The organism is Streptomyces sp. NRRL WC-3742 (assembly GCF_000720635.1).
In the GTDB taxonomy this organism is placed as follows: Bacteria; Actinomycetota; Actinomycetes; order Streptomycetales; family Streptomycetaceae; genus Kitasatospora.
The window spans coordinates 1-56,625 of sequence record NZ_JOCF01000033.1 but is presented as its reverse complement, the minus strand read 5'-3'; the positions used below and the strand labels follow the sequence as shown (position 1 = coordinate 56,625).

51 protein-coding genes (1 of these 51 only partly in view) are annotated in these 56,625 nt (G+C 74.8%); 25 read left to right on the top strand and 26 right to left on the bottom strand.

Annotated elements, in window-relative coordinates:
- The 3 genes from IH61_RS0119505 to IH61_RS0119495 all read right to left on the bottom strand — a co-directional run.
- Nucleotides 1-3,147: the 5' portion of a hypothetical protein gene (locus IH61_RS0119505; protein ID WP_031071489.1), read on the bottom strand. Its footprint begins 1,437 nt before the window's first position; 3,147 of the gene's 4,584 nt are visible here — the first part of the coding sequence; the start codon lies at nt 3,145-3,147; its stop codon lies off the left edge, out of view.
- A 101-nt stretch (nt 3,148-3,248) separates the two neighbouring features.
- Complete coding sequence (locus tag IH61_RS0119500) at nt 3,249-4,124, bottom strand: hypothetical protein (protein ID WP_031071487.1); 876 nt, start codon at nt 4,122-4,124, stop codon at nt 3,249-3,251.
- A gap of 62 nt (nt 4,125-4,186) precedes the next feature.
- Entirely contained in the window at nt 4,187-5,671 is a 1,485-nt protein-coding gene (locus IH61_RS0119495; protein WP_037973091.1) for a hypothetical protein, read from the bottom strand.
- Between the two features lie 242 nt (nt 5,672-5,913).
- On the opposite strand from IH61_RS0119495, the gene IH61_RS0119490 reads away from it, so the two are divergent.
- The 4 genes from IH61_RS0119490 to IH61_RS0119475 all read left to right on the top strand — a co-directional run bounded on the left by IH61_RS0119490 (nt 5,914) and on the right by IH61_RS0119475 (nt 9,085).
- A complete protein-coding gene (locus tag IH61_RS0119490) occupies nt 5,914-6,453 on the top strand; it encodes a hypothetical protein (protein WP_051837457.1) in 540 nt (179 codons plus the stop codon).
- A 141-nt stretch (nt 6,454-6,594) separates the two neighbouring features.
- A complete protein-coding gene (locus IH61_RS0119485; protein ID WP_031071479.1) occupies nt 6,595-7,371 on the top strand; it encodes a LamB/YcsF family protein in 777 nt (258 codons plus the stop codon).
- A gap of 65 nt (nt 7,372-7,436) precedes the next feature.
- On the top strand, nt 7,437-8,060 hold the full coding sequence (gene pxpB, locus IH61_RS0119480) for a 5-oxoprolinase subunit PxpB (protein ID WP_031071478.1): 624 nt from the start codon (nt 7,437-7,439) through the stop codon (nt 8,058-8,060).
- Between the two features lie 146 nt (nt 8,061-8,206).
- The gene (locus IH61_RS0119475; protein ID WP_031071476.1) at nt 8,207-9,085 is read left to right on the top strand and encodes a biotin-dependent carboxyltransferase family protein; all 879 of its coding nucleotides are present in this window, start codon (nt 8,207-8,209) and stop codon (nt 9,083-9,085) included.
- Here the strand turns inward: IH61_RS0119475 and IH61_RS0119470 are convergent.
- Complete coding sequence (locus tag IH61_RS0119470) at nt 9,063-10,016, bottom strand: aminoglycoside phosphotransferase family protein (protein WP_031071474.1); 954 nt, start codon at nt 10,014-10,016, stop codon at nt 9,063-9,065. The genes IH61_RS0119475 and IH61_RS0119470 overlap by 23 nt on opposite strands.
- A gap of 27 nt (nt 10,017-10,043) precedes the next feature.
- Nucleotides 10,044-10,823, bottom strand: coding sequence for an alpha/beta fold hydrolase (locus IH61_RS0119465; protein ID WP_031071472.1), 780 nt, complete (start codon nt 10,821-10,823; stop codon nt 10,044-10,046).
- Nucleotides 10,824-11,005: 182 nt separating this feature from the next.
- On the opposite strand from IH61_RS0119465, the gene IH61_RS0119460 reads away from it, so the two are divergent.
- The 3 genes from IH61_RS0119460 to IH61_RS0119450 all read left to right on the top strand — a co-directional run bounded on the left by IH61_RS0119460 (nt 11,006) and on the right by IH61_RS0119450 (nt 13,390).
- Entirely contained in the window at nt 11,006-11,542 is a 537-nt protein-coding gene (locus IH61_RS0119460) for a PadR family transcriptional regulator (RefSeq protein ID WP_031071469.1), read from the top strand.
- A 59-nt stretch (nt 11,543-11,601) separates the two neighbouring features.
- Entirely contained in the window at nt 11,602-12,315 is a 714-nt protein-coding gene (locus IH61_RS0119455; protein WP_031071467.1) for a class I SAM-dependent methyltransferase, read from the top strand.
- Nucleotides 12,316-12,544: 229 nt separating this feature from the next.
- Nucleotides 12,545-13,390 (top strand): undecaprenyl-diphosphate phosphatase, encoded by an 846-nt coding sequence (locus IH61_RS0119450; protein WP_031071465.1) that lies wholly within the window; start codon nt 12,545-12,547, stop codon nt 13,388-13,390.
- Nucleotides 13,391-13,553: 163 nt separating this feature from the next.
- Here the strand turns inward: IH61_RS0119450 and IH61_RS0119445 are convergent, their stop codons facing one another.
- Complete coding sequence (locus tag IH61_RS0119445) at nt 13,554-15,056, bottom strand: HEAT repeat domain-containing protein (protein ID WP_031071463.1); 1,503 nt, start codon at nt 15,054-15,056, stop codon at nt 13,554-13,556.
- Between the two features lie 288 nt (nt 15,057-15,344).
- On the opposite strand from IH61_RS0119445, the gene IH61_RS0119440 reads away from it, so the two are divergent.
- Entirely contained in the window at nt 15,345-15,812 is a 468-nt protein-coding gene (locus IH61_RS0119440; RefSeq protein WP_031071461.1) for a hypothetical protein, read from the top strand.
- Here the strand turns inward: IH61_RS0119440 and IH61_RS0119435 are convergent.
- Nucleotides 15,809-17,293 carry a hypothetical protein gene (locus IH61_RS0119435; RefSeq protein WP_031071459.1) on the bottom strand — a complete coding sequence of 495 codons (1,485 nt, stop codon included), beginning with the start codon at nt 17,291-17,293 and terminating at the stop codon, nt 15,809-15,811. The two genes, IH61_RS0119440 and IH61_RS0119435, sit on opposite strands and share 4 nt — an antisense overlap.
- Before the next feature lie 483 nt (nt 17,294-17,776).
- On the opposite strand from IH61_RS0119435, the gene IH61_RS0119430 reads away from it, so the two are divergent.
- Complete coding sequence (locus tag IH61_RS0119430; RefSeq protein ID WP_107057181.1) at nt 17,777-19,021, top strand: aminoglycoside phosphotransferase family protein; 1,245 nt, start codon at nt 17,777-17,779, stop codon at nt 19,019-19,021.
- Between the two features lie 46 nt (nt 19,022-19,067).
- Here IH61_RS0119430 and IH61_RS0119425 read toward each other — a convergent pair whose 3' ends face one another.
- The 4 genes from IH61_RS0119425 to IH61_RS0119410 all read right to left on the bottom strand — a co-directional run bounded on the left by IH61_RS0119425 (nt 19,068) and on the right by IH61_RS0119410 (nt 22,405).
- Nucleotides 19,068-20,543: an acyl-CoA dehydrogenase family protein gene (locus IH61_RS0119425; protein WP_078911243.1), complete on the bottom strand. Its 1,476-nt coding sequence runs from the start codon at nt 20,541-20,543 to the stop codon at nt 19,068-19,070.
- 226 nt (nt 20,544-20,769) lie between these two features.
- A complete protein-coding gene (locus IH61_RS50300; RefSeq protein WP_350526312.1) occupies nt 20,770-20,853 on the bottom strand; it encodes a putative leader peptide in 84 nt (27 codons plus the stop codon).
- Nucleotides 20,854-20,943: 90 nt separating this feature from the next.
- Complete coding sequence (locus tag IH61_RS0119415) at nt 20,944-21,438, bottom strand: hypothetical protein (RefSeq protein ID WP_031071453.1); 495 nt, start codon at nt 21,436-21,438, stop codon at nt 20,944-20,946.
- Nucleotides 21,439-22,192: 754 nt separating this feature from the next.
- The gene (locus tag IH61_RS0119410; RefSeq protein WP_031071451.1) at nt 22,193-22,405 is read right to left on the bottom strand and encodes a DUF397 domain-containing protein; all 213 of its coding nucleotides are present in this window, start codon (nt 22,403-22,405) and stop codon (nt 22,193-22,195) included.
- A gap of 323 nt (nt 22,406-22,728) precedes the next feature.
- Between IH61_RS0119410 and IH61_RS0119405 the strand changes: the two genes are divergently transcribed.
- Nucleotides 22,729-23,253 carry a PTS-dependent dihydroxyacetone kinase phosphotransferase subunit DhaM gene (locus tag IH61_RS0119405; RefSeq protein WP_078911241.1) on the top strand — a complete coding sequence of 175 codons (525 nt, stop codon included), beginning with the start codon at nt 22,729-22,731 and terminating at the stop codon, nt 23,251-23,253.
- A 46-nt stretch (nt 23,254-23,299) separates the two neighbouring features.
- Here IH61_RS0119405 and IH61_RS0119400 read toward each other — a convergent pair whose 3' ends face one another.
- A complete protein-coding gene (locus tag IH61_RS0119400) occupies nt 23,300-23,788 on the bottom strand; it encodes an NUDIX hydrolase (protein WP_031071449.1) in 489 nt (162 codons plus the stop codon).
- Between the two features lie 212 nt (nt 23,789-24,000).
- Complete coding sequence (locus tag IH61_RS0119395; RefSeq protein ID WP_031071448.1) at nt 24,001-24,273, bottom strand: hypothetical protein; 273 nt, start codon at nt 24,271-24,273, stop codon at nt 24,001-24,003.
- A gap of 340 nt (nt 24,274-24,613) precedes the next feature.
- On the opposite strand from IH61_RS0119395, the gene IH61_RS0119390 reads away from it, so the two are divergent.
- A complete protein-coding gene (locus IH61_RS0119390; RefSeq protein ID WP_234327245.1) occupies nt 24,614-25,705 on the top strand; it encodes a polysaccharide deacetylase family protein in 1,092 nt (363 codons plus the stop codon).
- A 140-nt stretch (nt 25,706-25,845) separates the two neighbouring features.
- On the opposite strand, the gene IH61_RS0119385 is transcribed toward IH61_RS0119390, so the two are convergent.
- Nucleotides 25,846-26,619 carry a glutamate racemase gene (locus tag IH61_RS0119385; protein WP_031071446.1) on the bottom strand — a complete coding sequence of 258 codons (774 nt, stop codon included), beginning with the start codon at nt 26,617-26,619 and terminating at the stop codon, nt 25,846-25,848.
- A gap of 39 nt (nt 26,620-26,658) precedes the next feature.
- Between IH61_RS0119385 and IH61_RS0119380 the strand changes: the two genes are divergently transcribed.
- Entirely contained in the window at nt 26,659-27,843 is a 1,185-nt protein-coding gene (locus tag IH61_RS0119380; RefSeq protein WP_037973075.1) for a glycosyltransferase, read from the top strand.
- A 7-nt stretch (nt 27,844-27,850) separates the two neighbouring features.
- On the opposite strand, the gene IH61_RS0119375 is transcribed toward IH61_RS0119380, so the two are convergent.
- Both IH61_RS0119375 and IH61_RS43025 read right to left on the bottom strand, forming a co-directional pair.
- Nucleotides 27,851-28,522 (bottom strand): thiol:disulfide interchange protein DsbA/DsbL, encoded by a 672-nt coding sequence (locus tag IH61_RS0119375; protein ID WP_031071444.1) that lies wholly within the window; start codon nt 28,520-28,522, stop codon nt 27,851-27,853.
- A gap of 110 nt (nt 28,523-28,632) precedes the next feature.
- Complete coding sequence (locus tag IH61_RS43025) at nt 28,633-29,808, bottom strand: glycosyltransferase family 4 protein (protein ID WP_051837456.1); 1,176 nt, start codon at nt 29,806-29,808, stop codon at nt 28,633-28,635.
- A gap of 465 nt (nt 29,809-30,273) precedes the next feature.
- Between IH61_RS43025 and mscL the strand changes: the two genes are divergently transcribed.
- The 5 genes from mscL to IH61_RS0119345 all read left to right on the top strand — a co-directional run bounded on the left by mscL (nt 30,274) and on the right by IH61_RS0119345 (nt 36,110).
- Nucleotides 30,274-30,723 carry a large conductance mechanosensitive channel protein MscL gene (gene mscL / locus IH61_RS0119365; RefSeq protein WP_031071441.1) on the top strand — a complete coding sequence of 150 codons (450 nt, stop codon included), beginning with the start codon at nt 30,274-30,276 and terminating at the stop codon, nt 30,721-30,723.
- A 386-nt stretch (nt 30,724-31,109) separates the two neighbouring features.
- On the top strand, nt 31,110-31,898 hold the full coding sequence (locus tag IH61_RS50295; protein WP_051837455.1) for a DUF6643 family protein: 789 nt from the start codon (nt 31,110-31,112) through the stop codon (nt 31,896-31,898).
- A 288-nt stretch (nt 31,899-32,186) separates the two neighbouring features.
- Nucleotides 32,187-33,062, top strand: coding sequence for an MOSC domain-containing protein (locus tag IH61_RS0119355; protein ID WP_031071438.1), 876 nt, complete (start codon nt 32,187-32,189; stop codon nt 33,060-33,062).
- Nucleotides 33,063-33,345: 283 nt separating this feature from the next.
- Entirely contained in the window at nt 33,346-35,751 is a 2,406-nt protein-coding gene (locus IH61_RS0119350; RefSeq protein ID WP_031071436.1) for a right-handed parallel beta-helix repeat-containing protein, read from the top strand.
- A gap of 53 nt (nt 35,752-35,804) precedes the next feature.
- Nucleotides 35,805-36,110: a DUF6191 domain-containing protein gene (locus tag IH61_RS0119345; protein ID WP_031071430.1), complete on the top strand. Its 306-nt coding sequence runs from the start codon at nt 35,805-35,807 to the stop codon at nt 36,108-36,110.
- Nucleotides 36,111-36,266: 156 nt separating this feature from the next.
- On the opposite strand, the gene IH61_RS0119340 is transcribed toward IH61_RS0119345, so the two are convergent.
- Together IH61_RS0119340 and IH61_RS0119335 are read right to left on the bottom strand one after the other, a co-directional pair.
- Nucleotides 36,267-37,418 (bottom strand): PLP-dependent cysteine synthase family protein, encoded by a 1,152-nt coding sequence (locus tag IH61_RS0119340; protein ID WP_051837454.1) that lies wholly within the window; start codon nt 37,416-37,418, stop codon nt 36,267-36,269.
- A gap of 120 nt (nt 37,419-37,538) precedes the next feature.
- On the bottom strand, nt 37,539-38,714 hold the full coding sequence (locus IH61_RS0119335) for an ROK family protein (protein ID WP_051837462.1): 1,176 nt from the start codon (nt 38,712-38,714) through the stop codon (nt 37,539-37,541).
- A gap of 116 nt (nt 38,715-38,830) precedes the next feature.
- On the opposite strand from IH61_RS0119335, the gene IH61_RS0119330 reads away from it, so the two are divergent.
- Both IH61_RS0119330 and IH61_RS43015 read left to right on the top strand, forming a co-directional pair.
- Nucleotides 38,831-40,123 carry an MFS transporter gene (locus IH61_RS0119330; protein WP_051837453.1) on the top strand — a complete coding sequence of 431 codons (1,293 nt, stop codon included), beginning with the start codon at nt 38,831-38,833 and terminating at the stop codon, nt 40,121-40,123.
- 196 nt (nt 40,124-40,319) lie between these two features.
- Complete coding sequence (locus tag IH61_RS43015) at nt 40,320-40,910, top strand: HutD family protein (RefSeq protein ID WP_051837452.1); 591 nt, start codon at nt 40,320-40,322, stop codon at nt 40,908-40,910.
- A gap of 28 nt (nt 40,911-40,938) precedes the next feature.
- Here the strand turns inward: IH61_RS43015 and IH61_RS0119320 are convergent, their stop codons facing one another.
- Entirely contained in the window at nt 40,939-41,694 is a 756-nt protein-coding gene (locus tag IH61_RS0119320) for an acyltransferase (protein ID WP_037973073.1), read from the bottom strand.
- 134 nt (nt 41,695-41,828) lie between these two features.
- Here IH61_RS0119320 and IH61_RS0119315 point away from each other — a divergent pair, with 134 nt between their 5' ends.
- The gene (locus IH61_RS0119315) at nt 41,829-42,599 is read left to right on the top strand and encodes a maleylpyruvate isomerase family mycothiol-dependent enzyme (RefSeq protein WP_031071415.1); all 771 of its coding nucleotides are present in this window, start codon (nt 41,829-41,831) and stop codon (nt 42,597-42,599) included.
- A gap of 134 nt (nt 42,600-42,733) precedes the next feature.
- On the opposite strand, the gene IH61_RS0119310 is transcribed toward IH61_RS0119315, so the two are convergent.
- On the bottom strand, nt 42,734-43,507 hold the full coding sequence (locus IH61_RS0119310; protein ID WP_031071413.1) for an enoyl-CoA hydratase family protein: 774 nt from the start codon (nt 43,505-43,507) through the stop codon (nt 42,734-42,736).
- Between the two features lie 176 nt (nt 43,508-43,683).
- Here IH61_RS0119310 and IH61_RS0119305 point away from each other — a divergent pair, with 176 nt between their 5' ends.
- The 3 genes from IH61_RS0119305 to IH61_RS0119295 all read left to right on the top strand — a co-directional run bounded on the left by IH61_RS0119305 (nt 43,684) and on the right by IH61_RS0119295 (nt 47,507).
- Nucleotides 43,684-44,502 (top strand): ATP-grasp domain-containing protein, encoded by an 819-nt coding sequence (locus tag IH61_RS0119305; RefSeq protein WP_031071402.1) that lies wholly within the window; start codon nt 43,684-43,686, stop codon nt 44,500-44,502.
- 59 nt (nt 44,503-44,561) lie between these two features.
- A complete protein-coding gene (locus tag IH61_RS0119300; protein WP_031071397.1) occupies nt 44,562-44,966 on the top strand; it encodes a RidA family protein in 405 nt (134 codons plus the stop codon).
- A 264-nt stretch (nt 44,967-45,230) separates the two neighbouring features.
- The gene (locus IH61_RS0119295) at nt 45,231-47,507 is read left to right on the top strand and encodes a glycosyl hydrolase family 18 protein (RefSeq protein WP_031071396.1); all 2,277 of its coding nucleotides are present in this window, start codon (nt 45,231-45,233) and stop codon (nt 47,505-47,507) included.
- 75 nt (nt 47,508-47,582) lie between these two features.
- On the opposite strand, the gene IH61_RS0119290 is transcribed toward IH61_RS0119295, so the two are convergent.
- Entirely contained in the window at nt 47,583-48,830 is a 1,248-nt protein-coding gene (locus IH61_RS0119290) for a geranylgeranyl reductase family protein (RefSeq protein ID WP_420713964.1), read from the bottom strand.
- Nucleotides 48,831-48,966: 136 nt separating this feature from the next.
- Between IH61_RS0119290 and IH61_RS0119285 the strand changes: the two genes are divergently transcribed.
- Nucleotides 48,967-50,331, top strand: coding sequence for a dipeptidase (locus IH61_RS0119285; protein ID WP_031071392.1), 1,365 nt, complete (start codon nt 48,967-48,969; stop codon nt 50,329-50,331).
- Nucleotides 50,332-50,358: 27 nt separating this feature from the next.
- Here IH61_RS0119285 and IH61_RS0119280 read toward each other — a convergent pair whose 3' ends face one another.
- Nucleotides 50,359-51,144, bottom strand: a complete 786-nt coding sequence (locus IH61_RS0119280) for a DUF4184 family protein (RefSeq protein ID WP_031071391.1) — start codon at nt 51,142-51,144, stop codon at nt 50,359-50,361.
- A gap of 57 nt (nt 51,145-51,201) precedes the next feature.
- Nucleotides 51,202-52,272 (bottom strand): NUDIX hydrolase, encoded by a 1,071-nt coding sequence (locus tag IH61_RS0119275; protein ID WP_037973071.1) that lies wholly within the window; start codon nt 52,270-52,272, stop codon nt 51,202-51,204.
- A 397-nt stretch (nt 52,273-52,669) separates the two neighbouring features.
- Between IH61_RS0119275 and IH61_RS0119270 the strand changes: the two genes are divergently transcribed.
- The gene (locus IH61_RS0119270) at nt 52,670-53,587 is read left to right on the top strand and encodes a PfkB family carbohydrate kinase (protein WP_031071389.1); all 918 of its coding nucleotides are present in this window, start codon (nt 52,670-52,672) and stop codon (nt 53,585-53,587) included.
- Nucleotides 53,588-53,625: 38 nt separating this feature from the next.
- Here IH61_RS0119270 and IH61_RS43010 read toward each other — a convergent pair whose 3' ends face one another.
- From IH61_RS43010 to IH61_RS0119255, 3 genes are all read right to left on the bottom strand, one after another.
- Nucleotides 53,626-54,519, bottom strand: coding sequence for a C40 family peptidase (locus IH61_RS43010; protein ID WP_078911234.1), 894 nt, complete (start codon nt 54,517-54,519; stop codon nt 53,626-53,628).
- A gap of 239 nt (nt 54,520-54,758) precedes the next feature.
- Nucleotides 54,759-56,195 (bottom strand): acyl-CoA synthetase, encoded by a 1,437-nt coding sequence (locus IH61_RS0119260; protein ID WP_031071387.1) that lies wholly within the window; start codon nt 56,193-56,195, stop codon nt 54,759-54,761.
- Between the two features lie 144 nt (nt 56,196-56,339).
- The coding region (locus tag IH61_RS0119255; RefSeq protein ID WP_031071385.1) for an electron transfer flavoprotein subunit alpha/FixB family protein at nt 56,340-56,625 on the bottom strand (286 nt) is incomplete at its 5' end.

Below are 56,625 nucleotides of genomic sequence, written 5' to 3'. Positions count from 1 at the left end.
GGCCTGGCGGGCGGGGCCGTCGGCGCCGTCGGGGCTGCCGAGGAGTTCCTCGGCGCGGGTGCGGACCTTGTTGGTGAGCCGGTCGAGTTCGGTGGCGGCTGCGGCCTCGTCGCCCTCGGCGCGGGCCTGTTCGGCGCGCAGGTCGGCGCCGACGCCGACCTTCTCGTACAGCTGGGAGGCGGCGCGGTACGCCTCGCGCAGGGCGGGCAGGGCGGCGGGGGCGCTGTCGGCCTCGGTGTCGGTCTGCTCGGCGGCGGGGATCTCGGCGCGTTCGGCGCGCAGGGCGCGGGCGGTGCGGCGGGCGTCGTCGGCGGCGCGCTGGGCGGCGCGGCGGTCCTCGTCGCAGGTGCGGGCGCGGTCGGCGCACAGGCTCTGGCGGCGGTCGCACTCGGTGGCGTCCTCGGCCAGTTCGCGCCGGCGGCGGGCCCAGTTGGCGCGTTCGCGCAGGCGGAAGGCGAGGCCGGAGAGGGCGTCGGCGCGTCGGCGGGCGCGCTGGGCGCTCTCGCGGTGCTCCTCGTGGGCGGAGGCGGCGGCGGCGTGGTCGGTCTCGGCCTCGTCGTGGTCGGCGCGCAGGGTGGCCAGGGCGGCGGCGGCCTGTTCGGCGTGCTCGCGGGCGGTGTCGGCGGCGGCGGCGAGTTCGGCGAGGGTGCCGGGCGGGCAGGACGCGTGCCAGGAGGCGAGGCGGGCGGCGAGGGCGCGGTCGGCGCCGAGGCGGGCGGCGAGTTCGCGGATGTGCTCCTCGCGGGCGGCGGCGCGGGTGCGCAGTTCGCGGCGTTCGCCGTCGGCGGCGGACTCGTCGTGCATGGCCGGGTTCGGCGGTACGAGGAAGAAGGCGGGCTCGTCGGTGATCGGGGCGATCAGGGAGGCGGCGGCGCCGACGGCGACGGTGGAGCGCGGCAGCAGGGCGGCGGACTGCAGGGCCTCGCGGGCGCGCTCCAGCGAGGCGGGGTCGGTGACCACGACGCCGTCGACGAGTTCGGGGCGGGCGGCGAGGATCGCCTCGTGGTCGGCCGGGTCGACGGACTGGGCGAGGTAGCGCCAGCCGGGCAGGGCGGGGATGCCGTGCTCGGCGAGGTACTCGACGGTGGCGAGCACGTCCGGGCCGGGCGGCAGCAGGCCCCCGTCGCCGAGGGCGGCGAGGATGCGGGAGTCGTCGGCCGCGGCGGTGCGCAGCTCGAACAGGGTGCGTTCGGCGGTGGCGATGGCCTCGTCGAGGAGTTCGCGCAGGTACTCGGCGTTGCGGTCGAGGACGGCGGGGGTGAGGAAGCCGGCGTCCTCCTCGGCCTGCTCCCCGTCTTCTGCCCAGTCAGTAGGGGCGGCGGTCAGGGAGAGCAGGTCGGCGAGGCGCTCCTCGGTGGCGAGCAGGGCGGCGGTGCGCTGCTCGGCGGCGAGGGCCCGGGCGGCGGCCTTGCGGGCGTCGCCTGCACGTTCGGCGGCGAGCTCGGCGCGCCCGGTCGCGGCGGACGCCTCGCGCAGCCGGGCGGCGGCGCTCTCGGCGGCCGTACGGGCCTGGGCGAGGGCGGCGGCGGCGCTCTTCTCGACGTCGGCGGCGTGCAGGGCGGCGCGGGCCGGGTCGATGTCGCCGTCCGCGTCGATGAAGCCGGCCTCGACGGCGGCGGCGGTCTCCTGCTCGACCTCGGCGAGGCGCTGGCGCAGGTGCTCGGCCTCGCTGCGGGCCTTCTGGGCGGCGGTGGCGGCCTCGGTGGCGTCGGACTGCGCCTTGGCGCCGTCCTCCTGGAGTTCGCCGGCGCGCTGCTCCTCGGTGTCGGCGCGGGTCTCGGCGGCCGCGGCGGCGGCTTCGAGGGCGCGGGCGAGGGCGGTGGCGGCGAGGGCCCGGGCGGCGAGGGCGGGGGCGGCGTCGAGTTCGGCCTCGCGGATGGCGGCGGCGACGCGGGTGACGCGGTCGGCGGCGGCGCGGTGGCGCAGCACCGCCTCGGCGGCCTGCCAGGCGGAGTGCAGGGTGCGGGCCTCGGTGAGTTCCCGGCGCAGGGCGGCGGCCTCGGCGGTGGCGGCGGCCAGGCCCAGGGAGGCGTGGCGGTAGGTGAGTTCGTCGACGATGAGGTGGTGCCGGGTGCGGTCGGTCTCGGCGGCGGTGACGGCGCTCGCGGCGGCGGCGACCTCGACGGAGAGGTCGTGGGCGCGGTCGCGTTCGGCGGCGGCGCGGGTGGCGAGGGCCTGGGCGAGGCGGCGGGTGCGGCGTTCGGCGGTGCGGTGGGCCTCGCGTACGCCCTCGCGGGCGGCGGTGGCCTCGGCGATGCGCTCGAGGAGGTCCAACGAGCCTGCGGTGAAGTCGCGTTCGGCGGTGAGTTCGGAGCGCAGGCCAAGCTTGGCGGCGAAGCCGTGGACGAGGTCGGCGAGGCCGTCGGTGTCGCGGGTGTCGGTGACGGCGCGCAGCAGTAGGTCGGTGAAGTCGCTGTCGTGCTTGACGGCGAAGAGGCCGGCGGCCTCGCCCTCGTCGGCGTTCATCTCCCGCTGGTAGCGGAAGAGTTCGGGGTCGAGGCCGAGTTCGCCGAGGTGTTCGGTCCAGCGGTCGTGGCCGTCCTCGAAGACGAGGTCGAGATGCGGGTGGGCCTTGCCGGCCTCGGACATGGCGTCGCGGAAGCCCTTCATGGTGCGGCGGCGGCCGCGGGCCTTCTGGTCACCGGCGAGGCTGACGCGTTCGGCGACGGGCAGCGAGTCGAGGGTCAGGCCCGGGCCGGGGCGGAAGGAGTACCAGCTCTCGGCGAACTTGCGCGGGTCGGAGGAGACCTGGCGGCCGCGCCACTCGCTGGCCTTGCCGACGACGATGAGTTCGCCGGTGACGGTGTGCTGCCACTCCAGGGCGACGTGGCCGCAGTCGTCGGCGAGCAGGAACTTGCGCAGCACGCCGGAGCTGGCGCCGCCGAGGGTGTTGCGGTGGCCGGGGAGCATGACCGAGAAGATCAGCTTGAGCAGGACGGACTTGCCGCCGCCGTTCTCCAGGAAGAGCACGCCGGCCGGGGCGGGGCGGCGCACGGGGCCCTCGGCCTCCTCGCCGAACAGGCCGATCTGCTGGGGGGCCGGGTCGGCGACGGGCTCGCCGACGCCGCGCAGGTCGAGCACCGTGTCGGCGTAGCGGGCGCCGGCCGGTCCGATCGAGTAGAGGCGGACCCGGTTCAGCTCGTACATGTGCGGCGGTTCTCCGTGGCTTGCGTGGTTGGAGCTTGCGTGACTGGAGCTTGTGTGGCTGGTGCTCGCGTGCCTGGCGAGTGTGGTCAGAGCGAGTGCGGTCAGAGCGAGTGGAAGGGCAGGCCCGCGTCGGCGACCAGGTCGTCGGTGGTGTCGGGCGGCAGCAGGCTGGCGGTGCCGTCGGAGACGGGCACGACGCCGAGGTCGAGCAGTTCGGCCATGGCGGCGCTGCCGGCCAGGTCGCGGACCTGGAGCTGGTAGCGGGCGGTGGTGCGGTAGGTGCCGCCGGAGTCGTCGGAGACCTTCTGCAGGAAGCCGGAGTCGACGAGGAAGAGCACGGCCTTGGCGACGATGCCGGTGGTGGAGCCGGACAGGCGCCGGGCGTCCTTGGTGGCGCCGGTGGCGGTGCGGCGGGACCAGACGCGCCAGGCGGCCTCCAGGCCGGGGGCGTCGGTGGTGGGGTCGGTGTTGGCGCCCTCGGCGTCGGCCTGCTCCTCGAGGCGGCGGCACGCCTGGCGGACGAAGGCGTCGACGCCGTTGACGGTGATCCGGCCGAGGTAGGTGTCGTCGGCGAGGTCCTCGGGGCGGGGGAAGGCCATCGCGGCGACGGCGAGGTGGGCCAGGCCGTGCAGGAAGCGGTCGGTGGACTCGGAGGCGGCGCGGCGCGAGTAGTCGCCCATGCGGACGGCGAACAGGGAGTCCTCGGCGGCGGCGACGGCCATGCCGGCGCGCGGGGAGACCTCGAGGACGACCAGGCCCATGCCGGTGGCGATGGCGTCGGCGAGGCGGGCGAAGGGCGGGTCCTCGCGGTGGCGGCGCACGAGCTCGGCGTACTCGGCGTCGCGGGCGGGCAGCAGCTTGGCCTGGAGGCCGAAGGAGACCAGGCGGGCGGCGTCGGCGACGTCGGCGGGGGTGATCGGCGCGGGGGCCGCGGGTTCGCTCTCGCCCGCCCAGGACGTGTCGTGGTGGGTCGTCACGGGCGGTGCTCCTCGGTGCGGTGGGCGTTCTCGTACGTACGGGTGGTGCGCGGGGGCGGCGCTCAGCCGGCGTCCTTGCGCTCGGCGGCCATGCCGGCCGCGTCGAGCAGGGCGCTGCCGACGATCAGGTCGGCGCCGCCGAACTCCCGGTCGCGCAGCGGGGTTCCGTCGTCGACGGCGAAGAGCAGCCGCTCCTCGCCCTGGCGGTAGGCGGTGCCCACCGGCGGGCTGGCGGCGTGCACGGCGAGCAGGGCGACGAGGTAGGGCAGGTCCGGGTCCTGCTTCCGGGCCTCGGCGAGCAGGCCGGACAGGCGCCGGGGGGCGTCCGGGGCCAGGTCGAGCAGCAGCAGGGCGGCTTCGAGCTGGGCCTCGGAGAAGCGGCTGTCGTCCGGGGTGGCGACGAGGTCCGGGTCGGGCAGTTCGGCGCCGAGGTGCTCGCGTTCGACGGGCGGGGTGAGCAGCAGGTCGACGAGGTCGGTGACGCGGACGGAGACGGGGGTGCGCAGGCCCGTGCCGAGGGCGAAGAAGGCGTCGGTGGGGCGGACGGCCTGTTCGACGGGCAGCCGCAGGACGGGGGCGAGCAGCTGCCCGTACAGGTCGATGCCGCTGCGGGCGCCGGGGGTGGCGAACGCCTGGCGGTCCTGTTCGGCGCGGAAGAGCGGGCCGGCCTCCAGCAGGCGGGTCTGGAGCTGGGTGTGGCGGCGGATGCAGTCCTTGACGATGTCGACGAGCTCGGCGGCCCGGCGCTTGTGCTCGGCGTCCTCGGCCTCGTCGCGGGCCTTGCGGATGTTGGTGAGGATCGCGTTCTCGTGCCGGTAGCGGTCGGCGATGTGGTCGAGCGCCTCGTCGATGAGGTCGGGGACGGCCTGCATCCAGTCGACGGCGCGCACGTTGCGGCGGGTGGCCTCCAGGGCGCGGCGCAGCGTCTCGGCGTACTGGACGGTGCGGTAGCGGGCCTGTTCGGCGGCGAGCTGGGCGTCGGCCAGGCGGCCGCGGCGGATCAGCACCTCGAGCTTGACCTCGGCGGCGATCTGGGCCGAGGTGACGTCGGTGTCGAGGGCGCCGACCAGGACGTTGACGGCCTCGTCGGTGGTGCGCAGGTAGACGCCGCCGTCGGGGCCGGGGACCTCTTCGATCAGCTTGAAGTCGTAGTCGCGGCGCACGTAGGCGCCGTCGGCTCCGAAGGTGCCGTAGACGGCGCGGAAGCCGCGGTCGACGCTGCCGACGTTGATCAGCGACTCGAGGACCCAGCGGGCGACGCGCTCGTGCTCGGCGGTGTGCCGGGCGGGGGCCTGGGCGGCGACGCGGGGCAGCATCCGGGCGAGGACTATGTCGCGGTCGGCGCCGGTGTCGAAGTCCATGTGGAGGGTGACGAGGTCGATCGCGGCGAGGCCGACCTCGGCCATCGCGTAGCCGCCGTACTCGCCGGCCAGGTTGACCTTGCGGTTGTCCAGGTCGTGCAGCGGGGCGGTGCAGGCCAGCGCCTTGAGCCGGCGGGCGAGGCCCTCGTCGGCGGCGGGCCCGGGCGCGGGGCGCGCGGCGGGCAGGCCGACGGCGCCGGCGGCGGGCCGGAGTCCGGGCTCGGTGGGCGGGTCTGCGATGGCGGTCACGGTGGACAAGATTAGGGGTTCGCACCGACATCAACCGAAACGGGCCTCCCACCCCAAGCTTGTTGAACACGTTCAAATATAGGGTCTAGAGTCGTGCCGTGCAGGCGGGACAAGGCCCGGCCTGCGATTTCGGCACGCCCGGGCTTCACCCGGGCCTGCCCGGCACGGAGGTGTGTGCGATGGACGGCGATCCCGCGGTTGTCCTGCCCACGGTTGTCCTGCGGCGTGTCCGGCGCTGGCTCTCGTTCTTCCTGGTCTGCCTGGTCCTCAGCGGCCTGACCGCCTTCCCCCTGGAGACCGAGACCCGGCTGATGGTCGACATCCTCCACGGGCCGGCCGCCCCGTTCGCCGATCTGCTGCCCGGCTCCACGGCCTGGTTCGAGCACGTCCACCGGGGCATCGTCGAGACCGACGAGCGCTACCCCTTCCTCCGGTACGGCACCGACTGGCTCGCCTTCGCGCACCTGGTGATCGCCGCCGCCTTCTGGGGGCCGCTCAAGGACCCGGTCCGCAACATCTGGGTGATCCGCTGGGCCGTCCTCGCGTGCGGGGCCGTCATCCCGCTGGCACTGTTCTGCGGGCCGGTGCGGGGGATTCCCGTGGCGTGGCGATTCATCGACATGTCGTTCGGGGTCTTCGGCGTCATCCCGCTGCTGATCGTGCTGCGGGCCCTGCGTCCGCTGGAACGTTCCTTCTTGGGACGACCGGCCGAGAGCTGAACCGACCGCGCCCCGGCGCAGCTCCCGGGCGCGCGCCGGGGCGCCGCGCGCCCGTACGTGCGCCGGGGGTCGGGTCAAGGAACACGGGCGTCATCCGCAGGCCCTACCATCTGGCTCAACAGCAGCTGGGAGGCGGACTGCGTGGCCGATGGGGCGATCGATCTCAATGCGGACCTCGGCGAGGGCTTCGGGCGCTGGACCCTGACCGACGACGAGGCGCTGCTGTCCGTCGTGACCAGCGCCAACGTCGCCTGCGGCTTCCACGCCGGCGACCCGTCGACGATGCGCCGGGTCTGCGCTCTCGCCGCCGAGCGGGGCGTGCGGATCGGCGCCCAGGTCTCCTACCGCGACCTCGCCGGCTTCGGCCGCCGCCCCATGGACGTCCCGCCGGAGGAGCTGGCCGACGAGATCGCCTACCAGATCGGCGCCCTCCAGGTCTTCGCGCTCGCGGCCGGCTCCCGGGTCTCGTACGTCAAACCGCACGGCGCGCTCTACAACCGGGTCGTCGACGACTCCGAGCAGGCCGAGGCCGTCGTCGCGGGCGTGCTGCGCGCGGGGGCGATCTGCGGCGGGCCGCTGCCCGTCCTCGGACTGCCCTCCTCCCGGCTGCTCGCCGTGGCCGAGGGCGTCGGGCTGCCCGTCGTCACCGAAGCCTTCGCCGACCGCGCCTACACCCGCACCGGCTCGCTCGTGCCGCGCCGCGAACCCGACGCGGTGGTGCACGACCCCGAGACGGTGATCACCCGGGCGGTGGGCATCGCCCGGGACGGGTCCGTGGAGTCCTCCGGCGGGGAGCGCATCGGCGTCGCCGCCCGCTCCCTGTGCGTCCACGGGGACACCCCGGGGGCCGCGCAGCTGGCCTGGCGCATCCGGGGGGCGCTGGCCTCGGCGGGCATCCGGGTGGAGGCGTTCTCGTGACGGCGGCGGGGCGCGGCGGCGGCCCCGGCGTGGATCGGGTCGAGGGCCGGGCCGTGGGCCGGGGCATGGGTCGGGTCGTACGACGTGTCGGTGAGCGGGCGCTGCTGGTCGAGCTCGCCGACACGGACGAGGTCTCCGCCCTGTACGGCTGGGCGCTCGAGGCGCGGACGGCGGGCGCGCTGGGCGAGGTCGAGGAGCTGGTACCCGCCGCCCGCACCCTCCTCCTCGACGGCGTCGCGGACCTCGCCGCCGTCGCCGCCCTGCTGCGCACCGCCCGCCCGCGCGGGACCACGGCGGCGGGCGGGCCGCTGCTGGAGGTGCCCACCGTGTACGACGGCGCCGACCTGGCCGAGGTCGCCGCGCTGTGGGGCGTCTCCGAGGAGGCCGCCGTCCGCATCCACACCGCGCCCGAGTACGTGGTCGCCTTCTGCGGCTTCACCCCCGGCTTCGGCTACCTGACGGGCCTGCCCCCGCAGTACCACCCGCCGCGCCGGGCCACCCCGCGCAGCGCCGTCCCGCCCGGCTCGGTCGCCCTGGCCGGCGCGTTCACCGGCGTCTATCCGCGCTCCTCCCCCGGCGGCTGGCAACTGCTCGGCCGCACGGCGCTGTCCCTGTGGGACACGGCGCGGCGGCCCCCGGCGCTGCTGGAGCCGGGGGTGCGGGTGCGGTTCGTCGCGGCACGGGCCTGAGGCGCGTCCTTCGGATCCCGCCGGGGCCGCAGCACTACGCAAGTAGTGGCACTACTCGCGTAGTGCCACTACATATGTAGTGACCAACCGGCCCCTCCGCCCGGCAGATCCTCCCGGCAGAGGAGAACGAGCGCAGAGGAGAACGAGTGGAGAACGAGTCGGGCGAGCTGCTGATCCTGCGGCCCGGGCCGCTGACCACCGTGCAGGACCTCGGGCGGCGCGGCGTCGCCCACCTCGGGGTGCCCAGGGCCGGGGCGCTGGACGAGCCGGCGCTGCGGGCGGCGAACCGGCTGGTCGGCAACGAGCCGGGCGCGGCCGCCCTGGAGACCACGCTCGGCGGGGTCGCCCTGCGGGCGGTCGGGCGCCCGGCGGTGATCGCCGTGACCGGCGCGCCCGCGCCCGTCCTGCTGGACGGCCGGCCGGTGGCCTGGGGCGCGGCGGTCGCGGTACCGGCCGGAGCCGTGCTGGAGGTCGGGGCGGCGACGGCCGGGGTGCGCAGCATGGTGGCGGTGGCGGGCGGGATCACCGTCGCGCCGGTGCTCGGCAGCCGCTCGGCGGACCTGCTCTCGGGGCTCGGCCCCGCCCCGCTCGCCGTCGGCGACCGGCTGCCGGTCGGCCCTCCTCCCCCGCACGCGGACCGGCCCGACCTGGTGCCGCTGCCCGGCCCCGGGGCCGAACTGGTCCTGCGGCTGCGCCTGGGCCCGCACGCGCACTGGTTCACGCCCCGGACTCTCGCCCAACTGGGCCGTGACCGGTACGCGGTCTCCCCCGCGAGCAACCGCATCGGCCTGCGCACCCAGGGCCCGCCGGTGGAGCGCGCCCTGGCGGGCGAACTGCCCAGCGAGGGCATGGTGCTGGGAGCGGTCCAGATCCCGCCGGACGGCCAGCCGGTGGTCTTCCTCGCCGACCACCCGACGACGGGCGGCTACCCGGTGGTCGGCGTCGTCCCGGCCGCCGACCTCGCCGCCGCGGCCCAGGCCCGCCCGGGGACCCCCGTACGCTTCACGCCACTACCGGAGCGGTAGGACCTCGGCGCAGGAGGACCTCGGCGATCAGCCGCCACTCCGGGTCGAGTGCGGTGCGCCCGCCGTCGACCACCGACCAGCGGGCGTACTGGAGCACCCGGCCGAGCGTCCAGGCCGTCGCCTCCGCGCGGTCGAGTTCCAGCGCCTCGGTGAGCAGGTCGAAGCGGCGGCGCAGCGCGCGGGCCGTGTCACCGGTGGCGCGCAGCTCGTCCCAGCGGTTGGTGAGGGCGGGCAGCAGTTCGAAGCCGGGGTGCCCGGCCAGGGGTTTGGGGTCGATGGCGAGCCAGGGCGCGCGGCCGTCGCCGTCCGGGAGCGGGGCGAGGACGTTGCCGTAGTGGAGGTCCCAGTGGAGGAGGCGGTCGCCGGGCGCGGTGCGGACCTCCATCAGGGCGCGGGCGCAGGCGGCGATCAGCCGCCGTTCGTCCGGGTCGGCGAGCCGGCCGGTGATCCTGGGGGTGCCGAGGAGCAGGTCGTGCGCGATCTCGCCCAACTGCCGGAGGCCAGGCGGCGCCTGTCGCTGCGTCAGTTCGCGCAGCAGTTCGGCGATGACGCGCAGCGCCTCCTCCTCGGGCACGTCGAGCAGGGTGCGGGTGGCGTCGAGGCGCTCCAACAGCATGGCACCGGTGGCCGGTTCGTGGTCGAGCAGCCGGACGGCTCCGCGCCCGCGCCAGGTCCGCAGGGCGAGCGGTTCGCCCTGGGTCTCCTCGTCCACCGGCTGCAGCTTGAGCGCGGCCCGCGAACCGTCCACGCGCCGCACGGGCAGGACCAGCGCGACCACACCGTGCGCGGGCGGGCCGTCCGGGCGCAGCTCCCAGCGCTCCAGCAACTCCCGTGCCAGCAACGGCAGTCCACCGGCCCAGGCCAGCCCGCCCGGGCCGAGGTTCTCCTCCAGGGACCGCGCCAGCGCGGGCGGGACCTCGACGACGCTCACGGGCGGGCTCCTCTCGGACGGTTCCCGTCAGCCTAGGCGAGGAGCCGAGAGCGCGGCGGCGGCCGCCTCGGCGAAGCCGTCCGGGTTGTCGATCATGAGGTTGTGCCCGCTGTCGGGCACCGCCACCACCCGCACGCCCGCCGCGCGCAGCGCGTCGGCGCCGGTCGGTTCGCCGTCGGCGGCCGGGTGGAGGAAGGTGCGCGGGTGGTCGAGGGCGAGCAGCATCTCGCGCATGGTCGGGACGCTCGCCCGGGCGAGGTGGACGGCGCTGCGGTACAGCGCCTCGGGGCCTGCCAGCCGCATCGTGGACCACCAGAACGGGCCCACCCTCTCGGCGACTTCCTCGCGCCCGCCGTCGAGGAACCGCGCCTCGGTGTAGCTCGCGATGCCGCTGCTGCCGGGCCGCAGGGGTACGGGGGCGATCGGGTCGAGGTTGGCGTCGGCCAGCAGGAGCCGGGTGACCAGTCGCGGGTGCCGGTGGGCGAGGACGATCGCGACCGCCCCGCCCATGCTGTGGCCGATCACCTCGACACTCTCGAGTCCGGCCGCGCCGACCGCCGCCGCGACGGCGTCCGCGTGCTCCTCCAGGGTGTACGCGCGGTCGGCGGGCCGGTCGCTGAGGCCGAAGCCGAGCAGGTCGAGCAGCAGCGAGCGGCGCCCGGCGAGCAGCGGGTGGGTGGCGGCGGCCGCGAAGTAGGCGGGAGAGGTGGCGCCGAGGCCGTGGAGGTAGAGCCGGGCGGGTTCGGCGCCGGGCAGGTCGACCCAGCGGATCCGGTCGCCGTTCGGGGTGACGGGGGCTTCGCGCACGGCGGGGCTCCTTCTTCGGGTGGTCCTTCTTCGGGTGGTCCGGCTTCAGGCGGACCGACTTCAGGCGGACCGACTTCAGGTGGTGCAGGGGCGTCTCGAACGCCCACACCATACCTCGTCATCGAGGTATCTCAACAGCGATATACCGGCACCCCGAGGGACGGATCTGCGACAGTGGCCCCATGCTCAAGCTCGCCATCCTCGGATTCCTCCACGACCGACCGCTGCACGGCTACGAGCTGCGCCGCCACCTCAGCGCGCTCACCGGCCACGTCCGCCCGATCAGCGACGGCACGCTCTACCCCGCGATCAAGCGCCTGGAGACCGCCGGCCTGCTCGTCCGTGAGACCGAGCCCGGCAGCGCCGCCGCACCCCGGCACACCCTGCACCTCACCGAGGCCGGGCGCGCCGCGCTCCTCGACCACCTGCGCGAGCCCGAGCCCCTGGACATCAGCGACGAGAACCGCTGGTTCACCGTGCTCGCCTTCCTGCGCCACCTCGCCGACCCGGCCGCGCAGGCCACGGTGCTGCGCCGCAGGCTGGCCTTCCTCAGCGAACCGGCGAGCTTCTTCTACGACGGCCGGCGCCCGCTCGGCGCGGAGGAGTTCGAGGACCCGTTCCGCCGGGGCCTGCTCCTGGTCGCCCGCGCCACCAGCGAGGCCGAACTCGGCTGGCTGCGGGCCACCTTGGCGGAGCTGGAGGGCCGCCCGGAAGACTGACCGGATTCCGCCGGTCCTGCGCCTTCCGCCCCCACGGAGCGCGTGTTCCGATGGTCGGCATGAGCGACGACACGTACACGAGCAATGAGCGGCGCCCCGGCTACGACGGCACGGGACCGGGGGCGATCACCCCGGACGGCTGCGCGGTCGAGATGTGGACGCGCCTGCCGGTGGGCGACGGCCCGGACGTGATCGAGGCTTCCGTGCCGGCCGGGGCCGGCATCCTCGAACTCGGTTGCGGCGTGGGCCGGATGACCCACCCGCTGACCGACAAGGGCTTCACCGTGACGGCCGTCGACGAGTCCCCGGACATGCTGGCACGGGTGCGCCCCGAGGTCCGCAAGGTCCGCAGCCCCATCGAGAAGCTGGACCTCGGCGAGCGCTTCGACGTCGTCCTGCTCGCCTCCTTCCTGGTGCACGCCGGGGACGAGAAGGTCCGCCAGGGCCTGCTGGAGACCTGCCGCCGCCACGTCGCCGACGACGGCTGCGTGCTGATCCAGCGCGAGGGCAGCCAGGCCCACAAGGACGTGCCCCGCGAGGTCATGGTCGGCCCGGACATGCTGGCCCGGGTCGTCTCCTCCACGCCGATCGGCGACGGCGTCAACTCCGTCTTCGTCGAGTACGAGTTCCCGGACGGGAACTGGACGCAGACCTTCCTGTCCCGTCCGCTGACCCCCGAGCAGTTCGAGCGCGCGCTGGCGGAGGCCGGGCTGCGGATCGAGACCACCCTGAGCGGCGACGGCACCTGGGTGCGGGCCCGTCCGATCGTCTGAGGCACCCCGGGTCGATACGGGAACCCGGTGCGCAAAGTCTGATTAAAGGGTGAACCAAGTACTGTCATCTTCACCCCGTACCATCGGCCGCGCGCCGGGCTCCCGCGCGGCCGCGGGCTGCGCGGGTCGCGGCGCCCCGCAGCGCACCGCACCGCCCGCCAACGACCCGCGAGGAACCGCTCATGCCGCACCCGCACGACCGCCGCCCGATACCCCTGGCGGATGCCCGGTGAGCGAATGGTTCCACGGGGCCGTCCTCGGCCTGATCCAGGGGCTCACCGAGTTCCTGCCCGTCTCCTCCAGCGCCCATCTGCGGGTCTTCTCCGCCCTGTTGGGCTGGGACGACCCGGGCGCGGCCTTCACCGCGGTGACGCAGCTCGGCACCGAGACGGCCGTGCTGATCTACTTCCGCAAGGACATCGCCTCGATCATCCGAACCTGGGCGCTGTCACTGTTCCGTCCGGCGCTGCGCTCCGATCCGAACGCCCGGATGGGCTGGTTCGTCATCATCGGCACCCTGCCGATCGGCATCCTCGGCAAGCTGTTCCAGGACACCATCGAGACGCACCTGCGCGACCTGCGGATCGCCGGCACGACGCTGATCGTCTTCGGCCTGGTCCTGGCCTTCGCCGACCGGACGCGGGCGATCCGGCACGCGAAGCCGATCACCGACCTGACCCTGCCGCACGCGGGCCTGTACGGACTCGCCCAGGCGCTGGCGCTGATCCCGGGCGTCTCACGCTCCGGCGGCACGATCAGCGCGGGCCTGCTGCTCGGCTACAGCCGGGAGGCGGCGGCCCGCTACTCCTTCCTCCTCGCGATCCCGGCGGTGCTCGCCTCGGGGGTGCTGGAGCTGTTCAAGATCGGCGAGGGCCCGGCGCCGGCCTGGGGGCCGACCGTCCTGGCGACGGGGATCGCCTTCGTGGTCGGCTACGCGGCGATCGCCTGGTTCCTCAAATACATCTCGCACAACAGCTTCCTGCCGTTCGTGGTCTACCGGGTGCTCCTCGGCATGCTGATCATCGGCCTGGTCGCGGGCGGGGTACTGACGCCTGACGCGGGCTCGGTGAAGTAGAACGGCGTTTCAGATCCGAGCGCTTCCGTTCCCTCGAACAGGCAGGCTCGAACAGAGAAGGGCCGTGGGCCGGGACTCCGAGGAGTCCCGGCCCACGGCCGCGTCCGCACTGAGGGGTGCGTGATGAGGGATACGTGATGAGGGGTGCGTGGGTGGTACGTGCCTAACGCCGGAACTCGCGGGCGGCGGCGGTCAGCCTGCCCCGGACGGCGGCGTGGACCTCGGCCTCCTCGGCCGGGTCGGCGGCGAGCCTTCGCAGCCGCTCCAGCACACGCGCGTCGCCCGTGGTGGCGACGTGGCGCGCGGCGAGCTCACGCGTGGACTCCTCGCAGTCCCAGAGGCACTCGACGGCGGGCCCCTCGGGGAAGTGCACGTCGGTGGCGGCGAGCGCCCGGGCTGCGCGCCCGCGCAGCTCCGAGGAGACGGCCTCCCCGTAGATGTGGCGCAGGACGGGCACGGCGTCGGCGGCGGCCAGCCGCCCCGCACCGTCCACCAGTGAGCCCAGACCGCATCCGGTGACGCCCCGCACGGAGACCCATCGGCGCAGGCCCTCGACGACCAGCGGCCCGTCCTCCGGTTCACCGGCGTCGGCGAGAAGGCGCACGGCGGCCTCGCCCAGCGCGCTGTCGGCGGCGCCGCCGACCGGGTCGGCCCAGCGGCGGGCGTGCGCCAGCACCTCGGGGCCGCGCATCCGGCCGAGCAGTTCCAGGGCGGCGCGCACCACGCGGTCGTCCACGTCGGCGGCGGCGGCCTCGATCAGCCCGATGGCGGCCGGATCGCGCTGGTCGACGAGGTGGCGCAGCGCGGCCCTGCGGGCGCCGGGCAGGCCGTCCCTGGCGGCTTCCAGCAGCAGCGGGCGGTCCTCGGGGCGGACGACGGCGGTCAGACAGCGGGCGGCCGCGGCGGCGCGGCGGTCCACGGCGTCGGGCCCGTCCGGGTCCTCGTCGGCGCGCGGCGCGGTGCCTCGGCCGAGGAAGTCGCCGGCGCCGAGGCCGCTCAGGTCGCCCTGGTCGGCCCAGGCCAGCACGTCGGCGGTGGACCAGCCCGGGGTGACGCCGCTGCGGTTGAGCTGGCGCTGCCACAGGTCGAAGGGCGAGTACTCGGAGGCGGCCGCGACCCGCGGGTGGTAGGCGGCCCACAGCCGCCAGGGCCGGGGCTCGTAGGCGTTGCGGATGAACTCGCGCAGCTCGGCGTCCCCCTCGGGACCGGGCGCGAAGTGGTCCAGCACGGCGGTGCCGAGCAGCAGCAGGCCCCGGTCGTCGTCCCGCAGGGCGAGCTCGTCCAGGGCCCAGGCCCAGTTGGCGCCCGTGGCGGCGTACTCGCGCAGCATCAGCAGCGCGTCGCGACGGCCGTAGGCAGCGAGGTGCCCGAGGACGGACAGGGCGAGGCCCGTACGGCACTCGTCGTCGCTGACCAGGTCCTCGGCGGAGTGGAGGTGGTCCTCGATCCCGTCGAGGGGGGCCTCCAGCTCCATGTAGAGGCGGGCGTAGTAGAGGGAGCGGCCCTCGACCTGCCAGTCGGCGCGCGGATCTCTGGTGACGCACTCCTCGAGGGCGGCGATGGCTTCGGTGCGGTCGGCGGCCAGCGCGTGGAGCTGCCCGTCACCGCGGCCTCGCTGCAGGAGGCCGAGGAGGCTGGCACTAGGTGCTATCACTGGCTCGAACATGAGGTCAGCATCCGTTGCGGCGGTCGTAGTGGCAACGGGATTTCCGTCGCCGGGGTCTCTGGTCGGTACTGCGGTGGGCGCCCGGGCGCCGGAATCACCGAAGGTTACCGCCTCGCGCACCCTTCCGCACACAGGGCGACGGAGGGCGCCGCCACAGTGGCATATGCCACGGGAATTTTGCGTGCGTTCTGTCCAAATCGCCCGCAAGGGTGAGGACGCTGTGCGACAGTCGTGCCATCACTCCCACGGCCCGCACCCGGTGGACCGCACCCGACCGATGGACCCGTCATGACCATGCCGTTACGCCCCACCACCGCCACCCGCCCGCCCGGCGACGCCACGGCGGACGGCGCGCGGACGTGCACGGCGGACGGCGGAACGGACGGCGGCAGAGTGGCGAGCGGCGCGGACAGCAGCGTGGACAGCGGCATCGGCGTCGGCTCCGCCGAGTGGGACCTCCTCACCGACGAGGTCCGCTGGAACGCCGAGACCTACCTCCTCCTCGGCTGCGAACCGGGCACGGCCCCGCTCAGCCTCGACCGCCTGCCCGACCGCCTCCCCGAGGCGGACCGGCCGCTGCTGCGCCGCATGATGACCGACGCCCTGGTGCACGGCCGCCCCTCCGCCGGAACGGTCCGCGTCCGCCGCGTCGGCGGCCGCCACGACGGCGTCGAGTGCGCGGGCGAGCCCGTCCTCGGCCCGGACGGCACCGTCACCGCCCTGCGCATGCGCCTGAGGCCCGCCCCGGTCGACTAGGCCCGCGGCCGGTTCTTCGCGTCCGCGATCCGCAACTGCCGCCCCAGGTCCGACCGCAGCTCGTCCACCACCGGCAGGCCCCGGTAGCTCGCCGTCAGCCGGTACATCTCCCGCAGCCGGTCCCACGTGCGGTGCGAGGAGTTCTGGGCGATCCCGTTCAGCGCCATCCGCGCCTGGAACGCCGCCGCGTCCGGCTCCCCGGTGATCCAGTGCACCGAGGCCAGGGTGATCCGGTCGAACAGCGCCGAGCGCAGCTGCCCGGTGCCCTCCCGCAGGGCGATCACCCGCTCCGCGTGCCGCTGCGCCTGCGGGGCCGCCGAGGCATCGTGCTCGGCCAGCGTGCGCAGCACCAGGGCCTGCATGCCGCGCAGTTCGGCCTCGTCGAACACCTGCATCCAGGTCGGCGCCGGCTCCGACGCCTCGTCGGAGAACAGCTCCTCGGCCTCGCCGAGCAGCCGGTAGGTGTCCTGGGCGTGCCCGACCGAGGCGTGCGCCCACGCCTCGACGGTGTTGAACATGGCGCGCGTTCTGGGCAGCAGCCGGCCGCCGGCCGTCTTCGCCGCCGCCATCAGGTCGATCGCGTCGTCGGCCCGGCCCAGGTGGACCATCTGCCGCGCGGCGCGCGAGATCGCCTCCCCGGCGCGCGGACGGTCGTCCGCCTCCTTCGCCGCGTCCGCCGCGATCATGAAGTACCGCTGGGCGGTGGGCTCCAGGCCCACGTCGTGCGACATCCAGCCGGCCAGCACCGCGAGGTTGGCCGCGACCAGCCACAGCCGCTTCTCCACGGCCGTGCCGTGACGGTGGGTCAGCAGCCCGCCGACCTCGTTGAGCTGGCCGACCACCGCCTTGCGCTGCAGCCCGCCGCCGCGCGCCGCGTCCCAGGCGCGGAACACCTGCACGGAGCGCTCCAGCGACTCCACCTCGTCGAGCCCGATCGGGCCCGCGTCGTACGTGTCCACCGCGGGGCGCGCCCCGCCCCCGGTGACCACCTGTCGGGGCCCGGGCACGGAGGCCGCGTACGCGACGGCGTCCCCTCCCAGCCAGCCCTTGAGCGAGTCGGCGATGACAGCCCCGGCCGTGAGCGCGACGCCCGCGCCCACCAATCCACGTCGGTTCAGCATGAGGTCCATTCCCGTGAACTCGGTGAGGACCGCGGCTGTTCGATCCGGCGACCACGGGACTGGTGCGGAGGCTGACGACGCCCCTTGGGACCTGGTGGGCCGGTGTCGTTCCAGACCGAGGTCCTCAGTGGTGACGACACGGCCGAGCCGCTCCGTGAACACGGCTGCCAGCACCCGCGGGACCGGATCGCGGGGGATCTCCCCCTGTTCGATCCAGCGCCGTACCCTCGAGGTGTCCGTGGACAGCTGCTGCTGGCCCAGCGCGGCACCCCGGCGGTTGACCAGCCGGGCCAGTTCGCCCTTGGACCATCCGGTCAGGACGAACAGGTCGGCGAGTCGGGTGTTGGGTTCCCTGCTCAAGTGAAGCCCCCAGGTTTCCTCGGCACTTCCGAGGCTAGAGCGTCCGGCAAGTGCCGGGCGAGCATTCGCCACGGTTCGCCAGGGCCCGCCAGACTACTAAGCCAGTGCGCCGCGGGTGTGTTGTAGGGGTGCGCCACCTCGCCTCCGGGTCGGGCGGCGTCCCACCGGTGTCGGGGCCGTCCCCCGACCGTGGCACGGGACGCCTCCGGTCCTCACCCGAGGGGGTGGCGCGGCCGGGTGGCGCGGGGGCGCCGGGCACGGCCACGGCTCTCCGGCCGACCGCATTCCCCAGGGTGCGGACGGACGGTCGACAGCCGAACAGGGGTTCCTGGCCCCGCGTCCGTGCCCGGCGCCCGCGTACCACCCGGTCCGACCGAAGAGCAGGGCCGCCACGCGCAACCCCCCTGGAGCGCACGGCACCGGCCCTCCCCCGCACCGCGGGGCCGCACCCGCAGCCGGACCGGAAGGGACCACCCTCACCCCATGCACTCCTCAGCGACGACCCCGACGCCCACCGCGACCCGCACCGCGCTGCGCCCCCCCACCGCAGCCACCGGCCGACCCGGCCCCAAGCAGGTGCCGCCGGGCACGCGGCCGATCGCCCCGCGCGGCGTCGACAGCCGGACCGCCACGGGCCGGACCGCCGAGGGCCGGGTCGTCCCGGCCGACCGTACGGCGCTGGGCCTTCGCGCCCCCGAGGCCGTCCCCGAGGCCGTCCCCGCGCCCGGACAGCGCCTCCCGCTCGCCCGCCAGGCCGACAGCCAGGTGCTGCGCCGCCCGCACCGGCCGGGCGCCCCCCTCGGGCCCGAGCGGGTCGACCCCTCCGCCCTGCAGACCCCGGCCGTACGGGCCGCGCTGGCGAGCGTCTCGCGGATATGTCCCGCGTTCACCCCGCGCCAGGTCCTGCGCGAGGGCAGCCGCCACATCCTGGTGGCGGGCACCATCGGGCGGGCGCCGGTGGTCGCCAAGTGCCTGGCGCCGCAGGCGGTGCGGAGTGAGTACTTCGAGCAGCTGGTGGCCGACTTCCACCACGAGGTCGCGGTCTACCGGGCGTTCGTCCGCCACCGCCCGCCGGTGCGGCTGCCCCGGCTGGTGGCCGCCGACCACGACCGCTGCGTGCTCGTCATGGAGCGCGTGCCCGGGCGCCCGGCCGCCCGCGAGCGCCACCCCGTCAACGCGCCCACCCCGGGCGAGGTGCGGGCGCTGCTCGGGGCCGTGCGGACGCTGAACCTCTGGCGGCCGCCGAGCGACGTGTTCCAGCCGCGCCTGGACTACCAGTTGGAGATCTCCCGCTACCACTCGGTGGGCCAGCTCACCGACCGGGACGCGGGCGACCTGCGGGGCCTGCTGCACGGCCTGGGCCACACCCCGATGCAGCTGTGCCACGGCGACGCGCTGCTCAGCAACATGCTGCTGGCGCCCTCCGGGCCCGTGCTGGTCGACTGGGAGCAGGCTGGCTGGTACCTCGCGGGCTACGACCTGGCGGTGCTGTGGAGCGTGCTCTCCGGCGACACCGCGGCCCGCCGCCAGATCAGCCAACTCGCCCAGAGCGGCGGCACGATGGCCCGGGACGCGTTCCTGGTGAACCTGGTGCTGGTGCTCATGCGCGAGATCCGGCTGTACGACGTGCCGGGCGCCGGCGAGGAGCAGCGGATCATGATCCGCCGGCTCTACGACGACTCCGCGCTCGCCCGCCGGGCCGTCCGGGCGGCGGTCGGCACCCGCTGAGCCGCTGACCGTCCGGGCCGCCGAAGGCCCGGACCGCGATGCTCCGCTACGGCCGGGCGCCCCGCTCGAGGGCGACCCGGCCGGCGGCGTCCAGGACGGCCTCCTCGGGGGCCAGGTGCACCCGGCTGCTCAGCACGTCCCGCAGGTACCGCTCCAGGGGGTGACGCCGGCTCAGGCCGGGGCTGCCGGTGAGGGCGACAGCCTGCTGGACGGCGGTGGTGGCGGCCCGGATCGCCAGCAGGTGCGCGGGGCCCGTCCGGGCGACGGCCTCCGGATCGCCCCGGTCCACCCGGGGGGCCAGTCCCTCCACCAGTTCCTCGGCGCCGATCAGGTGGGCCTCGATCTCGCCGAGGGCGCAGCGGTAACGGGGCAGGGTGCCGAGCGGTTCGGTCAGATTGGCCGGGGTTCGCTGGTTGAGGAAACGAATCAGCCAGTCTTCGGCGGCGCGGGCGACGCCGATCGCGACAGCGGCGAGGGCCAGGTCGTGCCAGGCGCGGGCGAGTCGGGCCTCGGCCTCCTCGTCCGCGGGGCCGGAGGCGGCGCCCCCCGTAGCAGCGGTCACGGTCAGCCCGAGCGCCAGGTCGGCGGGGACGCGGACGCCGTCCAGCACCACGTCGTGGCTGGCGCTGGCGCGCAGGCCCAGCTGGTCCCAGGTGGGGTCGATCTCCAGGCCCTCGCTCTCGCCGCGCACGAGGAACGTCCCGGTCCTGGGCTCGGGTTCGTCGGTCCGGGCGGTCACGGCCATCCAGGCGAGCGCCTCGGCGCCGGTGCAGTACGTCTTGCGGCCGGTGAGCAGCCAGCCGCCCTCGCCGTCCGGTCGGGCCACCGTCGCGGGCGGGGCTCCGGGCTCCCGCCCGCCGGGTTCGGCGTCCAGGGTGTTGACGAGGGCGGGGCCGCGCCGGGACTCGGTGAGCAGCCGCCGGTAGCCGGCCGCGGGCCAGCCGGGGCGGCGGGCCTGTCCGGCGTGCCGGAGCAGGGTGAAGGCGGTGACCACGGCGACGGAGGCGTCGCCGCGCCCGAGCCGGGCGAGCACCCGGACGGTGTCGGCGAGCGTGCCGCCCGGTCCGCCGTAGCGCGGGGAGACGGTCAGGGTGAGCAGCCCGGCCTCGTGGACGGCCTCGATGCCCTGGTAGGGGAAGGTGCCGTCGCGGTCGTGCTCCTCGGCGCGGGCGGCGAGGAGGTCGACCACCCGGGGCAGCCCGGCCAGCGCCGCCTCGAGGGCCTCCCTTTCGGGCGCCGGGCCGGGGTCGGCGGGGCCCTCGCCCGCCGAACGGTCGTCCCGGGGGCGATCGTCGCGGGCCTGCGCGGTTCGGGTCTGCGCGGCCTGAGTCTGCGCGGCCTGAGTCTGCGCGGCCTGGGTCTGTCCGGTTCGCGGCTGCGCGGCGCGGGAGCGGTTGCGGGCCGGGCGCGCGTCCCCCGCCGGTTCTCCGGAGGAACGCTCGTCCGTCGGACGATCCTCGGTGGAGCGTTCGCCGGTGGAGCGATCACTGCGCGGACGGTCGGCTGCGGCGATGGTCGTCATGATGCTGGTGCCTCCGGGCGGCGGCGCGGGCTCGGCCCGTACGGCCCGCCCGTCGGGCGGGGGCGTCGTACGAAGGGTGCCGAGCGGCACGCGGGACGGACACGTCGGACGGGCGTGCGGAGCGACAGGCGGCCCCGGAGGCCGGCCGGTGCACGGCCCGCCCCGGTCCCGGCGCGTGGACCGTCTTCCGGTCCGACCGCGCCCGCCGCCACGGGGACGAATCCCCTCAGCGACCCGGACACGCCGCGCTGGCGGTGCGTCGCAGGTCGAGGTGCCTACGACGGGTCAGCAGCGGGAGACGGCACGGCATGTTCGCGACTGTACGAACCGTTGATCGATACCGTCAAGCAGCGTCCGGCCCCCGGGCGGAGTCGCTGCGACCGGCCGTCCCGACCGGGCGTCAGCCCTGCTGGAACATGTCCGCCGGGAGCGGTTTCAGCAGCTGATAAAGGTCGTCCGAAATCGGTCGGTCCCAGGAGGCGATCGTCACCTGGACGCCGTCGCTGCGGCCGAACTGGGCGCAGAACACGCGCTCCTCGCTGACCTTGACCTTCTTCACGATCAGCAGGTCGTCCCCGAGCATGACCGGGAAGTCCTCGGCCGAGACGAAGTCGACCGACTCGTCGTTCTCCAGCGCCGCGAGCAGCTGCCGCACCTCGAAGGGCACGTTGTCGCCGGTGTCCCGGGCGGGCGAGCCCTCGGGGAGGTTGCCGATGAACATCGCCGGGCCTCTGCCGCCGAACAGGTCGTAGCGCAGGAAAATCCCCTGGCAGGAGCCGTCCGGGCCGGTCATCATGGCCGCACCGAAGTCACCGGGCCAGTCGCCCGGGTCCATCGCGAGCACGTCGAAGTCCGGGCCGGCGGGCTGTCCGGAGCGACGGCGGAGAAAAGACATGGGACCATCGTACGTGTCCGGCACACCAGGCTCGCGGGGTGGGTGGGGCATCTTCCGGACCCGTGCGGGAGCGGACGGGAGATCGACGCTCAGAGACCAATGTTGACTCTGAGCAACCGTCCGGGCTACGTTCGGTTCTGCACGACAGCCGTTCCGGGTTTCACCCTCCGGGGGGACGGCATGTCGCAACGCGGCCCTACCCGCGTATCCCTCACTGTGCACCTGTCGTGCCGAACCGCCGAGCACCCAGCTTCGTCGTCCGCACACAGCACCACACACAAGCCAACAGTTTCATTCACCACAAAGACCAGATTCGCGGGGCCCCGGCCTGTCGCTCCGTGGATCTGCTCGGGACGCCGCCGCGTGGGGGCGTGCGGGTCCCGAGCGTTTGGGTGCCGTCCGTCGAGTCGCTCTCGGCGTCGGCGCCGGCCTCCCGGCGACTGCCGGCCCCTTGTGGGCCGGGACCGGCCGACGCACCCCGGTGCGCAGGGGATGACTGGGAGGATGGCCTGGCAGGGATGCCGGGCCGCACAGCAGGCGCCGTGTCTGGCCGCGTGGGGGCGGTGGGCACGGCGTCTGCCTGTGCTCATACTCTGAGCTGCGTTTGTCTAACAGTCAACAGAAATTCTGACGGGGCACGCTCAATAGATCATCAGTTGTGATGTTCGTACCCGGATTCCCTCGCGGAGCGGTCCCGTACCGTACGGGACCGCTCCGCTTCGAGGCTGTCCGGCCGAGGCGCCCGGACGCGGGGTCAGGTGAGGTCGAACTCGCCGTCCCTGGCGCCGAGCACGAACGCCCGCCACTCGGCCGGCGTGAAGACCAGGACCGGGCCGTCCTCCTGACGGCCGTCCCGCATCCCGATGTAGCCGTCCACGAACGCGATCTGGACGTCCCCGACGCCCTGGCTGCTGCAGAGCCACTCCGCGCCGGTGAAGTCCACCTTCGGCTTCCCACTGGGGGCCAGCTCCGGCTGCGTGCCCTCGGCCTGTACGTCCGTCCCGCTGTTGACTGTCACTGATCGATCTCCTCCCGACGGCATTCCGGGACCAGCCTAGCCACAGGCCCGCGACCCGGTCAGCGGGTTCGCGAGGTCTCCCCCCGGGAGGGTGGCGGGGCCCCTGGAGGCGCCGGGGCGTGTCCCGACCGGCGGTCGGCTCCGGCAACTGCCACAGTGGCGCCAGGGCGCGCGGCGGGCCCGCCCGAGGGATCGGCGGCGGATCGCCGGCGACCACCGCCGATCACCACTGATCACCACCGATCGACCGCAAGCGCCCAAGGGAGCAGCCGATGAGCCGCCGGGAAGCCGCCGACGTCATCCCCATCTCCGACGCCCCCTCGGCCCACCCCCCGGCGCCCCGGACGCCCGCCCCGCTGCCCCGGCCCACCCCGGCCCGGGCGGGGGCGCACGGGCGGGTCGGGATCGTCCTGGTCTCGCACAGCCGGGAACTGGCCACCGCCGTACGGGCCCTGGCGCTCGCTCTGGCCGGTTCCGACTCCCCCGCCCCGATCGCCGCTACGGGCGGGGACCCGTCGGACGGGCCGGGCATCAGCGCGGTGCTGGTGGCCGCCGCCACCCGCCGGGTCGACCAGGGCCACGGGGTGGTCGTGCTCGCCGACCTGGGCGGCGCCGTCACCACCGTGCGGGCGCTGCTGGCCCAGGCGGACGAGCACGGGCTGCCGTTCCCGGTGCGCTTCGCCAACGCCCCCTTCGTCGAGGGCGCCGTGGCCGCCACGGCGACGGCCACGGCCGGCGGGGACCTCACGGCCGTCCTGGACGCGGCCGAGGAGGCGTACCGGCAGCGGAAGGGTTAGGCCGTGTCTTTCGGCTCACGCCGGGCGGGGGTCGGCCGGGGCGCGCTCAGGGCCGCCGGGCGCCGTCCAGGGTGAAGAAGGCCGGGCCGGTGGACTCCAGGGCGTCGCGCAGCCGCTGGTGCTCGGCCTCGATCATCGGCGGCAGCCCGTCCAGCGGGAACCAGCCGACCTCCAGGGACTCGTCGTCGTTCACCCGGGCCTCGCCGCCGACGGCCCGGCAGCGGAAGGTCAGCACCAGGTACTGCGTCACGTCGCCGTTCGGGTACGTCACCTCGGGCGTGACGCTCGCCGAGGCGAGCAGCTCGGGCACGACCTCCACGCCCGTCTCCTCCAGGCACTCGCGCACCACGCCGTCGGCCGGCTGCTCGCCGGGGTCGAGGATGCCGCCGACCGACGCCCAGCGCCCGTCGTCGGAGCGGCGGGCGAGCAGCACCCGGCCGTCGTCGTCCCGGACGACGGCGACGACTGCGCTCAGCCAGAGGGGGCGGTGGCCGACGACGGCACGGAGTTCGGCGAGGAAGTCAGGGATGGCCATGGGCGGCAGCTTAGGGCGTGTCAGGGATGCGCCAGGGGGCTCACGCGCATTCACGGGAGCGGGAAGATGAAGCCGATGCCGGGAATTGGTGAAAAAAGAGCGAAGAGTATTGCGAGATGGTGGGGAATTCGGTCGCGGTGACTGAATTCGATCGTTGCCGTACCGACTTCGATCAAGCCGGATCGCACCCCATCCGGGTGCCTCCGAGCCCGTCAGAGCGCCGCGCGGCGGCGGTCGCGCAGCACGCCGAAGGCGATCCGTCCGAGCAGCAGGACGCCGGCGGCCAGGCATCCGGCCACCGCCATCGCCCAGGCCGGACCGTCACTGTCCGGAACGATCACGGCCACGACGATGCCCAGCGCCAGGCAGGCCAGCCCGGCCAGGGCCAGGGGAATCTGGTGCGTGACCAGCGCTCCACCGCTGCAGGCGCGCGCCAGCCGGGTCGCGCCGTGCAGGTGGAGGGGATCACGGTCCGCATCTGCCATGAGCCCAAGGTACCCCGGGCGGGCGGCGAAGGCAGCCCGCGGAACGTAGGGAACCGGCCACCCTGCGCGACCACCCCGAACGGCACGGCCGGTCGCTTTCCAGCTCCACAATCAGTCCACGGAAAATCCCCATCCCCCCGGTACAACCATCCATGCGGTGCAGCGGTCTCATGGGCATCGAGTGATCCGGGAGCCGCTCGCGGGACGGTTGTGCACCCCCCTGTACACCCCCACCGCGAACCGGAATTCCCAGGGGGCGGAACCGCCGCGCCCTGGGGCCGGGGGACGGGCTCCGCCCCCCGGCGGTACCGCCACGCCGCTCGGCGACCGAGGGGGAACCGTGCCGCAGTCCCAGTCCACGACGTCGATCTCCCGTGCCCCGACCGGGCCCCCGTCCCAGCTCCGCGCGCTGCCGCCCCCGGCGCCGGGCGCCTGCGAGGCCGACCGCCACGGGGGCGGTCACCACGCGGGCGCCGCCTCGAACGCGACGACCGGGCTCCCGTCCGAGTCGGCGGACCAGCAGGACGCACGGGGCGAATGGCTGCGGTTCGCCCCCGTCCAGCCGCTCTTCCGGGCCCGGGCCGCCCAGCGCCTCGCCGTGCTCGCCTACCACGGGGTGACCGACCACCGGACGTTCGGCGCCCAGCTCGACCGCCTGCGCAGACTGGCCACCCCGGTCTCGCTCGGCGCCGTGCTCCAGGCGGTCACCGAACGCCGCCCGCTGCCCCCGCGCAGCGTGCTGGTCACCTTCGACGACGCCGACCGGAGCGTCCTCACCCACGCCCTGCCCGAACTCGACGCCCGGGGGATCCCGGCCACCGCCTTCGTCATCTCCGAACTCATCGGCACCGAGCGCCCGTTCTGGTGGCACGAGGCCGACTTCCTCGCCCGCCACGGGGGCCGGGCCCGCTCGCTGGACTGCGGCCACCCCTCCCAGCTGCTCCCCCGGCTCAAGGCCATGCCCGACCCGGACCGGCGGCGCAGCCTGCACGAGCTGCGGGTGAGCGCCGACCGGCGGCCGCCGGGCCAGGAGCAGCTCACCCCGGAGGACCTGCTGGCCCTGCGGGCCGGCGGCGTCGCCATCGGCAACCACACCCAGGGGCACCCGTGCCTGGGCCGGTGCGATGACGCGACGGTGCGCGCGGAGATCACGGGCGCGCACGAGGCGCTCACCCGCTGGCTGGGTGAGCCGCCCACGGCGTTCGCGTACCCCGACGGGGGTCATGATCCACGTGCTGAAACCGTTTTGCAGGAGCTCGGGTACCGCCTCGGGTTCCTCTCCGACCACCGCCTCGGCCCGCGACTGCCGTCCAACCCCCTGCAGATCAGCCGCCTCCAGGTCGACTCGGCGACCACCACCCGCCGCTTCGACACCATCCTGTCGGGCCTCGAGCCCGCCTACCGCCGCTGGCGCGGCCAGGCCGTGGCCTGAGGGCGCGCGTCGCTGAGAACGCGCTTCTCACATCGCGCCCCTGAGAACGCACGTCCGAGAACGCACGATGCGCGGGAAGCCGACCGGGCCGGCTTCCCGCGCATCCGTGCTTCGCGGCGCCCTTCGCGGCGCCCTTCGCCTCAGCCGGTGAGGGCCGCCGTGAGGGTACGGCCCTGCGGGTAGAGGGCGGCGGCGGCCGGGAGGGCGGTGGGGGCGCCGGCGTGCAGGACGGTGAGGGTGCCGGTGCCGGGCCCGCCGGGGGCGGCCGCGCGGCGCAGCGCCTGGGCTGCGACGGCCTCGGCGGAGCCGTGGTAGGTGACGGCCGGGGAGACGACGGAGGCGAGGGCCTCGCGGATGCGGTCGTCCACCAGCTCGTAGTGGGTGCAGCCGAGCACCAGCTCGTCCGTGCCGGCGGGCGTGCGGGAGGCGGCGTCGGCGACGGCGGCGGTGATCGCCTCCTCGTCCCCGTGCTCGATCGCGTCGGCCAGGCCCGGGCAGGCGACCTCGGTGACCTCGGCCGCGCCGCCGAACTCCCGGATCAGGCCCCGCTGGTAGGCGCTGCCGGTGGTGGCCGGGGTCGCCCAGATGGCGACCCGGCCGCCGCGCGCGGATGCGGGCTTGATCGCCGGGACGGTGCCGATCACGGGGATCCGGGGCTCCAGCTCGGCGCGCAGCGCGTCCAGCGCGTGGACGGAGGCCGTGTTGCAGGCGACGATCAGGGCGTCCGGCCGCTCGGCGGCGGCGGCCCGGGCGCAGCCGAGGGCGAGCTCGGTGATCTCCTCGGCGGTGCGCGGTCCCCAGGGCATCGAGGCCGGGTCGGAGGACAGCACCAGATCGGCGTCCGGGCGCAGCTTCCGAAGGGCGGCGGCGGCGGCCAGGAGGCCGATTCCGGAGTCCATCAGTGCGATCTTCACGGGTCAAGACTCTAGTCGATCCGCCCTTCGGGGCCGGTTGTGCGGCAGACTGCCAGGGTGACCGTCCTGCTGTGGATCGCCGCATCGTCCCTGCTGATCTGGCTCTGGCTGGCGTGCTGCCACGGTCTGTTCTGGCGCACCGACGTCCGGCTGCCGCCGCGCCGCCCGCCCGCGCGCTGGCCTGCGGCGGCGATCGTGGTGCCGGCGCGGGACGAGGCGGCGGTGCTGCCCTCGAGCCTGCCCTCGCTGCTCGCGCAGCGGTATCCGGGGCGGGCGCGGGTGATCCTGGTGGACGACCACAGTTCGGACGGGACGGGCGCGCTGGCGGCCGAGCTGCGCACGGTCGGCGGGCTGGACGTGACGGTCACCACTCCTCCCCCGCTGCCGCCGGGCTGGACGGGCAAGCTGTGGGCGCTGCGCCACGGGGTGGAGCTGGCCGGGCCGGAGGCGGAGTACCTGCTGCTGACGGACGCGGACATCGCCCACGGCCCGGACTCGCTGGCCGACCTGGTGGCCGCGGCCGAGTCGAACGGCCTGGACCTGGTCTCGCAGATGGCGCGGCTGCGGGTGGAGACGGCCTGGGAGCGGCTGATCGTGCCGGCCTTCGTGTACTTCTTCGCGCAGCTGTACCCGTTCCGGCGCAGCAACCGGCCCGGCGCGCGGACGGCGGCCGCGGCGGGCGGCTGTTCGCTGGTGCGGCGGGAGGCGCTGGAGCGGGCGGGCGGGGTGGCGGCGATCAGGGGGGCGGTGATCGACGACGTGTCGCTGGCCCGGGCGGTGAAGTCCTCGGGCGGGCGGACGTGGCTGGGCCTGGCGGAGCAGGTGGACAGCGTCCGCCCGTACCCGCGGCTGGAGCAGTTGTGGCGGATGGTGTCGCGCAGCGCGTACGCCCAACTGCGGCACTCGCCGCCGCTGTTGCTGGGGACGGTGGCGGGGCTGGCACTGGTGTACCTGGTGCCGCCGGTGGCGGTGGTGGCCGGTGCGGCGGCGGGGTCCTGGGCGGTGGCGGCGGCGGGCGGGGCGGCGTGGGCGCTGATGGCGGGGACGTTCGTGCCGATGGTGCGGTACTACGGGCGGCCGGCGCCGGCCGCGCTGCTGCTGCCGTTCACCGCCGGGTTGTACCTGCTGATGACGGTGGACTCGGCGGTGCAGCACTGGCGCGGCCGGGGCGCGGCGTGGAAGGGGCGCACGTATCCGGCGCCCTCGCGTTCGCAGGACGGCTGAACGGGCGTCAGTGGGTGCGCAGTTGCTCCTGCTGGACGAGGTAGTCGAGCACCTCGGGCATCGCGTCGACGCCGCCGGCCTTGGTCGGCGAGGTGCGGTACTCGCCCTGGATGACCACGGTGGGCAGCTCGTTGATCCCGTAGCGCACGAACTCGGCGGCGGCCTGGTCGATCTGGCGCTGTACGTCGGCCGAGCGGTAGGCGGCTCGGAAGCTCTGGGCGTCGACGCCGTGGCGTACGGCCCAGTCGGTGGCGGCGGTCTCGGTGGTGAGGTCGGCGCGGTCGGTGTGGATGGAGCGGAAGGCGGAGGACTGCAGCCGTTCGACCAGGCCGAGGCGGTCGAGGGTGTAGAAGAGCCGGGCGTGGGCGCGCTGGGTGTTCTCGTCCGGGCTGCCCTGCCAGATGGCGGGGACGCGGCGCAGCGCGACGTCGGCGCGGTGCTTCTCCGCCCAGCCCTGGAGGGGCTGTTCGAGCTGCTGGGAGTGGCTGCAGTCGTACCAGAAGAACTCGAGGGCCTCGGTGCGGGTGCTCTCGTGCACCGGCTGGGGCTGGTCGAGTTTGACGTACTGGGTTCCCTCGGCGGGGGCTTGGTGGGTCGCCGCGCCGGCCTGGACGGGGGACGCGGCGATCCCGGCGGCGAGGGCGAGCAGGGCGGCGGAGCGCAGCAGCTTCGAGTTCACACCGGGCAGTGTGCTGGTGACGACCCGTTACCGGCGAGTCGGTGCGGTGCGGCCGGGCCCGGTTTCGCCCGATCGGCCCAAGCCCCGGCGGCGGGGCCGGGGTTCGGGGCTCAGCTTCGCGGGGTCGTGCTGTCCACCCACACCTCGGTGACGAGCCGCTGCCAGTCGTCCACCACGGCGCCGAGCTCGAAGTGCTCCAGCGCGTGCGCCCGGGCGGCCGCGCCGAGGCCCGCGCGGTTGCAGGCGAGCACCTTGCCGAGTGCCTCGGCGAGGGCGAGCGGGTCCCCGGGGGCGACGAGCGCTCCGGTGGCGCCGTCCCGGACGACCTCGCGGACCCAGCCGACGTCGGTGGCCACGGCGGGTACGCCGGCGAGCGCGGCCTCGATCAGCGCGCCGGGCACGCCCTCGCTGTCGCTGGTGAGCAGCAGCGCGTCCGCGGCGCGGTAGAGCGGGGCCGGGTCGGGCAGGGCGCCGAGGAAGTGGGCGCGGGCGGCGGCGGGGTGGCGGGCGAGGACGTCGCGCAGCGGGCCGTCCCCGGCGACGGCGAGGCGTACGTCGGGCAGGCGGTCGAGCACGTCGAGGGCGAGGTCGAGCCGCTTCTCTGGGGCGATGGCGCCGATCCAGGCGACCAGGAGGACGTCGGCGGGCAGGCCCAGCGCGTGGCGGGCGGCGCGGCGGTCGTCGCGGCTGTCGGCGGGCGGATAGCTCTCGGCGGCGCGGGAGTTGGGGATGACGTGCACCTTGCCGTCGGGCAGGTGGAACTGCTCCTCGAGGACGGTGCGGGCCTCGTCGGTGAGGGTGGTGACGGCGGCGGCGCGGTGCATCAGGGTGCCGCCGCGGGCGCGGCGCAGGCGGGTGGCCGTCCAGTAGCGGGGGTGGCCGACGCTGACGTAGACGAAGGGGGTGCGGGTTCCGGCCAGGGCGAGGGCGCAGGCGGCGAGGGTGTCGGAGCCGTGGGCGAGGACGACGTCGGCGGACCGGGCGGCGGAGCGCAGGGCGCGCAGGGTGCCGGGGCGCAGGCGGCCCGCGCCGAGCACGGCGGCGCGCAGGGTGGCGGCGGGCTCCTCCTCCCGGTCGGGTGATGCCTCGGGTGAGGGGTCGCAGGCGCGGTCCGCGGAGAGGTCGGTGCGGCGGCCGCGGTGGGTCTCGACGGCGGGCCGGCCGGCGGGTTGCGGTGCGAGGGCGCACAGCGCGGAAGCCTGTCCGCGGCGGCGCAGTTCCCGGTGGAGGTCACGGGCGAAGTTCTGGGCGCCGGCGCGGCGTTGGTCACTGATCAGATGCAGCACGCGAGGGCGGGTTCCGGCCGGATCGGCCGCCGTATGGTCGGGCATGGAGAGACCTTGGCACAGGTCAACGCGCGTTACATCCCCTTCGCGCAACCTGGTGGTGGCCCGGTCGCCAGCGTTCGTACACCAGACGTGCGCCGACCGGCCGCCGTCGTGCGCCGGTTGCGACCTCCGCGCGCCCCCTTTCGCCCCTCGCCGCGCCCGGGCGCCTCCGGCGGCGTCTGAGTGCGCCGCGTCAAGTACCGGCTCACACCGACGAGTTACCGGGGCGGGCGGGTGCTGATACGCCCGTACGCAAAGGGCCCGGGCGGGGAGCGGCCCGGGGCGCGCCGGCGTGGAAGGGGTTACGCGGATCGGGTGAACGCGGTTGGACCTCGGCCCCGCCGCCTCGGCAGGATGTCCGGCCGGGGCGCACGTCAGGCCGCCCCGCCTCCCCCTCCCCCGTACGGATATTGGAGTCACCTGGTGTTCAAGGGATTCCGCAGCTTCCTGCTGCGCGGAAACGTGGTGGACCTCGCGGTCGGCATTGTGATCGGCGCGGCCTTCACCGCCGTCGTCACCGGGTTCGTCACTGCCTTCCTCACCCCGCTCATCGGCGTCGCCTCCGGGGCCGTCGGCGACTTCTCGCAGAAGACCTTCGACGTGGCGGGCACCCCCTTCCCGTACGGAGTCTTCGTCAACGCGCTGATCAGCTTCGTGCTGGTCGCCGCGGTGATCTACTTCGCCGTGGTCGTGCCGGTCACCAGGCTGCAGGCGCGCCTGGACCGGGACAAGCCGGCCCCGGCCGCCAAGACCGAGTGCCCGGAGTGCCTCAGTTCGATTCCGGCCGCGGCCAGCCGCTGCTCCTTCTGCACCACGGAGCTCACCGCCCGGCCGGGCCTGCCCGCGCAGACCCAGGCGCTGCAGGCCGGCTGACGCCGCCGAAGGGGGCCTCGGAGACCCCCGGCGAGCGGAGGCGAGACCCCGGCGCGCGCTGACGGGGGCCTTATCCCCGAAACATTCACGAGCCCCCGTCGCGAGGTCGGCGGGGGCTCGAAGGCGCCGGCGCACGCCCCGTCCGCAAAAGTTTCTCCGGCGGGCCCCCGAACGGCTACCGGCCGGTCACCGCAAGGGCTACCACCGGTGGGGTTCGGACGCTGTTCGATCACTGACGGAGCACCGGAGTTGTCCGGAACCAATCGCCGGTTTGTCCGTTCTTCCCACTTTCGAAACCTTTGTGCGAGCGAAGACTGTGTAAACACTCGAACTGCTCCCCCTCCCGCTCTCCTCAGCAGGCGCATTGTGGGCTTACCGTATGCCCCATGACCTCGCCCCGCTCCTACGACGGAGTCGGCTACCCCCCTCCGTCCTTCTCCTCCGGCACGCCGATCTACGACAGCCTCGTGGCTGAGCGCGGCGTCCCCCAGATCGCACCCATCAACGTGCCGGCCGCCCTGCCGCCCGCACTGTCGTCCGGTTACGGGAACGGGTTCGCCCCCAGCTCCTACGACAACCGCTACGGCACCGGGTACGACACCCCTGGCAGCAACCTCCCCGCGCTGCCTCCCGCCCGCCTCGCCCTGGGCCCCGGCCCGAGCAGCGCACCCTCCTCCTCCGGCCCCGCGACCGCGTACATCCCCGCGCAGTCCGCCTACGCCACCGCGCCGCAGCCGCCCGTCCCCGGGTACGGCGGCCAGCAGCAGTACCAGCGGCCGCAGCCCGCCCCCGCCTTCCCCCAGGCCAACGGCGCCCCCCAGCCGTTCGGCGCTCAGCCCAGCGGCGGGCAGAGCTTCGGCGGCCAGAACACCTTCGTCGGCGGCCAGGCCGGCCAGCAGACCTTCGGCGCGCAGCCGGCCGGCGGCCCGAGCGGTTTCGGCCACGGGCAGGGCGGCGGCCAGCCCCAGGGCTTCGGCGCCCCGCAGGCGTTCGGCGGCCAGAACCCGGCCGGCCCCGGTTTCACGGGTCCGACCGGCGACCAGAGCTTCGGCGGCGGGCAGCTGCGCCCGGCCATGGCTCCCGTGCGCCCCATGCAGCCGCAGAGGCCCAACCCCTACGGCGAGCACGGACAGTTCCAGAGCAACGGCTACCAGCCGCAGGCCCAGGGGTACTGAGCCCCGGCCACCCGGACCGCCCGCGAGCGGTCCTCACCCGCACCACCTGAGCACCACCCGGCGATCCCCCCTGTACGCCGGGCGAACGGAGAAACGGGTCATCCACGGACCGCCCGGTGCGCCTCACGGCGACCGGGCGGTCCGTGCGCGTTCGGGGGCGTGTTCAAGCGTGCGTTCAGGCGTGTGTTCACGTCTGCGTTCAGGCGTGTGTTCAGGCGTGTGTTCAGGCGTGCGTTCAGGCGGCAACCGCCCCGATGCCCCTGACCGGCGGCCTGGCAGGATGGAGGGATGCAGCTCACCGGACTCCACGTCTACCCCGTCAAGTCGATGTACCGCCTGAGCCCCGAGACCGCAGAGGTCCAGCCCTGGGGCCTGGCCGGAGACCGTCGCTGGATGCTCGCCGACGCCACCGGACGCTTCGTCAGCCAGCGCGAGGACGCCGCCCTCGGCCAGATCCGCCCCGGCCTGCTGCCCGGCGGAGCCCTCGCCCTCACCGCCCCCGACGGCTCCCGGATCGAGATCGCCGCCCCCACCCCCGCGGCCGGCGACCCCGTCGCCGACGTCGAGGTCTGGGGCACCCGCTTCCGCGCCACCGAGGCCGCGAAGGAGGCGCACCGGTGGATCGCCGAACACCTCGGCGACTACCGCCTCGTGCACCTCGACGACCCGCGCGCCCGGCCCGTCGATCCCGAGTACAGCGAGCCCGGCGACACCGTCTCCATGGCCGACGGCTTCCCGCTGCTGCTCACCACCACCGCCTCCCTGGACCGGCTCAACGAACTCATCGCCGCCGAGCACCCCGAGGAGTACGAGCAGCTGCCGATGACCCGCTTCCGCCCCAGCGTCGTCGTCTCCGGCGCCGAGGCGTGGGCCGAGGACGGCTGGCGGCGCGTGCGCATCGGCGAGCTGACCTTCAAGGTGGTCAAGCCCTGCGGCCGCTGCGTCGTCACCACCACCGACCAGGAGACCGGCGAGCGCGGCGGCAAGGAGCCGCTGCGCACCCTCGCCCGGCACCACCGGCTGCTGCGCAAGGCCGCGTTCGGGCAGAACCTGATCCCCGAACGCCCGGCCGGCGTCGAGGGCGACGTGCTCGGCACCCTGCGCCTGGGCGACGACGTCGAGGTGCTGGAGGACGGGGCGCACTGGCCCGCCGACGGGCGCTGACCCCTCCCGCGAGCCCCGGGCGCCCCCGCCGGTCCGGAACCCGGGGCGTGCGCGCTCGTTGAAACAGGACCGACCGGCGAACGGGGGTCGGCGCGCGGCCCCCCGTTCGCCGGTCGGTCCAGGGTCGCAACCCGTGGCCGGGCCGTGTGCCGGAGGTGTGCGCGCGTCGGCGCACGGGCGGAGCACTCATCCGGGCGCGCTACGGTGGGCGGACGGCCCGCGCAGCCCCGCGCGTACGGCCCGTTGGACGCCGGCACGACGAAGGTGGGGACGACAGACCGTCATGGCTGAGCACAGGGTCAGGGTCACCCAGGACAGCGCATCCCGCTGGCGTCGCCGCGCGGGCGAGTACGACACCCTCGCGGAGGCGCTGGCGGCCGCCGAGGCGGGCGACACCGTGACCGTCCGGCCGGGCACGTTCCGGGAGAACGTGGTGCTGGACAAGCCGGTGACGATCGTCCCCGCGCAGGGCCCGGGCACCGTACGGATCGAGCCGGCCGCCGGGGTCGCGCTCACCGTCACCGCCGCCGCCACCGTCCGCGACCTGGTGATCGAGGCCGGCGACAGCTCCGCGCCCGCCGTCCTCGTCACCGGGCCCGACGCCACACCCTCCCTCGGCGGCTGCCGGATCGAGACCCGCTCCGCCACCGGCGTCGAGATCACCGACGGCGCCCGGCCGACCCTGCGCGGCTGCGTCGTCGCAAACCCCGCGGGCCTGGGCCTGCGGCTGCGCGGCGAGGGCACCGCCGCCGCCTTCGAGGACTGCGAGGTGGCCGCCGCCGGGCAGGCCGGGCTCGCCGTCCTCGGCGGCGCCACCGCCGTCCTCGACCGCTGCCGCCTCCACCACGCCTCCGGCGCCGGGGTCCTGCTCTCCGACCCGGGCAGCGCCGCCGAACTGACCGGCTGCGAGATCTACGAGATCCGCGGCAGCGGCGTGCAGGCCGACGCCCAGGCCGGCGGGCGGCTCATCGACTGCGAGATCCACCGCGTCACCGGCAACGGGCTCACCCTGGACGGCGAGGCCGTGCTCTCCCTCACCGGCTGCCGCATCCACGACGTGCCCGAGAACGCCGCCGACCTGCGCGGGCGCTCCCGGCTCACCCTCGCCAACACCACCGTGCGCGACTTCGGGCGCGGCGCGCTGTCCGTCTGGGACCAGGGCACCGAGGCCGTCGCCGAGTCCTGCAAGATCCACGGCTCCACCGGCGAGTACCCGGCGCTGTGGGTCAGCGACGGCGCGCGGCTGACCCTCACCGACTGCTCGCTGCACGACCTTCCCGACGCCCTCTTCGTCCTCGACCGGGACTCCGCCGCCACCGCCGAGGGCTGCTCCTTCAGCCGCATTCGCAGCTCGGCCGTCTCCGTCAGCGGCGGCGCGAACGTCAACCTCAGCGGCTGCCGGGTCCAGGAGGCGGGCACCGGGCTCTGGTTCCGCGACCACGGCAGCGGCGGGCTGCTCACCGGCTGCGAGATCTCCGACGTGGCCACCGGGGTGATCGTCACCAAGGGCGCCGACCCGGTGCTGCGCGACTGCACCGTCCGGGCCAGCACCGACGCCGGGGTGTACGTCTCGGCGCAGGGGCGGGGCACCTTCGAGGAGTGCCGGGTCTCGCACGGCAAGGGCTTCGGGTTCCACATCATCGACGGCTGCCGCACCCAGCTCACCCGGTGCCGGGCCGAGCAGAACGAGCGGGCCGGGTTCGAGTTCTCCGAGCCCGGGCCGGTCGCGGAGGGCTGCACCTCCGACGACGTCCTGCCCTCCGGCGGCGACCTCCCGGCGCCCCGGACCGCCCAACTCACCGCCACTGCGGCGCCCTTGGCCCTCTCGGCGCCCGCCCTCGCAACGGCGGCGATCGCGCCGATCCCCGACTGCCGCCCGGCCGACGAGGCGCTCGCCGAACTGGACACGCTCGTCGGGCTCGCCACCGTCAAGCAGGAGGTGCGCACCCTGATCGACCTGATCTCGGTGGGGCGCAGGCGCCGCCAGGCCGGGCTCAAGGCGCCCTCGCTGCGCCGCCACCTGGTCTTCACCGGCGCCCCCGGCACGGGCAAGACCACCGTCGCCCGGCTGTACGGGGAGATCCTCGCCTCCCTCGGGGTCCTCCAGCGCGGGCACCTGGTCGAGGTCGCCCGCGTCGACCTCGTCGGCGAGCACATCGGCTCCACCGCGATCCGCACCGCCGCCGCCTTCGACCGGGCCCGCGGCGGGGTGCTCTTCATCGACGAGGCGTACGCCCTCGCCCCCGAGGACGGCGCCCGGGACTTCGGGCGGGAGGCGATCGACACCCTGGTCAAGCTGATGGAGGACCACCGCGACGAGGTGGTCGTCATCGTCGCCGGCTACACCGCCGAGATGGAACGCTTCCTCTCCGCCAACCCCGGTGTCTCCTCGCGCTTCTCCCGCACCATCAGCTTCCCGGACTACACGGCCGACGAACTGCTGGAGATCGCCAGGGCCCAGTGCGCGGAACACGAGTACGCACTCACGGAAGCCGCCGCGCTGGCCCTGCTCGACCACTTCGGCGGCCTGGAGCGCGGCCCCAACTTCGGCAACGGGCGCACGGCGCGGCAGGTGTTCGAGACCATGGTCGAGCGCCACGCCGTCCGCGTCGCCCACCTGGCCGACCCGTCGACGGAGGAGCTGCAGCTGCTCGTCCCGCAGGACCTGCCGGTCGTACCGCTGCGCTGACGGCGGGGCGCGGCCCGGGAACTCGCGGCCACCGCAGGAGCGTTGGGCCGGACATGGGCATGCTGTTGACGGGAGCCGCGGGCGGACTGCTGCTGCCGGCCGGGCTGGTGGTGCTGTTCTTCCTCGCCGGCGTGGCGCGCCGCCTGCGCGGCCGCGGTGCGGCGGGCGCCCCGCGCGGGGCGGGCGCGATGGCGACGGAGGAGATGCACGCGCTGCTCTACCCCGGCAAGCGCGTGCAGTTGGAGCAGCGCCGGATCGAGCTGGTGCTGCGCGACGACGAGCACGACGGGGCGCCGAAGCGCACGGGCGTCGACCTCGACGCGGGGCGGGTCGTGATCCGGCGGCCGGCGGGCGGGTGACGGCGGACAGCTGACAATCGACAGCCGACAGCCGACAGCGAACGGATGACAGCTGACGGATTTCAACATCCGTCAGCTGTCATCCGTCATCTGTTTTCTGTCCGCCGTCAGCTGTTCGCTGTCAGCCGTCCGCCAGCCGCCGTCCGCTGTTCGCCGTCAGCCCGTCCAGGCGCCGCCTGCCAGGAAGGACTCCAGGGCCGCCCGGTACGGCGCGATGTCGATCCGCTCGCCGGCCAGCCAGTCGTCCGAGTAGTACTTGTCGAGGTAGCGGTCCCCCGGGTCGCAGATCAGGGTGACCACGCTGCCCCTGCGCCCCTGCGTCCGCATCTCGGCGACGATGCGCAGCGCGCCCCACAGGCCCGTGCCCGTCGAGGCGCCCGCCTTCTTGCCGAGCACCTGCTCCAGCACCCGGACCGCCGCGATCGAGGCGGCGTCGGGCACCTTCATCATCCGGTCGACGGCGCCCGGCACGAAGCTGGGCTCCATCCGGGGCCGGCCGATGCCCTCGATCCTCGAGCCGCTCTCGCAGACCGACTCCGGGTCGTGGCGCACCCAGCCGTCGAAGAAGCAGGAGTTCTCCGGGTCCGCGACGCAGATCCGGGTGTCGTACTGCATGTAGTGCACGTATCGGGCGATGGTCGCCGAGGTGCCGCCCGTGCCCGCCGTGGCCACGATCCAGGCCGGTTCGGGGTGCGGCTCCAGGCGCAGCTGGGCGAAGACCGACTCGGCGATGTTGTTGTTTCCGCGCCAGTCGGTGGCCCGCTCGGCGTAGGTGAACTGGTCCATGTAGTGCCCGCCGGTCTCCTCGGCGAGCTTGGCGGACGCCTCGTACACCTCGCCGGAGCGCTCGACCAGGTGGCATTCGCCGCCGTGGAACTCGATCAGGTCGATCTTGGCCTGGCTGGTGCTCTTGGCCATGACGGCGATGAACGGCACCCCGATGAGCTGCGCGAAGTACGCCTCGGAGACGGCCGTCGAGCCGCTGGACGCCTCGATCACCGGCTTGCCCGGCCGGATCCAGCCGTTGCAGAGCCCGTAGAGGAACAGCGAGCGGGCGAGGCGGTGCTTGAGCGACCCGGTCGGGTGGGTGGACTCGTCCTTGAGGTAGAGGTCGATGCCCCACTCCGGCGGCAGCGGGAAGCGCAGCAGGTGGGTGTCGGCGGAGCGGTTGGCGTCGGCCTGGACCTTGCGCACGGCCTCCTTGAGCCAGGCCCGGTACTGCGGGTCGGTGCGGTCGACGTCGACGGTCGGCTCCAGGCCGACCGCCCCGCCGTCCGTACCGTGCTGGCCACCCGGCTGCGTGCTCATGGTCACTCTCCCTCGTCGACTCCCCCCATTGCTCACTACGAGTGTACGAGAGTCACGATAAGTGACCGTTTTCGTCGGTCCAGCTTCCGCTTATCGCCTCCCCGGACCTGCACCCGGGTTCTACGCCTGAACCGACTGCGGGTCCGCGAGGTACGGCCGCCAGCCCAGCTCGGCCGCGCCGGCCAGCGCGCTGTGGGCCAGTTCCGCGCCGACGATCGGCACCCGGCCGCTGCGCCCCCACAGGCAGCGCTCGGCGACGACCGCGCGCAGCCGCTCGGGGGCGGCCTCGAGCAGGTCGAGGTGGAGGCCGCTGAGGACCACACGGTCGGGGTTGAGGATGTTGGCGACGCCGGCCAGGCCGAGCCCGAGGCGGTCGATGACGTGCTCGACCGCCGCGCGCGCCCGCTCGTCGGTGGCGGCGGCCCGGCAGAGTTCGCGGGCCTGGTCGAGCAGCGGGCGGCCCGGTTCGGGGGTGAGGCCGGCGGCGGCGAACAGGGCGTCCGGGTCGGTCTCGGAGTTGAGGCAGCCGCGGTTGCCGCACATGCAGGGGCGGCCCTGCGGGTCGACGGTGAGGTGGCCGACCTCCAGGGCCAGCCCGGCGCTGCCGGTGTGGAGCCGCCCGTCGATCACCAGCGCGCCACCGACGCCGCGGTGGCCGGAGGTGACGAGGAGCAGGTGCCGCGCGCCGCGCCCGGCGCCGTGGCGGTACTCGGCGAGGGCGGCCAGGTTGGCGTCGTTGGCCAGGGCCGTGGGCAGCGGGTTCAGCGCGTTCGGGCCGTGGTCGGCGCGGCCGACCTCCACGTCGTACAGGTCGGCGACCGGCGTGCCGCTGGGCCAGGCGAAGTGCAGGGCGGCGAGCGCGGTGCCGTCCGGTTCGGTGACCGGGTTGGCCAGCGCGAGGGCCGCGCCCAGGCAGCGGCGGCTGGAGGCGCGGGCGAGTTCGGCGCCCGCCTGGGCGACGGCGCGCAGCATCCGCACCGGGTCGGTGGCGGCGGGCAGCGGCAGGTGGACGGGCGGGTCGAGCAGTCCGCCGAGGCCCGCGAGGGTGGCGCTCAGTCCGTCGGCGTGGATCTGTCCGGCGACGATGACCGGGCCCTCGGGGTCGATCGCCAGCCGGTGCGAGGGGCGTCCGCGCCCTCCTCCGGCCGGGCGGGAGTCGACGGTGATCAGCCCGAGCGCCTCGAGTTCGGCGGTGACGGCGCCGGCGGTGGCCCGGGTGACGTCCAGCGCGCGGGTGAGCGCCGAGCGGGTCGGCGCCTGGCCGGTGTGGATGAGCGAGAGCGCGGGGCCGAGCAGCGTCCGCCCGCGGTCGGGGGCCGCGCGGCGGTGGGCGTCGCGCTGGGCGTCGGGTCCGGTCGCGGCGCTGGGCCGAGGGCTTGAAGGTGAGAGCTGCACGACCCTATTGTGACTTTGTGCCGCTTCGAAACAAAATTCAATCGTTCGCCCGACCCGGTAAACCCTCACCCCAGTCTCTCAGCCCGACCCCCGCCACCGACAGCCCCTGGAGCGCCGCACGTCTCGCGCTCACCGTCATCTTCGCCGTCGACGGGTTCCTCTTCGCCGCCTGGGTCGTCCGCATCCCCGACGTCCGCAGCCAGGTCAACGCCTCGCACAGCGCGCTCGGGCTCGCCCTGCTCTGCCTGTCCATCGGCGCCGTCCTGACCATGCCCCTCGTCGGACGGCTCTGCCTACGGTACGGCTCGCGCCCGGTCACGGTCGGCTCGCTCACCCTCCTCAGCCTCGCGGTGCCGCTGCCCGCGCACACCCACTCCGTCACCGCGCTCGGCGCGGTGCTCCTGCTCTTCGGCGCCGGGTACGGCGGCGCCAACGTCGCGATGAACAGCGCCGCCGTCGACCTGGTCGCGCAGCTGCGCCGGCCCGTCATGCCGAGCTTCCACGCCGGGTACAGCCTCGGCGGGCTCCTCGGCGCGGGGCTCGGCGGACTGCTCGCGGGGCGGCTCAGCGCCGCCTGGGCACTGGCGAGCAGCGGACTGCTCGGGCTGGCGGTGACGGCGGGCGCGGGCGTCGTCCTGCTGCGCAGCCCGGCGGCCCCGATGATCGCCCCGGAGCGGTCGGGCGGACGTACGGGAGCGGGCCCGCGCCCGAAGGCCGGGCACCTTCGGCTGCTGGTGCTGCTGTTCGGGCTCACGGCGCTGTGCACCGCGTACGGCGAGGGCGCGGTCGCGGACTGGACCACCCTGCACCTCACCGACGACGTGCACGCGGGCGCCGGGACGGCGGCGGTCGGGTACGCCGCGTACGCCTTCGCGATGACCACCGGGCGGTTCTGCGGCACCTGGCTGTCCATCCGGCTCGGCCAGAACCGGGTGATGCTGCTCGGCGGGGCGCTCGCGGGCGCGGGGATGCTGATCGCCGCCCTGGCACCGGCGGTGACGGCGGCGATCGGCGGGTTCGTGCTGGTGGGCCTCGGGCTTGCGAACCTCTTCCCGCTCGCCATCGCCCAGGCCGGGGTGGCGGGCGGCCCGCAGGGCGTCGCGCTCGCCTCGACGCTCGGGTACGGCGGGATGCTGATCGGGCCGGTGGTGATCGGTTTCCTCGCGGACGCGATCGGGCTGCCGCTGGCCCTGACCACCGTCGCGGTCGCGGCCTCGGCGGCCGCGCTGCTGCCGCTGGTGACGAGGCGGCACACGGGCGGCGGCACCACGACGGTGGCGAGCAGCGAGCGGCTGCCGGAGCGCGGGTGACGGCTGGCGGCTGGCGGCTGGCGGCTGGCGGCCGACCGATGGCAGGTGACAGATGGCAGGTGACAGATGGCAGGTGACAGGTGACAGGTGACGAGTTTCAGCGAACAGATGTCAGCTGGCAGTTTTCGTCATCTGTTCGCCTACATCCGTCGGCCGCTCCCCGCCCCCGCCTCCCGCTGTGGCAGGATGCGGCCCCATGACGACCAGCGGACGCATCCAGGTACTGCGGGCCGGCGAGCGCCCCGCCACCGCGTGGCTCAACGGCGGCGGGGTGACCAGGGAGGTCGCCGGTTTCCCGGTCGGGGCCGGGCTGGACGCCTTCGACTGGCGGGTCAGCCTCGCGGACGTCGCCTCCGCCGGGCCGTTCTCCGTGTTCCCCGGCATCGACCGGGTGATCACCCTGGTCGAGGGCGCCGGGATGGTCCTCACCGTGGACGGCGCCGAGCAGTCAATCGACACCCCGTACCGGCCCTTCGCCTTCCCCGGCGACGCCTCCACGGACTGCCGACTGCTGGGCGGCCCGGTGGTCGACTTCAACGTGATGACGCGCCGCGGCCGGGTCGAGGCATCCGTCGACATCGCCACCGCGCCCGCCGACGTCCACGTCCCGACGGGCGGCACCACGCTGCTCGTCTGCCTGGCCGGTACCGCCCGCCTGGACGGGACCGAACTCGCCTGCTACGACGCCGCGTTGCTCACCGCGCCCGGCCCGTACGGCCTGCGGCCCGACGCCGCTGCCACCGCCGCTGCCGCAGTCGCGGTCGTCACCTTCCACCCGTCCAGCTGAACTCCCCGCCCCCGCAGGGGAACCGAACTCAGCCCTGCTCCCCCGGCAGCCGCAGGTCCCATCCGACCAGGGCGCGCAGCTGCTCCGCCGTCACCCCGTCCGGCACCGGCTGCGGCGGGTCGTGGCGGAACGGCGGCTGCCAGCCGTCCTCCTCCGTCCAGCGGCGCACCACCTTGGCGGGCGCCCCGGCGACCACGCAGTGGTCGGGCACCTCGCCGCGCACCACCGCGCCGGCCGCGACGACCACGTTGCGCCCGATCCGCGCCCCCGGCAGGATCACCGCGCCGGTGCCGATCCAGCTGCCCGCGCCGATCTCCACGGGCTCGTTGCGCGGCCACTGCTTGCCGATGGGCAGGTCCGTCGCGCGGTACTCGTGCGCCTGGTCGGAGATGTAGACGCCGGGCCCGGTCCACACGTCGTCGCCGAGCACGATCGACTGGTGCCCGACGATGTGGCTGTCCCGGCCGATCACGCAGCCGCCGCCGATCCGCACGATCGGTTCGGGCCCGAGGTCGAGGCCGGGCAGGAAGCCCGCGCTGATCGTGACACGCTCGCCGATGATCGAGAACGGCCCGATGGTGATCCACTGCTCGTTGAACACCGCCCCGAGCGGGAAGGCGAGCGTCGTGCCGTCCCCCAACTCCCCGAACCGGTACGGGCCCGGGTTCCGGTTGGTGACCGCCCCCGTCCGCTGCACCCAGCGCCAGCCCCGGTGGACGAGGCGCCCGGCGGCCCGGCGACCGCCGGTCCGGACGGCAGAGAGGAGGGAACGGGTTATCGGCATGCGCTCACGCTACCGGCCCGTAGCGTCGGCCCGGAGGCCGGGCGGCCAAGATCACACCGGCCCGACGGACCCCCGCGTTCACCCGAGGTCCGAAACCCGCGAACACCCGCGCGGTCCCCTGGCAGACTCCCTCCGTGAAGATCACCGAACACCTTGACGCCCTGCGCCGCGAGGGCGCCCTGCTGGCCGAGGCCGCCGCCGCGACCGACCTGTCCGCACCCGTCCCCACCTGCCCCGACTGGCGTCTGGCCGACCTGCTGCGCCACACCGGCCAGGTACACCTCTGGGCCGCCTCCTACCCCGCCCGGGGCTTCCAGGAACGGCTGGACGACGCGGGCGAGCGGGAGGTGTTCGGACCGGACCCGTCCGACGCCGCGCTGCTCGACTGGTACCGCGAGAGCCACGCCGCCCTGGTGGACACCCTCGCCACCGCCCCGGCCGACACCGAGTGCTGGACCTTCCTGCCCGCGCCCAGCCCGCTCGCCTTCTGGGCGCGGCGCCAGGCGCACGAGACCGCCGTCCACCGGATCGACGCCGACGCGGCGGCGGGCCGCCCCGGCCCGGAGGTGGAGGCCGCGCTCGCCCTCGACGGCGTGGACGAACTGCTGCGCGGCTTCATGCGCCGCGACCGCTCCCAGCTGCACAGCGACGAGCCCCGCACCCTCCTGATCCAGGACGCGGACGGCCTCGCCTCCTGGCACGTGACCGTCAACCCGGGGCCGCTCGAGGTCGTCAGCGGCGAGGAGGCCCCCGCCGGGCCGGCCGAGCTCACGATCACCGGCCCGGCCCACGACCTGTACCTGCTGCTGTGGAACCGCCTGCCCGCCGGAGTGCCCGCACGCGTGCGCCTCGACGGCGACGAGAGCCTTCTCGACCTCTGGCGCGCCAAGGCCCAGGTCGGCTGACCGCCCGGAGGCCGGACGCTCCGAACTACGCCGGTAGTGGCACTACTTCCGTAGTGCCACTACCGGCGTAGTGCCGCCGCCCCGACGAGCGGGAACAAAAACGGGAACAAACAGAAACAAAGGGGACGAACCGCTCAGCGCACCCAGCGCGCCGGCCGCTTCTCCAGGAACGAGCACATCCCCTCCTGCGCCTCCTCCGAGCCGAACAGCCGCGCCGACAGCTGCACCAGCTCGTCCGCGTCCCGCGCGAAGGAGCGCACCACCTCGGCGTTCGCCAGCCGCTTCGACTCCGCCAGCCCCTGCGGCGAGCCCTGGCGCAGCGCGTCCAGCAGCTCCTTGAGGGCCATCTCCCGACCGTTGGCGGAGTCCACGGCCCGGGTGATCAGCCCGATCCGGGCGGCCTCGGCCGCGTCGAACACCTCGCCCGTGAGGTAGTAGCGCGAGGCCGCGCGCGGGTCGAGCTTGGGCCGCAGCGGCAGGGAGATGACGGCGGGCGCCAGGCCCAGCCGGACCTCGGTGAAGGCGAAGGTGGCGGCCGGCCCGGCGATCGCGAGGTCCGCCGCGCCGATCAGGCCCAGGCCCCCGGCGCGGGCGTGCCCGTCGACCACGGCGATGACCGGCTTCGAGCAGTCCACGATCGCCTTCTGCAGCTCGACCAGCCCGCGCGGCCCGACCGTGGGGTCGGCCCCGGTCGCCTCGGAGAGGTCCGCGCCCGCACAGAACACCTTGCCCACGTGGGTGAGCACGACCGCCCGCACGTCCCGGTTCGCGGCTGCGACGGCCAGCCCGGCGTGCAGCTCGGACATCAGGCGGCTGGAGAGCGCGTTGCGGTTGTGGGGCGAGTCGAGGGTCAGGGTGGTGACGGCGTCGGCGGTGCTGACGTGGACGAGGGGCGCTGCGCTGGTCATCGGCGTGGCCTGCTTTCCGGCTGAGGGTGGGTCGGACCGCTGGCGCCGTCCGGGGTGCCCGCACGGCGCCCGCACGACTCTGGCACGCCCACCCGCCCCTCGACCAGAGCAGCCCGCCCCCCACCTGCCCCGGAACCCACTGGCGCCCACCGCCGCCCCACGGCACCATCGCCCCCATGACCACCACCGGACCCGCCGTCCTCCTCCTCGCCCCGCGCGTCACCGAGACGGGCCACCAGCTGCGCGTGGCCGCCGGCCTGCGCGGCCTGAGGGCGTTCACCGCGCCGTCCTGGCGGGCGCCCGAGGAGCTGGTCGGCGAGCCGGTGCACCTGTACGGCGGGCCGATCTTCGCGGACGCGGTCGGGCGCGCCCTGGACCTGGCGCTGCTGGAGCCGCCCGCCGACTGGCTGGCCCGGCTGCCGCTGGCCGTGACCGGGCGGCAGGTGGCGTTCAGCACGCTCGACGAGACCCGCCGCCTGCGCGGCCCGGCCTTCGTCAAGCCCCCGGCGGACAAGCTGTTCGCGGCCCGCGTGTACCCGGACAGCAGCCACCTGCCCGGCCCGGAGCTGGTCGACGGCGACACGCCGGTGCTGGTGAGCCAGGTGGTGCACTTCCGCCGGGAGTACCGGCTGTTCGTGCTCGACGGCGAGGTCACCGCCGGTTCGCGCTACGCCGTCGACGGCGAGCTCTCCGTCGCCCCGCTCGCCCCGGACGACGGCGTCACCTCCGAGGTGCTCGCCTTCACCCGCGAGGTGCTGGCCGCCTCCGCCTCCACCCCGGACGCGCCGCTGCCGAGCGCCTGCGTGGTGGACATCGGCCTGGCCTCGGAGGGGAGTTGGGCAGTGGTGGAGGCCAACGCCGCCTGGGCGAGCGGAGGTTACGCCGCCGATCCCGCCGGAGTACTCGACGCGGTCCTGCGCTCCGCCGGTCCCGCCGCCTCGCTCCGCACCAGCGACCGGCCGTTCCTGCGCGAGCTGCCCGAAGTCACGGACTGAGATCCGCGCCACGACCTCGGCGCTTGCGGCCGCCCTCCCCCTGTCCCATGATCGCCCCCATGACCACCTCGCACCTCACCTTCATCACCGAGCCGCCAGGCGTCGCCCCCGGGACGGGCTACACCCAGGTCGTCGCAGGCAGCGGCCGGTTCGTCCAGGTCTCCGGCCAGGTCGCATTCGACGAGAACGGCGAGCTCGTCGGGGCGGGCGATCCGCCGGCCCAGGCGCGGCAGGTCTTCGAGAACCTGCGCCGCTGCCTGGCGGCCGCCGGGGCGACGTTCGACGACGTCGTCAAATTGACGGTCTTCGTCACCGACATCGCCCACCTGGCCGCCGTCCGCGAGGCGCGCGACGAGCACGTGGACACCTCGCGGCGGCCCGCCAGCTCCGCCGTCCAGGTGTCGGCGCTGTTCCGGCCGGATGTACTGATGGAGATCGAGGCGTTCGCCGTGGTCGCGCAGTAGCGGTCGGAACGCCCCGCCAAGGCGCAGCCCACAGGGGCCCGGTCTCCCCGCGTGGGGAGACCGGGCCCCTGTGCGCTCAACCGCCCAGTGGTACAGACCTGTTGACGCATTGGTCCAGTCCTCCTACAGTGCCCATGCCCCGTCTCCCCACGGCGCGGGCACCGATCGCAAACGCACCACAACTCCGGTTCTACGCACCCCTGTTCAACCCCCACGACCACAGGGAGAACCATGTCCGCTCGATCCCGGGCGGGACGCCCGCGCATGCGCAGCAGAGTGCTCGCGCTGCTCTCCGTCCTGCTCCTTCCGCTCGCCGTGCTGACCGCGCTCGCGGCCCCCGCGAACGCCGCCGGCAAGCTGACCGCCACCTTCACCACCGCCGACAACGGCTCCTGGTGGCAGGGCACGTACATCGTCCACAACGACAACGCCGCCGCCGTGTCCGGCTGGACGCTGGAGTTCGACCTCCCCTCCGGCGTCACCATGGGCAACACCTACAACGGCACCGCCACGGTCAGCGGCAGCCACGTCACCGCCGTCGCCGCCTTCTACAACTCGACCGTCAACGCCCACAGCACCACCGAGCCGTACAGCTTCTGGTTCGTGGGCAACGGCCCGGTCTCCGCGCCGCTCAACTGCCACATCAACGGCGACAAGTGCGACGGCACCCCCGACGTCCCGCCGGGCGCCCCTGGTGCTCCCTCGGTCACCGAGTCGACGGCGCACACGCTGGCGCTGAGCTGGCCGGCAGCCAAGGGCGGGGACTTCCCGGTCGCCTCCTACGACGTCCTGAACGGCGGCGCCGTGGTGGCCTCCGCCGCCGGCACCTCCACCGTGGTCACGGGCCTCACCCCGGCGACCTCGTACACGCTGACCGTCCGGGCCAAGGACAGCCGCGGCAACACCGGGCCGGTCAGCGCGCCCGTCACGGCCTCCACCTTCGACCCGTCCTCGGACCGGGTCCCGCCGACCGCGCCGGCCAACCTCCGTGCCACGAAGGCCGGTTCCTCCGACGTGACGCTCGCCTGGGACGCCGCGACGGACAACGTCCGTGTCGCCGCGTACGACGTCTACCAGGGCGCCACGCTCGTCGCGACCGTCACGGGCGGCACGCTGACGGCGAGCGTCGGAAGCCTGTCGCCGTCCACCACCTACACGTTCACCGTGCAGGCCCGCGACCCCGCCGACAACACCTCGCCCGCCTCCGCCCCGCTCTCCGTCACCACCGGCGACATCGTGGGCGCCGGGAAGTACGCCCGCGTCGGCTACTTCGTCCAGTGGGGCATCTACGGCCGCCAGTTCTTCGTCAAGAACCTCGAGACCTCGGGCACCGCCGCCAAGCTCGACGTCATCAACTACGCCTTCGAGAACATCGATCCGACCAACCTCACCTGCCTCGCGGGCGTCACCAGGGGCACCACCTCCAACCCGCAGGACCCGGACCAGGGCACCGGCGCCGGTGACGCCGACGCCGACTACGCCCGGCCGATGAGCGCCGACCAGTCGGTGGACGGCGTGGCCGACGACGGCTGGGGCAAACTGCGCGGCAACTTCAACCAGTTGAAGAAGCTCAAGGCCAAGCACCCCAACCTCAAGGTGGTCGTCTCCCTCGGCGGCTGGACGTACTCCAAGTACTTCTCGGACGTGGCCGCCACCGACGCCTCCCGCCAGAAGTTCGTCAAGTCCTGCGTGGACACCTGGATCAAGGGCAACCTGCCCGCCTACAACGGCGCCGGCGGCGACGGCACGGCCGCCGGGATCTTCGACGGCATCGACCTCGACTGGGAGTGGCCCGGCTCCGGCGACGGCCACGCGGGCAACCACTGGAGCCCCAACGACAAGGCCAACCTGACGGCCCTGATCGCCGAATTCCGCAAGCAGCTCGACGCGTTGGGCGGCTCGCACAAGCTGCTCACCGCCTTCACCCCGGCCGACCCGGCGAAGGTCGCCGCCGGCTGGGACCTCGGCAGGATCTTCACGGGCCTGGACATCGCCAACGTCCAGGGCTACGACTTCCACGGCTCCGGCAGCGACAACTCCTGGGAGCCCAACCGCACCGGCCAGGCCAGCAACCTCTACCAGGACCCGAAGGACCCCTACCCGTTCCACTTCAGCATCGACGCGGCCGTCCAGACCTACCTGTCCGCCGGTGTCAACCCGCGCAAGCTCACCATCGGCTTCCCGTTCTACGGCCGGGGCTGGCAGGGCGTGGCGGCGGGCGACGCCGGGGCCAACGGCGCCTGGCAGTCCGCGAACGGCGCGGCGCCCGGCCAGTTCGCCGAGGAGGCCGGCACGCGCGGCTACAACAACCTGATCACCGGCGTCCCCAACCTGACCGTCTACCACGACCCCAAGTCCGTGTCCACGTACGGCTACACGGGCGCGGGCGGCCAGTGGTGGACCTTCGACGACGCCTGGTCGATCGCCCAGAAGACCGCCTACCTCAGGTCCAAGGGCCTGCTGGGCGGCATGATCTGGGAACTGTCCGGCGACACCCCGTCCGGCACCCTGATGGGCGCCCTCGACGCCGGCCTCAAGTAGCGGCACCGCAGAACGAGAAGGCGCCCCCGCCCGTCCGGGAAGGACGGACGGGGGCGCCCCGCCGAACGAGCGGCCTCAGCGCGCGGCCGTCGCCGTCAGCCTGCGGGCCGCCCGGTACTGCCGCAGCACCTGGGCGAAGGTCGTGTGCCCCTGCGTCGCCCGGGCGAAGGCCCGCCAGGCCGCCGGCACCAGGCAGACCGCCGCGTGGAACAGGTACGGCCGCCGCTCGAACGCCCCGAGCAGCTGCTTGCCCGCCCGCATCTCCACGCCCAGGCCGGCCTTGACGGCGAACGAGTAGTTCAGCGCCTCGCGCCGCACCGACTCCGCGTCCCCGGCCTCCGCGACCTGCACCGCCCACTCCCCGGCCAGCCGGCCCGAGCGCAGCGCGTACGAGATGCCCTCGCGCGTCCACGGCTCCAGCAGCCCGGCCGCGTCCCCGGCGACCAGCACCCGGCCGCGCGACAGCGGCGAGTCCTCGGCACGGCAGCGGGTCAGGTGCCCGGACTCCACGCTCGGGGTGAAGCCCGACAGGCCCAGGCGCCGGATGTAGTCGGCGAGGTACTGCTTCGTCGCCTCCCCGTCGCCGCGCGCCGAGATGACGCCCACGGTCAGGCTGCTGCTCTCGGTCTTGGGGAACACCCAGCCGTAACTGCCGGGCAGCGGGCCCCAGTCGAGGTGGATGCGGCCCGCCCAGTCGGCGACGACCTGCGGCGGCACCGGGATCTCCGCCTCCAGGCCCAGGTCGATCTGGTCGAAGGTGACGCCGACGTGCCGGGCGATCCGGCTGGCGCTGCCGTCCGCGCCGACCACCGCGCGCGCCTCGAAGCCGCGCCCGTCCGCCGCCGTCACCAGCGCCGTCCGGTGCCCGCCGCCGCGCTGCTCCACGCCCGTGACGGTCACTCCGGTGGCGAGCACCGCACCCGCCTGCTCGGCCGCCTGCACCAGGCGCAGGTCGAACTCGTCCCGGTTGACCAGGCCGAACAGCATCCGCTCGTTGCGGCGGGTGCGGGTGTAGCGGCCGTTGTAGGCGAAGGTGACGGCGTGCACCCGGTCCTGCAGCGGCAGCTTGAAGTCCGGCGGCAGGCTGTCCCGGGAGGGGCCGATGATGCCGCCGCCGCAGGTCTTGTAGCGGGGGTGCTCGGCCTTGTCGAGCAGCAGCACCCGGCGGCCCTGGACGGCGGCGGCGTGCGCGGCCGACGCCCCGGCCGGTCCGGCGCCGACCACCACGACGTCCCAGACGCCGCCCAGCCGTTCGGCCTCGGCAGCGGGTTCGTCGAGCGGGCTGGGGGAATCTGGGCTTCCGGAGTCAGTCACGACCAGCAATCCTATGCGTCCGTCCGACCCGGCGGTGGCCGCAGCACCCCGAACCGGCCGGATGGGCTCCGCCTATGATCGTCGGTACCCCGACCGACCGTCCCGCCCGCACCCCCAGGGCGGCCCCCGCCCCCACGGAGCACCGATGTCACAGCCCCTGGCCGACGCCGTCCGGTCCCTGATGGACCGTGCCCGCACCGACCTCGCCGAACTGGTCGCCTTCCCCTCGGTCGCCGACCCGCGCCAGTTCCCCGTCGAGGAGTGCGAGAAGGCGGCCCGCTGGGTGGCCGACGCCTTCGCCGCCGAGGGCCTGACCGGCGTCCGCTTCCTCGACACCCCGGACGGCACGCAGTCCGTCTACGCCGAACTCCCCGGCCCCGAGGGCGCCCCGACCGTCCTGCTCTACTCGCACTACGACGTGCAGCCCCCGCTCGACGAATCCGCCTGGCTCAGCCCCGCGTTCGAGCTGACCGAGCGCGACGGCCGCTGGTACGGGCGCGGCGCCGCCGACTGCAAGGGCAACATCCTGATGCACCTGACGGCCCTGCGGGCGCTGCGCCAGGTGTACGGGGACACCTACCCGGTCGGCCTGAAGATCATCGTCGAGGGCTCGGAGGAGCAGGGCACCGGCGGCCTGGAGCGCTACGCGGAGGCCCACCCCGAGCTGCTCGCCGCCGACGCCATCGTCATCGGCGACACCGGCAACTTCGCCCCCGGCCTGCCCACCGTCACCGCCTCCCTGCGCGGCATGACGGCGATCGAGGTCGGCGTCACCACCCTGGCCGGCAACCTCCACTCCGGCGCCTTCGGCGGCGCGGCCCCCGACGCGCTGCAGTCCCTGGTGCGCATCCTCGCCTCCCTGCACGACGAGCACGGCGACGTCGCCGTGGACGGCCTGGCCGCCGACCAGACCTGGGAGGGCGTGCAGTACCCGGACGAGCAGTTCCGCGCCGACGCCAAGGTGCTCGACGGCGTCGCCCTGACCGGCACCGGCACCGTCGCCGACCGCCTCTGGGCCCGCCCCTCCGTCACCGTCCTCGGCATCGACGCCCCGCCGGTGATCGGCGCCACCTCCTCCGTCCAGGCCGCCGCCAAGGCCCTGGTCAGCCTGCGCGTCCCGCCGGGCACCGACCCGGCCGCCGCCCAGCAGGCCCTCGTCGCCCACCTCGAGGCGCGCACCCCGCTCGGCGCCCACCTCACCATCGAGCGCCAGGGCAACGGCGCCCCCTTCCTCGCCGACACCACCGGCCCGGCGTACGAGGCGATGGGCGAGGCCATGCGGACGGCCTTCGGCACCCCGATGGTCGCCTCCGGCGAAGGCGGCTCGATCCCCCTCTGCAACACCCTGCAAACCCTCTACCCCCAGGCCGAGATCGTGCTGATCGGCGTCGAGGAGCCGACCACCCAGATCCACGCCGTCAACGAGAGCGTCGACCCGCTCGAACTGGAGCGCATGGCCCTCACCGAGGCCCTCTTCCTGCGCCGCTACGCCGAACTGCGCTCCGCCTGACGGACGCTCCGCCGCCCGGACAGGGTCCTAGGTGTATTGACCCGCAGGCTTCCCGCCGCGCCGCCACCGGCGGGAAGCCGCGAGCAGCGCCGCGTACCCGACGGCGCCCACGGCGAGGCCCGCCCCGGCGCCGAAGCACACCTCGGGGACGAGGTTGCGCCGCAGCGGGACGATCCGGTGCACCACCCCGGCCGCCGTCGCCGCGCCCAGCGCCGCGACGGCAGCCCGCCGCGTCCGGGGCGCGAGCCGTACGGTGGGCGGCTGGGGGCGCGCGGCCCGTACGGCGCGCGCCGCCCAGCCTCCCATGGCGGCCAGCGCGAGCGCCGAACTCCCGTACTGCGCGGCCTCGTAGAGCGGCACCCCGGCCACCCGCCGGTCCAGGACGGGCAGCAGCCGCACGCCCAGCCGGCCGCCGTGGGTGAACGCGTCCCAGCCGACGTGGGTGGCGGCGCCGATCGCCGCCGAGGCCGCGAACCACGCCACGCCCGCCCCTGCCCCCGGCCGCCGGGCCGTCAGCGCCTCGACACCGCCGGCCCACCGCTCCGGCAGCAGCGCGACCACCGGCGCCCGCAGCAGGCCGTGCCAGCCGGCCACCAGCGCCGCGGCGATCGCCACATCCACCGTCGGCACGGCCCACCAGCGGTGCGTCAGCCCGCCGTGCCCGTACACCCCGGGCAGCAACGACTCCGCGAAGAACGGGACATCGGGCGCCATCGACCCCGCCACCAGCGCCGACGCCACCAACGGGCCACGCTCCCCGGCGACACGCAGCAGGGGCAGGACGGCGGCGGGATGGCTCAACGTGAACGGCATCCCCCCATCCTGCCGCCCCGGCCGCCCCTAACGCCCCTCCCGCCCCTGCCGCCCCCGTCAGGCCGCGTCCGCCGTGCGCGCCGCCATCCCCTGGGCGACCCGCGCGCCCGCCTCCAGGTAGCGCAGTTCCCCACAGCGCCGGGCCTCCAGCGCGGCGGCGAGTCGGCGGTAGCGGCTGGGCGGGAGCAGGTCCGCGGCCTCGTCGAGGGTGACGAAGCGCCAGCCGCGCAGTTCCTCCTGCTGGAGGAGCAGGTTCTCCCGGCCCTCCTCGTCCAGCAATCCGCCGTCGTACATCAGCCGCAGGCCGCCCCGGCGCGGGCCGGTCCGCGGTTCCCAGTCGACGGCGAGCAGCCGCAGGAGGCACGGGTCCAGGCGCAGGCCCAGTTCCTCGGCGGTCTCGCGCAGGGCGGCGTCCGTGGGGGCCTCTCCGCGTTCGACGACGCCGCCGGGGAAGTCCCAGTCCGGCTTGTAGACCGGGTCGACGAGGAGCACCCGGTCCTGCTCGTCGAAGAAGAGGACGGCGGAGGCCACGGTGTCGCCGGTGGCTGCCGGGCTCTGGACGATCGGGCAGCGCGCGGCGCCGACGCGGAAGAGGTCGACGATCCGGTGCGCGGTCTCGCGCGGGGTGAGGGCGCCGGTGTCGATCATCCGGGCGTCCTGGACGAGCCAGCGGCGGGCGGCGCGGTAGCGCGGCAGGTGGTCCAGGCACCACTGGCGGACGCGTTCGCTGGCCTGCGGATCGTCCGCGCACTCCTCTCTGTTGGCGATGCGCTCTCGCAGGATCGTTTCTTCTGGGTCCAGCACGAAGTGGTGCACCGCAATGCCGTGCTGGGCGAGGTCGCCGAAGATCTCGTCGCGGTAGTCCTCCCTGAGCAGCGCCATCGGGACGATCAGCGGCCCGCCGACCTCGCCCAGCAGCGCCGCGGCCGTCTCGGGGACCAGCCGGCGCCAGGCCGGGAGGTCCTGGAAGTCGGACACCGTCGCCAGCCGGTCGGCCGGGAGCATCCGACGCAGGCCGAAGCCCACCAGCTCGGGATCGAAGAGCACGCTCCCGGGCAGCAGTTCCACCAGCTCGCGGCAGGCACTCGTCTTGCCCGCCCCGAACGTGCCATTGACCCAGACGATCACAAGGCCCCCTGCTTTCGACTCGCCCCGGCGCCGTTCTGCAACTACACCGGTAGTCGCACTACGGAAGTAGTGCCACGACCGGCGTAGTCTGACTACGCCCGTAGTCGCACCGGGCGGCGCCCGCCCACCGACCGGCGCCACCCGTGGTGGTACCCGCGCCATGCCGCTCCCCATACCTCCCCGACACACCCTGCGCCGAGCTTCCGCGCGCCCCTTGACAGGGGCATGTGCCCAGGCCAGACGCCTGCCGTGCGCACACCGGGGCCGGCTGGCATCAAAGCTGCACCCCGTCCCCACCGCTCGCGCACACCCGCCCCGGCGTGCACTCCCGTCACATGCGCCCCTCCCCCACGCCCCCACCTTGCGCCACCGGCACCCCAGCGCCTACGAAGGAGCCGTGAAGCTGCTTCCCGCCGGTCGTGTGATCGTCATCGGTTCGGTCAACGCCGACCGCATCCTTCGCTGCCCCGTGCTCCCCGCCCCCGGCGAGACCGTGCTCGCGGCCGAGGCCGCCCACGGCTTCGGCGGCAAGGGCGCCAACCAGGCGGTGGCCGCGGCCCGGCTCGGCGCGGCGACGCACCTGGTCGCCCGGGTCGGACGCGACGCGGAGGGCCGGGCGGCGCTCGCCGATCTGCACGGCGCGCAGGTGGAGACGGGCTCCGTGCTCGTGCACCCGGACGCGCCCACCGGACAGGCGATCGTGATGGTCGACCCGGCGGGCGAGAGAAGCATCGTCGTCCTCCCCGGCGCCAACGCCCACCTCACCCCCGAGGACGTCGAAGCCGCCCTGGCGCGCCTCCACCTGCTGCCCGTCGACGTGGTGCTGACCAGCAACGAGGTCCCCGAGGAGTGCGTGCGCGCCGCCGCGGCAACCCTTCCGCCCCCGGACTCGGCGGGCCGCACCACCCGCTGGGTGCACAACGCCGCCCCCGCCGGCCCGCTGCCCGACACCGGCCCGGACGGGCACCGCCCGCTGCTGGTGGTGAACGTGCTCGAGGCCCGCCGGCTCACCGGCGCCGGGAACACGCACGAGGCGGCCCGGGCCCTGGCCCCGCGCACCGAGGGGGTGGTGGTCACCCTCGGCAGCGAGGGCGCACTGGTCGCCACCGGGGGCGCGCCGCTCCTGCTGCCCGCCCCCGCCGTCCGGGTGGTCGACACCACCGGCGCCGGGGACGTCTTCTGCGGAGCGCTCGCCGCCGGGCTCGCCCGGGGCGCCGACCTGCCCGAGGCGGCCGCCGCGGCCGTGGCCGCGGGCACCTTCGCCGTCACGGCCCTCGGTGCCCGCGGCGCCCTCCCCCGGCCCTCCGACCTCTGAGCGATCCGGGAGCCGGGGCAGGAGCGGGACGACCGGGCCTACGGCCGGCCCATGTACGACGGGTAGTAGCCGCTGCTGATCCGCGAGATCCGAATCAGCGTCCCGGGCCGCGCGGCCTCGACGTACTGGTTGTCGCCCAGGTAGATCGCCACGTGCTGGATGCCGCGCTTGGTGCCGTTCGGCGACCAGAACAGCAGGTCCCCGCGGCGCAGCTGGCCCGCGCTGATCGGCGTGGTCGCCGCGTACTGGTCGTTGGCCACCCGCGGCAGGTCGATGCCGCCGCGGCGGAAGGACTGCTGCACCAGGCCCGAGCAGTCGTACCCGTCAGGCCCGTTGCCTCCCGTGCGGAACGGCTTGCCGAGCTGGGCGAGCGCGTACTCCACGGCCGTCTCCACGTCCCGGTCCTCGGCCACCGAGCCCGAGGACGACGCGCCCGAGCCGGAGGAGCCCGAGGAGCCGGAGGAGGAGCCGCCCCCGGTGCGCGCCAGGTAGACGTCGTAGTGGGTGGTCCAGCGCCACTGCCCCTGGCTGTTCCTGAACCAGTACCGGGAGCCGTCCCACCCCTGGGTGATGCCGCCGGAGCGCACGGCCGTGGAGGAGGACGAGGACGTGGACTTCGCGGACCCGCCGCTGGTGCGCGCCAGGTACACGTCGTAGTGGGTGGTCCAGCGCCACTGTCCCTGGCTGTTCTTGAACCAGTACTTGGAGCCGTCCCACCCGGCGTGCGCCGGGGCCGGCTCGGCGGCGGCGGGGGTCACGCCCGTGCCGAGGCCGATCACGCCCGCACCGGCCACGATCACGGCCACCATGCCTATCCCCCGCCGCACCCTCGCCGCCCGGGAGGGACGGGCCTGGGCGGAGGGAGCGGTCGGGCGGGCGGGACTCTGAGGGGTCCCGGCGGCATCCGGTGCGCCGGTGTTGACGGTGGTCATGGTGCTGACTTCCTCACTGCTGCGATCTGCCGCCGTGTCAGCGGCTGCGGGAACGACTGCGGACTCGAGGCGTCGCCCCGTCGGGGCTCGGCCTGCGTGTCACGGTAGGCACGCGTCCGCTCACCGTGCGCAGTGGAGTGAGCCAAAGGAAGGGTTCTCGGGTGGTGGGCGTCGACGGCGCATCAGGGTGAGGGCCCGTCACCGGAGGGCCGGCACCGCGCACCCGACACGCCGACGGGTCACCGCCCGGCGTCCTCCGAGAGCAGCTGCTTCTTGAGCACCTTCCCCAGGGCGTTCCTGGGCAGTTCGGGCACCAGCACCACCCGCCGGGGCCGCTTGTGCACCGAGAGCCGCTCCGCCACGAAGGCCGTCAGCTGGTCCCCCGTCACGGAACCCTCCGGAACGACGTACGCGACGATCGCCTGTCCGAGGTCCTCGTCCGGCGCGCCGATCACCGCCGCGTCGGCCACCGCCGGGTGGTCGCGCAGGGCGGCCTCGACCTCGCCGGCGCCGATCCGGTAGCCGCCGCTCTTGATCAGGTCGACGGAGGCGCGGCCGACGATCCGGTGGAAGCCGTCCTCGCCGATCACGGCGACGTCCCCGGTGCGGAACCAGCCGTCCGCCGTCCAGGCTTCCGCGTCGGCGTCCGGCCGGTTGAGGTAGCCGCTGAACAGCGTCGGCCCGCTGACCTGCAGTTCGCCCACGCTCTCCCCGTCGTACGGCACGGGCTCGCCGCCCTCGCCGACCAGCCGGGTGCGCACGCCCTCCACCGGCAGGCCGACGCTGCCGGGCCGGCGCTCGCCGTCCGCCCGGGTGCTGACGGTGATCAGCGACTCCGTCATCCCGTAGCGCTCGATCGGCGCGTGCCCGGTGAGCGCCGTCAGCTTCTCGAACACCGGCACGGGCAGCGGCGCGCTGCCGGAGACGAGCAGCCGGGCCGGGGCCAGCCGGGCGGCCGCCTCGGGGTCGGCGGCGAGGCGGGACCAGACGGTGGGCACGCCGAAGTACAGGCTGCCGCCCGCCGCCGCGTACCCGGCCGGGGTGGGCCGCCCGGTGTGCACCAGGCGGCTGCCGGTGCGCAGGGCCCCGAGCACGCCGAGCAGCAGCCCGTGGACGTGGAAGAGCGGCAGGCCGTGGACGAGGGTGTCCTCGGCCGTCCACCGCCAGGCGGCGGCCAGGGCGTCCAGGTCGGCGGCGATCGCGGCGCGCCGAATCACGGCGCCCTTGGGGGCGCCGGTGGTGCCGGAGGTGTAGAGCACGAAGCCGGTCGCGTCGGTGGACGGCTCGGCGTGGCTCGTGGCGGAGCGTTCGGCGGGGTCGACGGGCAGGGCCGCCACGCCGTCGACGCCGTCCACCCCGTCCTGCGGCACGGACTCACCCACGGCGTGCGCGAGCAGCGCCGCGCCGGAGTCGCGCAGGATGTGCGCGCGCTCCTTGGGCCCGGAGTCGGGCGGCAGCGGCACCACGGGCACGCCCGCCAGCAGTCCGCCGACCACGGCGACGACGGTCTCGAGGGTGGGCCGGGCGAGCACGGCGAGCGCGGGGGCGCCGGCCACCCGGTCGGCCACGGCGGTCGCCGCGCCGAGCAGTGCCTCCCGGGAGAGCGCCCGCCCGTCGACCCGCAGCGCGTCCGCCGCGTCGCCGTACCCGCCGTGAAGTGCCGTCAGCAGTGCCATGCGCCCGTCCTCGCCCCTCGCTCCACCTGTCGCGCCCGACTCTACGGGGCCCGCCGACGGGCGCGGGAACGCCTGGGAGAACGCCGGAGGGCGTGGCCTCCGGTCGCCCGGGTGCCACGCCCTCCGAAACAGTGTGCTGCGGGATCAGCCCTTACGGGCCTTCACCTCGGCGGTCAGCTGCGGCAGCACGGCGAACAGGTCGCCGACGACGCCGTAGTCGACCAGCTCGAAGATCGGGGCCTCGGGGTCCTTGTTGACGGCCACGATGGTCTTCGAGGTCTGCATGCCGGCGCGGTGCTGGATGGCGCCGGAGATGCCCGCCGCGATGTAGAGCTGCGGGGAGACCTGCTTGCCGGTCTGGCCGACCTGGCTGGTGTGCGGGTACCAGCCGGCGTCGACGGCCGCGCGCGAGGCACCGACGGCCGCGCCG

Excerpts from the sequence above, each read along its gene's own strand:
- IH61_RS0119490 (WP_051837457.1), top strand. The coding sequence starts at position 5,914 with ATGGACGGCGATCCCGCGGTTGTCCTGCCCACGGTTGTCCTGCGGCGT.
- pxpB (WP_031071478.1), top strand. The coding sequence starts at position 7,437 with ATGGGTCGGGTCGTACGACGTGTCGGTGAGCGGGCGCTGCTGGTCGAG.
- IH61_RS0119460 (WP_031071469.1), top strand. The coding sequence starts at position 11,006 with ATGCTCAAGCTCGCCATCCTCGGATTCCTCCACGACCGACCGCTGCAC.
- IH61_RS0119455 (WP_031071467.1), top strand. The coding sequence starts at position 11,602 with ATGAGCGACGACACGTACACGAGCAATGAGCGGCGCCCCGGCTACGAC.
- IH61_RS0119445 (WP_031071463.1), bottom strand. The coding sequence starts at position 15,056 with ATGTTCGAGCCAGTGATAGCACCTAGTGCCAGCCTCCTCGGCCTCCTG.
- IH61_RS0119440 (WP_031071461.1), top strand. The coding sequence starts at position 15,345 with ATGACCATGCCGTTACGCCCCACCACCGCCACCCGCCCGCCCGGCGAC.
- IH61_RS0119430 (WP_107057181.1), top strand. The coding sequence starts at position 17,777 with ATGCACTCCTCAGCGACGACCCCGACGCCCACCGCGACCCGCACCGCG.
- IH61_RS0119425 (WP_078911243.1), bottom strand. The coding sequence starts at position 20,543 with ATGACGACCATCGCCGCAGCCGACCGTCCGCGCAGTGATCGCTCCACC.
- IH61_RS50300 (WP_350526312.1), bottom strand. The coding sequence starts at position 20,853 with ATGCCGTGCCGTCTCCCGCTGCTGACCCGTCGTAGGCACCTCGACCTG.
- IH61_RS0119415 (WP_031071453.1), bottom strand. The coding sequence starts at position 21,438 with ATGTCTTTTCTCCGCCGTCGCTCCGGACAGCCCGCCGGCCCGGACTTC.
- IH61_RS0119405 (WP_078911241.1), top strand. The coding sequence starts at position 22,729 with ATGAGCCGCCGGGAAGCCGCCGACGTCATCCCCATCTCCGACGCCCCC.
- IH61_RS0119400 (WP_031071449.1), bottom strand. The coding sequence starts at position 23,788 with ATGGCCATCCCTGACTTCCTCGCCGAACTCCGTGCCGTCGTCGGCCAC.
- IH61_RS0119395 (WP_031071448.1), bottom strand. The coding sequence starts at position 24,273 with ATGGCAGATGCGGACCGTGATCCCCTCCACCTGCACGGCGCGACCCGG.
- IH61_RS50295 (WP_051837455.1), top strand. The coding sequence starts at position 31,110 with ATGACCTCGCCCCGCTCCTACGACGGAGTCGGCTACCCCCCTCCGTCC.
- IH61_RS0119355 (WP_031071438.1), top strand. The coding sequence starts at position 32,187 with ATGCAGCTCACCGGACTCCACGTCTACCCCGTCAAGTCGATGTACCGC.
- IH61_RS0119350 (WP_031071436.1), top strand. The coding sequence starts at position 33,346 with ATGGCTGAGCACAGGGTCAGGGTCACCCAGGACAGCGCATCCCGCTGG.
- IH61_RS0119345 (WP_031071430.1), top strand. The coding sequence starts at position 35,805 with ATGGGCATGCTGTTGACGGGAGCCGCGGGCGGACTGCTGCTGCCGGCC.
- IH61_RS0119340 (WP_051837454.1), bottom strand. The coding sequence starts at position 37,418 with ATGAGCACGCAGCCGGGTGGCCAGCACGGTACGGACGGCGGGGCGGTC.
- IH61_RS43015 (WP_051837452.1), top strand. The coding sequence starts at position 40,320 with ATGACGACCAGCGGACGCATCCAGGTACTGCGGGCCGGCGAGCGCCCC.
- IH61_RS0119320 (WP_037973073.1), bottom strand. The coding sequence starts at position 41,694 with ATGCCGATAACCCGTTCCCTCCTCTCTGCCGTCCGGACCGGCGGTCGC.
- IH61_RS0119310 (WP_031071413.1), bottom strand. The coding sequence starts at position 43,507 with ATGACCAGCGCAGCGCCCCTCGTCCACGTCAGCACCGCCGACGCCGTC.
- IH61_RS0119305 (WP_031071402.1), top strand. The coding sequence starts at position 43,684 with ATGACCACCACCGGACCCGCCGTCCTCCTCCTCGCCCCGCGCGTCACC.
- IH61_RS0119300 (WP_031071397.1), top strand. The coding sequence starts at position 44,562 with ATGACCACCTCGCACCTCACCTTCATCACCGAGCCGCCAGGCGTCGCC.
- IH61_RS0119295 (WP_031071396.1), top strand. The coding sequence starts at position 45,231 with ATGCGCAGCAGAGTGCTCGCGCTGCTCTCCGTCCTGCTCCTTCCGCTC.
- IH61_RS0119285 (WP_031071392.1), top strand. The coding sequence starts at position 48,967 with ATGTCACAGCCCCTGGCCGACGCCGTCCGGTCCCTGATGGACCGTGCC.
- IH61_RS0119280 (WP_031071391.1), bottom strand. The coding sequence starts at position 51,144 with ATGCCGTTCACGTTGAGCCATCCCGCCGCCGTCCTGCCCCTGCTGCGT.
- IH61_RS43010 (WP_078911234.1), bottom strand. The coding sequence starts at position 54,519 with ATGACCACCGTCAACACCGGCGCACCGGATGCCGCCGGGACCCCTCAG.
- IH61_RS0119260 (WP_031071387.1), bottom strand. The coding sequence starts at position 56,195 with ATGGCACTGCTGACGGCACTTCACGGCGGGTACGGCGACGCGGCGGAC.